This window comes from Streptomyces sp. NPDC006134 (assembly GCF_040628835.1).
GTDB lineage: Bacteria > Actinomycetota > Actinomycetes > Streptomycetales > Streptomycetaceae > Streptomyces.
In genome coordinates, this window is record NZ_JBEXTV010000062.1 from 1 (window position 1) to 48,152 (window position 48,152).

Annotated in this window: 47 protein-coding genes and 1 pseudogene; 28 read left to right on the forward strand and 20 right to left on the reverse strand. The window is 73.6% G+C overall.

The window, feature by feature from the left end:
• The 6 genes from ABZ340_RS30430 to ABZ340_RS30455 form a co-directional block, all read left to right on the forward strand.
• On the forward strand, positions 1–1,011 hold a 1,011-nt coding region (locus ABZ340_RS30430; protein WP_358785076.1), incomplete at its 5' end, for a hypothetical protein.
• A 182-nt stretch (positions 1,012–1,193) separates the two neighbouring features.
• On the forward strand, positions 1,194–2,723 hold the full coding sequence (locus ABZ340_RS30435; protein WP_358785077.1) for an aldehyde dehydrogenase family protein: 1,530 nt from the start codon (positions 1,194–1,196) through the stop codon (positions 2,721–2,723).
• Between the two features lie 61 nt (positions 2,724–2,784).
• Positions 2,785–4,317, forward strand: coding sequence for a GMC oxidoreductase (locus tag ABZ340_RS30440; RefSeq protein WP_358785078.1), 1,533 nt, complete (start codon positions 2,785–2,787; stop codon positions 4,315–4,317).
• Positions 4,314–5,441, forward strand: coding sequence for a glycine betaine/L-proline ABC transporter ATP-binding protein (locus tag ABZ340_RS30445; protein WP_358785079.1), 1,128 nt, complete (start codon positions 4,314–4,316; stop codon positions 5,439–5,441). The genes ABZ340_RS30440 and ABZ340_RS30445 overlap by 4 nt, the downstream gene beginning before the upstream one ends.
• Positions 5,441–7,384, forward strand: coding sequence for an ABC transporter permease subunit (locus tag ABZ340_RS30450; protein ID WP_358785080.1), 1,944 nt, complete (start codon positions 5,441–5,443; stop codon positions 7,382–7,384). Before ABZ340_RS30445 ends, ABZ340_RS30450 begins: the two co-directional genes overlap by 1 nt.
• 1 nt (position 7,385) lies before the next feature.
• Complete coding sequence (locus tag ABZ340_RS30455) at positions 7,386–8,336, forward strand: ABC transporter substrate-binding protein (protein ID WP_358785081.1); 951 nt, start codon at positions 7,386–7,388, stop codon at positions 8,334–8,336.
• 109 nt (positions 8,337–8,445) lie between these two features.
• On the opposite strand, the gene ABZ340_RS30460 is transcribed toward ABZ340_RS30455, so the two are convergent.
• Together ABZ340_RS30460 and ABZ340_RS30465 are read right to left on the reverse strand one after the other, a co-directional pair.
• Positions 8,446–8,919 carry a carboxymuconolactone decarboxylase family protein gene (locus ABZ340_RS30460; protein WP_358785082.1) on the reverse strand — a complete coding sequence of 158 codons (474 nt, stop codon included), beginning with the start codon at positions 8,917–8,919 and terminating at the stop codon, positions 8,446–8,448.
• The gene (locus tag ABZ340_RS30465) at positions 8,916–9,458 is read right to left on the reverse strand and encodes a carboxymuconolactone decarboxylase family protein (protein ID WP_358785083.1); all 543 of its coding nucleotides are present in this window, start codon (positions 9,456–9,458) and stop codon (positions 8,916–8,918) included. Before ABZ340_RS30465 ends, ABZ340_RS30460 begins: the two co-directional genes overlap by 4 nt.
• Positions 9,459–9,505: 47 nt before the next feature.
• Here ABZ340_RS30465 and ABZ340_RS30470 point away from each other — a divergent pair, with 47 nt between their 5' ends.
• From ABZ340_RS30470 to ABZ340_RS30490, 5 genes are all read left to right on the forward strand, one after another.
• Positions 9,506–10,891, forward strand: coding sequence for a PLP-dependent aminotransferase family protein (locus ABZ340_RS30470; RefSeq protein ID WP_358785084.1), 1,386 nt, complete (start codon positions 9,506–9,508; stop codon positions 10,889–10,891).
• An 85-nt stretch (positions 10,892–10,976) separates the two neighbouring features.
• On the forward strand, positions 10,977–11,363 hold the full coding sequence (locus ABZ340_RS30475; protein ID WP_358785085.1) for a hypothetical protein: 387 nt from the start codon (positions 10,977–10,979) through the stop codon (positions 11,361–11,363).
• A 26-nt stretch (positions 11,364–11,389) separates the two neighbouring features.
• Positions 11,390–12,574, forward strand: a complete 1,185-nt coding sequence (locus ABZ340_RS30480; RefSeq protein ID WP_358785086.1) for a glutathionylspermidine synthase family protein — start codon at positions 11,390–11,392, stop codon at positions 12,572–12,574.
• Between the two features lie 134 nt (positions 12,575–12,708).
• Positions 12,709–13,644: an alpha/beta hydrolase gene (locus ABZ340_RS30485; protein WP_358785087.1), complete on the forward strand. Its 936-nt coding sequence runs from the start codon at positions 12,709–12,711 to the stop codon at positions 13,642–13,644.
• A 138-nt stretch (positions 13,645–13,782) separates the two neighbouring features.
• Positions 13,783–15,234 carry a glycine hydroxymethyltransferase gene (locus tag ABZ340_RS30490; RefSeq protein ID WP_358785088.1) on the forward strand — a complete coding sequence of 484 codons (1,452 nt, stop codon included), beginning with the start codon at positions 13,783–13,785 and terminating at the stop codon, positions 15,232–15,234.
• A gap of 44 nt (positions 15,235–15,278) precedes the next feature.
• On the opposite strand, the gene ABZ340_RS30495 is transcribed toward ABZ340_RS30490, so the two are convergent.
• The 3 genes from ABZ340_RS30495 to ABZ340_RS30505 all read right to left on the reverse strand — a co-directional run bounded on the left by ABZ340_RS30495 (position 15,279) and on the right by ABZ340_RS30505 (position 17,775).
• Positions 15,279–16,094: a hypothetical protein gene (locus tag ABZ340_RS30495; RefSeq protein ID WP_358785089.1), complete on the reverse strand. Its 816-nt coding sequence runs from the start codon at positions 16,092–16,094 to the stop codon at positions 15,279–15,281.
• Positions 16,095–16,199: 105 nt separating this feature from the next.
• Positions 16,200–17,180 carry a hypothetical protein gene (locus ABZ340_RS30500; protein WP_358785090.1) on the reverse strand — a complete coding sequence of 327 codons (981 nt, stop codon included), beginning with the start codon at positions 17,178–17,180 and terminating at the stop codon, positions 16,200–16,202.
• The gene (locus ABZ340_RS30505; protein ID WP_358785091.1) at positions 17,173–17,775 is read right to left on the reverse strand and encodes an RNA polymerase sigma factor; all 603 of its coding nucleotides are present in this window, start codon (positions 17,773–17,775) and stop codon (positions 17,173–17,175) included. Before ABZ340_RS30505 ends, ABZ340_RS30500 begins: the two co-directional genes overlap by 8 nt.
• An 89-nt stretch (positions 17,776–17,864) precedes the next feature.
• Between ABZ340_RS30505 and trpS the strand changes: the two genes are divergently transcribed.
• Both trpS and ABZ340_RS30515 read left to right on the forward strand, forming a co-directional pair.
• Positions 17,865–18,878: a tryptophan--tRNA ligase gene (gene trpS / locus ABZ340_RS30510; protein ID WP_358785092.1), complete on the forward strand. Its 1,014-nt coding sequence runs from the start codon at positions 17,865–17,867 to the stop codon at positions 18,876–18,878.
• A gap of 167 nt (positions 18,879–19,045) precedes the next feature.
• Positions 19,046–19,624 (forward strand): 2'-5' RNA ligase family protein, encoded by a 579-nt coding sequence (locus ABZ340_RS30515; RefSeq protein WP_358785093.1) that lies wholly within the window; start codon positions 19,046–19,048, stop codon positions 19,622–19,624.
• Between the two features lie 45 nt (positions 19,625–19,669).
• Here the strand turns inward: ABZ340_RS30515 and ABZ340_RS30520 are convergent, their stop codons facing one another.
• Together ABZ340_RS30520 and ABZ340_RS30525 are read right to left on the reverse strand one after the other, a co-directional pair.
• Positions 19,670–20,425, reverse strand: a complete 756-nt coding sequence (locus tag ABZ340_RS30520) for a decaprenylphospho-beta-D-erythro-pentofuranosid-2-ulose 2-reductase (RefSeq protein ID WP_358785094.1) — start codon at positions 20,423–20,425, stop codon at positions 19,670–19,672.
• A gap of 180 nt (positions 20,426–20,605) precedes the next feature.
• Complete coding sequence (locus ABZ340_RS30525; RefSeq protein ID WP_358785095.1) at positions 20,606–21,964, reverse strand: FAD-binding oxidoreductase; 1,359 nt, start codon at positions 21,962–21,964, stop codon at positions 20,606–20,608.
• Between the two features lie 383 nt (positions 21,965–22,347).
• Here ABZ340_RS30525 and ABZ340_RS30530 point away from each other — a divergent pair, with 383 nt between their 5' ends.
• From ABZ340_RS30530 to ABZ340_RS30545, 4 genes and pseudogenes are all read left to right on the forward strand, one after another.
• Positions 22,348–22,839, forward strand: a complete 492-nt coding sequence (locus ABZ340_RS30530) for a phosphatase PAP2 family protein (RefSeq protein WP_358785118.1) — start codon at positions 22,348–22,350, stop codon at positions 22,837–22,839.
• Positions 22,832–23,779 carry a decaprenyl-phosphate phosphoribosyltransferase gene (locus tag ABZ340_RS30535; RefSeq protein WP_358785096.1) on the forward strand — a complete coding sequence of 316 codons (948 nt, stop codon included), beginning with the start codon at positions 22,832–22,834 and terminating at the stop codon, positions 23,777–23,779. The genes ABZ340_RS30530 and ABZ340_RS30535 overlap by 8 nt, the downstream gene beginning before the upstream one ends.
• A pseudogene (locus ABZ340_RS30540) lies at positions 23,773–24,165 on the forward strand (GtrA family protein); the annotation flags it as partial. The gene ABZ340_RS30535 and the pseudogene ABZ340_RS30540, both read left to right, overlap by 7 nt.
• 143 nt (positions 24,166–24,308) lie before the next feature.
• The gene (locus ABZ340_RS30545) at positions 24,309–25,262 is read left to right on the forward strand and encodes a YihY/virulence factor BrkB family protein (protein WP_358785097.1); all 954 of its coding nucleotides are present in this window, start codon (positions 24,309–24,311) and stop codon (positions 25,260–25,262) included.
• On the opposite strand, the gene ABZ340_RS30550 is transcribed toward ABZ340_RS30545, so the two are convergent.
• Positions 25,216–26,502: a D-alanyl-D-alanine carboxypeptidase gene (locus ABZ340_RS30550; RefSeq protein WP_358785098.1), complete on the reverse strand. Its 1,287-nt coding sequence runs from the start codon at positions 26,500–26,502 to the stop codon at positions 25,216–25,218. The genes ABZ340_RS30545 and ABZ340_RS30550 overlap by 47 nt on opposite strands.
• Positions 26,503–26,674: 172 nt before the next feature.
• Between ABZ340_RS30550 and ABZ340_RS30555 the strand changes: the two genes are divergently transcribed.
• Positions 26,675–26,914, forward strand: a complete 240-nt coding sequence (locus ABZ340_RS30555; RefSeq protein WP_358785099.1) for a hypothetical protein — start codon at positions 26,675–26,677, stop codon at positions 26,912–26,914.
• Between the two features lie 72 nt (positions 26,915–26,986).
• Entirely contained in the window at positions 26,987–28,357 is a 1,371-nt protein-coding gene (locus tag ABZ340_RS30560; protein ID WP_358785100.1) for a metallophosphoesterase, read from the forward strand.
• Here the strand turns inward: ABZ340_RS30560 and ABZ340_RS30565 are convergent.
• The 10 genes from ABZ340_RS30565 to ABZ340_RS30610 all read right to left on the reverse strand — a co-directional run bounded on the left by ABZ340_RS30565 (position 28,343) and on the right by ABZ340_RS30610 (position 35,457).
• Positions 28,343–29,128, reverse strand: a complete 786-nt coding sequence (locus ABZ340_RS30565) for a TetR family transcriptional regulator (RefSeq protein ID WP_358785101.1) — start codon at positions 29,126–29,128, stop codon at positions 28,343–28,345. The two genes, ABZ340_RS30560 and ABZ340_RS30565, sit on opposite strands and share 15 nt — an antisense overlap.
• Before the next feature lie 11 nt (positions 29,129–29,139).
• A complete protein-coding gene (locus ABZ340_RS30570) occupies positions 29,140–29,613 on the reverse strand; it encodes a DUF393 domain-containing protein (RefSeq protein WP_358785102.1) in 474 nt (157 codons plus the stop codon).
• Between the two features lie 4 nt (positions 29,614–29,617).
• A complete protein-coding gene (locus tag ABZ340_RS30575; protein WP_358785103.1) occupies positions 29,618–30,025 on the reverse strand; it encodes a hypothetical protein in 408 nt (135 codons plus the stop codon).
• 93 nt (positions 30,026–30,118) lie between these two features.
• Entirely contained in the window at positions 30,119–30,529 is a 411-nt protein-coding gene (locus ABZ340_RS30580) for a VOC family protein (protein ID WP_358785104.1), read from the reverse strand.
• Between the two features lie 40 nt (positions 30,530–30,569).
• Entirely contained in the window at positions 30,570–31,190 is a 621-nt protein-coding gene (locus ABZ340_RS30585; protein ID WP_358785105.1) for a Uma2 family endonuclease, read from the reverse strand.
• Positions 31,191–31,355: 165 nt separating this feature from the next.
• A complete protein-coding gene (locus ABZ340_RS30590; protein ID WP_358785106.1) occupies positions 31,356–32,135 on the reverse strand; it encodes a succinate dehydrogenase iron-sulfur subunit in 780 nt (259 codons plus the stop codon).
• Positions 32,135–33,889: a succinate dehydrogenase flavoprotein subunit gene (sdhA, locus tag ABZ340_RS30595; RefSeq protein WP_358785107.1), complete on the reverse strand. Its 1,755-nt coding sequence runs from the start codon at positions 33,887–33,889 to the stop codon at positions 32,135–32,137. The genes ABZ340_RS30590 and sdhA overlap by 1 nt, the downstream gene beginning before the upstream one ends.
• A gap of 19 nt (positions 33,890–33,908) precedes the next feature.
• The gene (locus ABZ340_RS30600; RefSeq protein ID WP_358785108.1) at positions 33,909–34,388 is read right to left on the reverse strand and encodes a succinate dehydrogenase hydrophobic membrane anchor subunit; all 480 of its coding nucleotides are present in this window, start codon (positions 34,386–34,388) and stop codon (positions 33,909–33,911) included.
• Between the two features lie 5 nt (positions 34,389–34,393).
• Positions 34,394–34,774 (reverse strand): succinate dehydrogenase, cytochrome b556 subunit, encoded by a 381-nt coding sequence (gene sdhC, locus ABZ340_RS30605; protein WP_078648112.1) that lies wholly within the window; start codon positions 34,772–34,774, stop codon positions 34,394–34,396.
• A gap of 209 nt (positions 34,775–34,983) precedes the next feature.
• Complete coding sequence (locus ABZ340_RS30610) at positions 34,984–35,457, reverse strand: 2-oxo-4-hydroxy-4-carboxy-5-ureidoimidazoline decarboxylase (protein WP_358785119.1); 474 nt, start codon at positions 35,455–35,457, stop codon at positions 34,984–34,986.
• Between the two features lie 263 nt (positions 35,458–35,720).
• Here ABZ340_RS30610 and ABZ340_RS30615 point away from each other — a divergent pair, with 263 nt between their 5' ends.
• The 4 genes from ABZ340_RS30615 (at position 35,721) to ABZ340_RS30630 (ending at position 39,248) form a co-directional block, all read left to right on the forward strand.
• Positions 35,721–37,328: a glycoside hydrolase family 20 protein gene (locus ABZ340_RS30615; protein WP_358785109.1), complete on the forward strand. Its 1,608-nt coding sequence runs from the start codon at positions 35,721–35,723 to the stop codon at positions 37,326–37,328.
• Between the two features lie 118 nt (positions 37,329–37,446).
• Complete coding sequence (locus tag ABZ340_RS30620) at positions 37,447–37,950, forward strand: hypothetical protein (protein ID WP_358785120.1); 504 nt, start codon at positions 37,447–37,449, stop codon at positions 37,948–37,950.
• Between the two features lie 100 nt (positions 37,951–38,050).
• Complete coding sequence (locus tag ABZ340_RS30625; protein ID WP_358785110.1) at positions 38,051–38,650, forward strand: hypothetical protein; 600 nt, start codon at positions 38,051–38,053, stop codon at positions 38,648–38,650.
• A 172-nt stretch (positions 38,651–38,822) separates the two neighbouring features.
• Positions 38,823–39,248, forward strand: coding sequence for a hypothetical protein (locus tag ABZ340_RS30630; RefSeq protein ID WP_358785111.1), 426 nt, complete (start codon positions 38,823–38,825; stop codon positions 39,246–39,248).
• 73 nt (positions 39,249–39,321) lie between these two features.
• Here ABZ340_RS30630 and ABZ340_RS30635 read toward each other — a convergent pair whose 3' ends face one another.
• Complete coding sequence (locus ABZ340_RS30635; RefSeq protein ID WP_358785121.1) at positions 39,322–41,907, reverse strand: N-acetylmuramoyl-L-alanine amidase; 2,586 nt, start codon at positions 41,905–41,907, stop codon at positions 39,322–39,324.
• Positions 41,908–42,308: 401 nt separating this feature from the next.
• Here ABZ340_RS30635 and ABZ340_RS30640 point away from each other — a divergent pair, with 401 nt between their 5' ends.
• The 4 genes from ABZ340_RS30640 to ABZ340_RS30655 all read left to right on the forward strand — a co-directional run bounded on the left by ABZ340_RS30640 (position 42,309) and on the right by ABZ340_RS30655 (position 46,279).
• Positions 42,309–42,926 carry an RNA polymerase sigma factor gene (locus ABZ340_RS30640; protein ID WP_358785112.1) on the forward strand — a complete coding sequence of 206 codons (618 nt, stop codon included), beginning with the start codon at positions 42,309–42,311 and terminating at the stop codon, positions 42,924–42,926.
• Positions 42,923–44,005: a hypothetical protein gene (locus ABZ340_RS30645; protein WP_358785113.1), complete on the forward strand. Its 1,083-nt coding sequence runs from the start codon at positions 42,923–42,925 to the stop codon at positions 44,003–44,005. Before ABZ340_RS30640 ends, ABZ340_RS30645 begins: the two co-directional genes overlap by 4 nt.
• Before the next feature lie 439 nt (positions 44,006–44,444).
• A complete protein-coding gene (locus tag ABZ340_RS30650) occupies positions 44,445–45,107 on the forward strand; it encodes an RNA polymerase sigma factor (RefSeq protein WP_358785114.1) in 663 nt (220 codons plus the stop codon).
• Positions 45,107–46,279 carry a hypothetical protein gene (locus ABZ340_RS30655; RefSeq protein ID WP_358785115.1) on the forward strand — a complete coding sequence of 391 codons (1,173 nt, stop codon included), beginning with the start codon at positions 45,107–45,109 and terminating at the stop codon, positions 46,277–46,279. Before ABZ340_RS30650 ends, ABZ340_RS30655 begins: the two co-directional genes overlap by 1 nt.
• Before the next feature lie 244 nt (positions 46,280–46,523).
• On the opposite strand, the gene ABZ340_RS30660 is transcribed toward ABZ340_RS30655, so the two are convergent.
• Positions 46,524–47,489, reverse strand: coding sequence for a L,D-transpeptidase family protein (locus ABZ340_RS30660; protein WP_358785116.1), 966 nt, complete (start codon positions 47,487–47,489; stop codon positions 46,524–46,526).
• A 276-nt stretch (positions 47,490–47,765) separates the two neighbouring features.
• Here ABZ340_RS30660 and ABZ340_RS30665 point away from each other — a divergent pair.
• Positions 47,766–48,152, forward strand: a 387-nt coding sequence (locus ABZ340_RS30665) for a methylmalonyl-CoA mutase family protein (RefSeq protein WP_358785117.1), incomplete at its 3' end; no start/stop codon positions are given.

Sequence of the window (48,152 nt, forward strand, 5' to 3'; positions counted from 1 at the left end):
GGGAGCGACCCGGCCCTGCCCGGACCGGGGAGCGACCCGGCCCTGCCCGGACCGGGGAGCGACCCGGCCCTGCCCGGACCGGGGAGCGGCCCGGCCCCTGCTCCGAACGCGGCTCCGGCCCCGGCACCGACCGGGACCCCGGCGCCCGGTGGTCCGGACGGTCACGGCGATACCGGTGGTCACGGCGGCACCTGGTCCCTCCCCGAGCAGCCGCACGCCGTCTCCTGGCCGCACGCCGACGCCACGGCACCCGCGCCGGGGGCCGGAGCCCGGTGGCCCGGCCGCCGGATCGTGTGGTCCGTCCTGGGCGGGGCCGCCGCGGCCGGGATCGCCACGGCCCTGGTGCTGACCCTGGTGGTCGCCGACGACGGCGACGGTGACGGCAAGGGCCGCGCGAGCGGCGACCGGACGGCCTCCGCCGGCGTCTCCCCGTCCCCCGAACCCTCCGCGACCGGCACGGAGGACCCCGGACCGTCCCCGGGCGGGACGGCCACGCCGACCGGCCCGGCCCCCTCCCTGCCTGCCGAGTACGAGGTCTACACCGACCCCGAGGGCTTCACCCTCGCGCGCCCCGCGGGCTGGAGGCGGGAGGCGGTGGCCTCCCAGTACGGCATGGACGTGGTCAGCTACCGCAGCGCCGACGGTGAACGCCGGCTCCAGGTCTTCGAGGTGGCGGAGGCGTCGCCGGAGGAGTCCTTCGAGCTGTTCCTCTCCGAGGACACCCCGAAGGCGAAGGGTTTCGAGCAGCTCTCCCTGGAGACCCTCGACGACGGCGACTTCACCGGCACCCGGCTCGAATACCTCGCCGCCTCGTTCAAGGGCGAGCCCGACGTCGGCCCCTGGCACGTCGTCGACGTCCGCTTCCGGGCCGCGGACGGCAAGGTGTACGCGCTCGCCGCCTACGGCCCCGACGCGGACGGCCGCGACGACGAACGCGAGCTGGCGCACACGGCCCTCGGCCACTTCTGCCCGCCGTACACCGAGTGCGGGACGGACGCCGGGCCGGTCTGAGCCTTGGCCCGCCCACGCCCGGCGTTCTGCCCCGGCTCGCCCGCTTGTTCCGTGACGCAGCGCACTTTCGGCCACCGATTCCGCATGGGCGCGGAAGGCCGGGGGCATGCGCACCCGGTCCCTGTGAGTGACACCTGTGTGACACAGGGGCGCCGAACAGGAACGGAAGGCAGAACCGGAACATGGCGGACACGACACACCATCAGGCAGGCACGGCGCGGAAGACCATCCACGCCGGAGGGGAGTGGCGGGACGCGGTCCGTGGCGCCACCCGCGAGATCGTCGACCCCGCGGACGCCCTGCCGTTCGCCGTGGTCGCCGAAGGGGACGAGAAGGACGCCGACCTGGCGGTGGCCGCCGCCCGGCGCGCCTTCGACGAGGGCCCCTGGCCGCGCACCCCGGTCGCCGAACGCGCCGCCCTGCTGCGCCGCGTCGCCGATCTGCTCGTACGCGACCGCGAGGAGCTCGGCCTGCTGGAGAGCCGCGACGCGGGCAAGACCGTCGAGGAGGGCCGCGTCGACGTCGACTGTGTCGCCGACGCCTTCCGCTACTTCGCCGGCCTGGTCGCCGCCGAGGCGCCGGGGCGGGTCGTCGACGCCGGCTCGCCCGACGTCCACAGCGTCGTCGTCCACGAGCCGGTCGGCGTCTGCGCGATGATCACACCCTGGAACTACCCGCTCCTCCAGGCCAGCTGGAAGATCGCCCCCGCGCTCGCCGCCGGCAACACCTTCGTGATCAAGCCGAGCGAGATCACCCCGCTGACGACCGTCGCCCTGATCGAGCTGCTGGCCGAGGCCGGGCTGCCCGCCGGCGTCGCCAACATCGTCACCGGCCCCGGCCACACCGTCGGCGCCCGCCTGGCCGAGCACCCCGACGTCGACCTGGTCTCCTTCACCGGGGGCCTGGCCAGCGGCACCAAGGTCGCCCAGGCCGCCGCCGCCACCGTCAAGAAGGTCGCCCTCGAACTCGGCGGCAAGAACCCCAACGTCGTCTTCGCCGACGCCTGCGCGACCGACGAGGGCTTCGACACCGCCGTCGACCAGGCTCTCAACGCCGCCTTCCTCCACAGCGGCCAGGTCTGTTCCGCCGGCTCCCGGCTCATCGTCGAGGAGCCGGTCCGCGAGCGCTTCGTCGCCGAACTCGCCCGCCGCGCCGGGAAGATCCGCCTCGGCCGCGGCACCGAGGACGGCGTCGAGTGCGGCCCCCTCGTCTCCGAGCGGCAGCGCGCCCGCACCGAGGAGTACGTCGCCTCCGCGCTCGCCGAAGGCGCCGTGCTGCGCTGCGGCGGCAAGCGCCCCGACCCCTCACCGCAGCGGCCCGAGGGCGGCTACTTCTACGAGCCGACCGTCCTCGACCACTGCCACCGCGCGATGCGCGTCGTCCGCGAGGAGGTCTTCGGTCCCGTCCTGACCGTCGAGACCTTCCGCACCGAGGACGAGGCGGTCGCCCTCGCCAACGACACCGAGTACGGCCTCGCCGGCGGCGTGTGGACCGCCGACGCCGGCCGGGCCCGCCGGGTCGCCGGACGGCTGCGCCACGGCACCGTCTGGATCAACGACTTCCACCCCTACCTGCCGCAGGCGGAGTGGGGCGGCTTCGGCAAGAGCGGCACGGGCCGCGAACTCGGCCCCGCCGGGCTCGCCGAGTACCGCGAGACCAAGCACGTCTACCAGAACCTCGCCCCGAAGCCCGTCCGCTGGTTCGCCGGCTGACCCGTCCTCACCCTCACCCTCACTCTCACCTCCGTACGCGCTGCCCCACTGGAGTACCCCCATGTCCGAGAACAACCACGTCTACGACTACGTCGTCATCGGCGGCGGTACCGCAGGCTCCGTCATCGCCTCCCGCCTCACCGAGAACCCCGATGTCACCGTCGCCGTCATCGAGGGCGGCCCCAGCGACGTCGGCCGCGAGGACGTCCTGACCCTGCGCCGCTGGATGGGCCTGCTCGGCGGCGAACTCGACTACGACTACCCCACGGTCGAGCAGCCGCGCGGCAACTCCCACATCCGGCACAGCCGCGCCCGCGTCCTGGGCGGCTGCTCCTCCCACAACACCCTCATCGCGTTCAAGCCGCTGCCGTCCGACTGGGACGAGTGGGAGGCCGCCGGCGCCAAGGGCTGGGGCGCGGTGCAGATGGAGGCGTACTTCGCCCGTCTGAAGAACAACATCGTCCCCGTCGACGAGAAGGACCGCAACGCCATCGCCCGGGACTTCGTCGACTCGGCGCAGAAGGCCCTCCGGGTGCCCCGCATCGAGGGCTTCAACAAGAAGCCGTTCACCGAGGGCGTCGGCTTCTTCGACCTCGCCTACCACCCGGAGGACAACAAGCGCTCCTCGGCGTCGGTGGCGTACCTGCACCCGGTGATGGACGAACGCCCCAACCTCACGCTCCTGCTGGAGACCTGGGCGTACCGGCTGGAGCTGAACGGCACCCGCGCCGAGGGCGTCCACGTGCGCACCAAGGACGGCGAGGAGCTGCTGATCCGGGCCCGCAACGAGGTCGTGCTGTGCGCCGGCGCGATCGACTCCCCGCGGCTGCTGCTGCACTCCGGCATCGGGCCGGCGGCCGACCTGGAGGCACTGGGCATACCCGTCGTCCACGACCTGCCCGGCGTCGGCGAGAACCTCCTCGACCACCCCGAGTCGGTGATCGTCTGGGAGACCCACGGGCCCATCCCGGAGAACTCCGCGATGGACTCCGACGCCGGCCTGTTCGTGCGCCGCGACCCCGGACACCAGGGCCCCGACCTGATGTTCCACTTCTACCAGATCCCCTTCACGGACAACCCCGAGCGACTGGGCTACGAACGCCCGGAGTTCGGCGTCTCGATGACCCCGAACATCCCCAAGCCGAAGTCCCGCGGCCGGCTCTACCTGACCAGCGCCGACCCGTCCGTGAAGCCCGCCCTGGACTTCCGCTACTTCACCGACGAGGACGACTACGACGGCCGCACCCTCGTCGACGGCATCCGCATCGCCCGTGAGATCGCCAAGACCGAGCCGCTGGCCGGCTGGCTCAAGCGCGAGGTGTGCCCCGGTCCGGACGTCACCGGCGACGAGGAGCTGAGCGAGTACGCCCGCAAGGCCGCCCACACCGTCTACCACCCGGCGGGCACCTGCCGGATGGGCGCCGCCGACGACCCCGACGCCGTGGTCGACCCCGAGCTGCGCGTCCGCGGCCTGGAGGGCATCCGCGTCGCCGACGCCTCCGTCTTCCCGGCCATGCCCGCCGTCAACCCGATGATCGGCGTCCTCATGGTCGGGGAACGCGCCGCCGACCTGATCGGCGGTGACGCCCGATGAGCACCGTCGCCGACACCGTCGCCGAGCGTCCCCCGGTCTTCTCCGTCGACGGGCTGTGGAAGGTCTTCGGCCCCAAGGCCGAGCGGGTCCCCGCCGACCCCGCGCTGGCCGCCCTGGCCCCGGCCGAGCTGCGCGCCCGCACCGGCTGCACGGCCGCTGTCCGGGACGTCACCTTCGACGTCCGCAAGGGCGAGGTCTTCGTCGTCATGGGCCTGTCCGGCTCCGGCAAGTCCACGCTGGTGCGCTGCCTGACCCGGCTCGTCGAGCCCACGGCCGGCACCATCGCCATCGACGGCGAGGACGTCCGCGCCATGGACAAGGGCCGGCTGCGCGAACTGCGCCGCCACCGCGCCGCGATGGTCTTCCAGCACTTCGGCCTGCTGCCGCACCGCACGGTCCTCGACAACGTCGCCTACGGCCTGGAGATCCAGGGCATGGGCCGCGCCGAGCGGCGCGAGAAGGTCGCCGCGATGATCGCCAAGGTCGGCTTGGAGGGCATGGAACAGCGCCGGCCCGACCGGCTCTCCGGCGGCCAGCGCCAGCGCGTCGGCCTCGCCCGCGCCCTCGCCGTCGACCCCGAAGTACTGCTGTTCGACGAGCCGTTCAGCGCGCTCGACCCGCTGATCCGGCGGGAGATGCAGGAGGAGGTCGTCCGGCTCCACCGCGAGGAGGGCCGCACGATGGTCTTCATCACGCACGACCTCCAGGAGGCCCTCAAGCTCGGCGACCGCATCGCCCTGATGCGGGACGGCCGCGTGGTACAGCTCGGCACGCCCGAGGAGATCGTGGGCGCCCCCGCCGACGACTACGTCCGGGAGTTCGTCCGGGACGTCCCGCGCGAGCAGGTCCTCACGGTCCGTACGGCCATGCGGCCCGCGTCCTCGGCCGACGAGGCCGGCGCCGGCCCCGCCCTGCGCCCCGACGCCACGGTGACGGAGGCCATCGAGGCCGTCGCCCGCGCCGGTTCGCCGGCCCGGGTGATGTCGGGGGGCCGCTGCCTGGGCGTGGTGGACGCGGACGGCCTGTTGGCGGTGGTGGCGGGCACGGCGGAGACGGCCCCCGCCGCCGGCGTGGCACCGCCCCGCGAGCCGGCCGCCGCCGCCCTCACCGAGGAGCCGGTCTGATGGCGACGCTCACCGCACCGGCCCGCAAGGTCACACCGCCGGCCGTCCTCACCCACCGGGCCGCCCGCAAACTCCTCGCCCTCGCCGTCGCCGCCGCGGTCCTCGTCCCGCTCGCCCACTCCCAGTGGTCCAGCGGCACCTGGCCCACCGCCCTCACCGTCGACGTCTCCGAACCCCTCGGCAGGGCCGGCGACTGGATCATCGACCACCGCGACAGCCACCCCCTGTTCCTGTACTTCTTCGGCCACGTCAGCAACGCGGTCGTCGTCTCCGTCCGCGCCGTCTACCTCGCCCTCCTCGCCGTAGGCTGGGCCGGCGTCACGGCGATCGGCGCCCTGGCCGCCTGGCGCGTCGCGGGCGTGCGGCTCGCGCTCGGCACGGCGGCGGCGTTCCTCGCCTGCGGGCTGCTCGGCATGTGGGTGCCGACCATGCAGACCCTCGCCCTGATGGTGGTGGCCGTCGTCGCGTCGGTCGCCGTGGGCGCCCTGCTGGGCCTGGCCGGCGGACTGTCCGCCCGCACGGACCGCGCCCTGCGCCCGGTCCTGGACACCATGCAGGTGCTGCCCGCCTTCGCCTACCTCCTCCCCGTCGTGCTGGTCTTCGGCATCGGCGTCCCCGCCGCCGTCCTCGCCACCGTCGTCTACGCCGCCCCGCCCATGGCCCGGCTCACCGCCCTCGGCCTGCGCGGCGCCGACAGGGAGGTGCTGGAGGCCGTCGAGTCGCTCGGCGCCACCGCCCGCCAGCGCCTGCTGACCGCCCGCCTCCCGCTGGCCCGCAAGGAACTCCTCCTCGGCCTCAACCAGACGATCATGATGGCGCTGTCCATGGCCGTCATCGCCTCCGTGATCGGCGCCGGCGGCCTCGGCGACCGCGTCTACCAGGCGCTGGCCTCCGTCGACGTGGGCGCGGCCCTCGCGGCCGGCATCCCGATCGTGCTGCTCGCCGTCGTCCTGGACCGGGTGACCGGCGCGGCGGGGGAGCGGGCCGGCGAACCCGGCAGATCCCCGCTGACCTGGCTGTACGCCCTGGCCGCCGCGGTCGCCGTGGCGGTCGCCGGACGCCTCGCCGGGGCGCTGGAGTGGCCCGGGGCGTGGACCGCGGACATCGCCGGGCCGGTCAACCGGGCCGTCGACTGGATGACCGGCCACCTGTACTCGGGCGTGCCCGTCGTCGGCGGCACCGCCGACTGGGCCGGCCACTTCACCACCTGGGTCCTCGATCCCGTCCGCGACGGACTCCAGGCGCTGCCCTGGTGGGCGGTCCTGCTGACCGTCGCCGCCCTGGCCTGGCTGATCGGCACCTGGCGCACCGCGCTCACCGCCGTCCTCGCGATGGCCGCGACCGGCGTGCTCGGCGTGTGGAAGCCGTCCCTGGACACGCTCTCCCAGGTCCTCGCCGCCGTCGCCGTCACCCTGGCCCTCGGTTTCCTCACCGGCGTCGCCGCCGCCCGCAGCGACCGCTTCGAACGCCTGCTCAGGCCCGTGCTGGACGTCTTCCAGACGATGCCGCAGTTCGTGTACCTCATCCCGGTCGTCGCGCTGTTCGGCGTCGGCCGCGCGCCCGCCGTGGCCGCCGCGGTCGTCTACGCCCTCCCGGCCGTCGTCCGCATCACCGCCCAGGGGCTGCGCCAGGTCGACCCGGCCGCGCTGGAGTCGGCCCGCTCCCTCGGCGCCACCAGCGGGCAGCAACTGCGCCAGGTGCAGCTCCCGCTGGCCCGCCCGGCGCTGCTGCTCGCCGTCAACCAGGGCGTCGTCCTGGTCCTCGCCGTCGTCGTCATCGGCGGCCTGGTCGGCGGCGGCGCCCTCGGCTACGACGTGGTCTTCGGCCTCGCCCAGGGCGACCTGGCGACCGGCCTGCCGGCCGGGGCGGCGATCGTCTGCCTGGGGCTGATGCTCGACCGGGTGACCCAGCCGACCGGCCGCCGTGCCGGGAAGGGAGCGTGACATGCGTCTGCGTACGACCGCCATGTTCGGCGCCCTCCTGCTGCTGACGGGCTGCGGCGCCGCCGACATGACGAAGCAGGCGTCCCCGTTCGCGAACGCCCGGGGCGCCAGGACCGTGACCCTGTCCGTCCAGTCCTGGGTCGGCGCCCAGGCCGACGCGGCCGTCGCCGCGTACCTGCTGGAGCACGAACTCGGCTACCGCGTCGACACCGTCCAGGTCGACGAGGTCCCCGCCTGGGACGCCCTCAGCCAGGGCCGCGTCGACGCCCTCCTGGAGGACTGGGGCCACCCCGAGCAGGAGCGGCGGTACGTCGAGGAGAAGAAGACGATCGTCGACGGCGGCGACCTCGGCGTCACCGGGCACATCGGCTGGTTCGTGCCGACGTACCTCGCCGAGCGGCACCCGGACATCACCGACTGGAAGAACCTGGACAAGTACGCCTCGCTGTTCCGCACGCCCGAGAGCGGCAGCAAGGGCCAGCTCCTGGACGGCTCGCCGTCCTACGTCACCCACGACAAGGCGCTGGTGAAGAACCTGAAGCTGGACTACCAGGTGGTGTTCGCCGGCTCCGAGGCCGCGCAGATCACCCAGATCAAGCAGTTCGCCAAGGAGAAGAAGCCCTTCCTCACCTACTGGTACGAACCACAGTGGCTGTTCGAGAAGGTCCCCATGACGGAGGTGAAGCTGCCCCCGTACGAGGAGGGCTGCGACGCCGACCCGGAGAAGGTCGCCTGCGCCTACCCGACCACGCCGCTGCGGAAGTACCTCAACGCCGGCTTCGCGAAGAACGGCGGCGAGGCGGCGGAGTTCCTGAAGAACTTCCGCTGGACCACCGAGGACCAGAACGAGGTCGCCCTGATGATCGCCGAGCAGAAGCTGACGCCCCGGGAGGCGGCGGAGAAGTGGGTGGACGGCCACGCCTCCGTGTGGAAGGCGTGGCTGCCCCGGTGAAGCCGGAACCGGGCGCCCCGATCGCGGGCGCCCGGCGGTCCGGTCGAGGGCGCCCGGCGGTCCGGAGGCGCGACCGCCCGTCCGCTCACCACTCCGCTCACCACTCCGCTCACCACTCCGCGCTCCCCGGCGGAATCCGCCGGCTCACCATCAACCGGTTCCAGCCGTTGATGACGGAGATCAGCGCGACGAGGTGCGCCAGCTCCGCCTCACCGAAGTGCCGGGCGGCCTCCTCGTACACCGCGTCGGGCACGAAGCCTCCCCCGGACTCCGTCCGGGAGGTGCCCCCCGTCAGGACGGTCACCGCCTCCGTCAGCGCGAGCGCCGCCCGCTCCCGCTCGTCGTAGACGTCCCCGGCCTCCTCCCAGGCGTCCAGCAGGTCGGTCTTCCTCTGGTCCACACCGAGCCCGCGGGCGATGCCGAGGTGCATGTCCAGGCAGAACGCGCAGCGGTTGAGCTGCGAGGCCCGGATCATGACCAGCTCCGCGAGGGCCGCGTCACCGAAGCCCTTCTTCGCGGCGGCGCTCAGCGCCTGCATCGCCTTGCGGACCTCGCCGTCCAGGAGAGTCGTACGGGCCGTCACGCGTGCCGCCCCGGCTGGTAGTGCCCCGGGACCATCCGGCAGGTCACCCCGAAACGGTTCCAGGCGTTGATCACCGCGATCACCGAGATCAGCTGCGCCAGCTCCGCCTCGTCGAACAGCTTCGCGGCCTTGTCGTACACCGCGTCGGGCACGAAGCCGTCCGTCAGGACGGTCACCGCCTCCGTCAGCTCCAGCGCCGCCAGCTCCTTCTCCGTGTAGAAGTGCCGGGACTCCTCCCACGCGCCGAGCTGCACGATCCGCTCGACGCTCTCGCCCGCCGCGAGCGCGTCCTTGGTGTGCATGTCGATGCAGAAGGCGCAGTGGTTGATCTGGGAGGCGCGGATCTTCACCAGCTCGTACAGCTTGGGGTCGAGCCCCCGCCGGGCCGCGGCGTCCAGCCGGACCATCGCCTTGTAGACCTCGGGGGCGTGCTCGGCCCAGGCCAGCCGGGCGGGCACCTCGGAGGCGTACTCCACGTCCGTGCCGCCCGTGCCGCCCGTGTGGTTCGCGCGTTTCGTGTCATCGGTGTGCGTCGTCATGCCCTCGACCCTAGGAGCGAAGCAGCCCACGGGTATGGTCCATTTCCATGCCGGAACCCTGGGCCACTCTGGGCATCGACCTGCACCTGGAACCATCCGGACCGGGCCTGCGCCGCGGCCTGACGAACGCCCTGCGGGAGGCGGTCCGCACCGGCCGCCTCGCCCCGGGCACCCGGCTGCCCTCCTCCCGCGCCCTCGCCGCCGACCTCGGCGTCGCCCGCAACACCGTCGCCGACGCCTACGCCGACCTCGTCGCCGAGGGCTGGCTCACCGCCCGCCAGGGCTCCGGCACCCGCGTCGCCGACCGCGCGGTCGTCCCGCCGGCCGCTCCGGCCGGCCGCCCCCGCCCGCACACCGGCCCCCGCTACGACCTGCGGCCGGGCCGCCCCGACCTCGCCTCCTTCCCCCGCGCCGAGTGGCTGAAGGCCGCCCGCCGCGCCCTCGCCGCGGCCCCGTACGACGCCCTCGGCTACGGCGATCCCCGGGGCCGCCCCGAACTGCGCGCCGCGCTCGCCGGCTACCTCGCCCGGGTCCGGGGCGTGCGCGCCGACCCCGAACGGGTCCTGGTGTGCGGCGGGTTCGCCCACGGCCTGGAGACGCTCGGCGCGGTCCTCAAGGCGCGCGGCGTCCACACCGTGGCCGTCGAGTCGTACGGCCTGGACGTGCACCGGGACCTGCTGACCGCGGCCGGCCTGCGCACCGAACCGCTGCCCTTCGACGAGCGGGGCACCGACCCGCGGCCGTCCGCGGACGCCGGCGCCGTGCTGCTCACCCCCGCCCACCAGTTCCCGATGGGCGTGCCCCTGCACCCCGACCGCCGGGCGGCCGTCGTGGACTGGGCGCGGCGCACCGGCGGGGTCGTCCTGGAGGACGACTACGACGGCGAGTTCCGCTACGACCGCCAGCCCGTCGGCGCCCTCCAGGGCCTGGACCCCGACCGCGTGGTCTACCTCGGCACCGCCAGCAAGTCCCTCGCCCCCGGTCTGCGGCTGGCCTGGGCGGTCCTGCCGCCGGGGCTCGCCGAGGAGGCGGCGGCCGCCAAGGGCGCCGTCGACATCTGCGGGGTGCTGGACCAGCTGACCCTCGCCGAGTTCCTCGCCTCGGGCGCCTACGACCGCCATGTGCGCGCCGCCCGCCTGCGCTACCGCCGCCGCCGGGACGCCCTGGTCGGCACCGTCGCCGCCCACGCCCCCGAGGTCCGCGTCACCGGTATCGCGGCCGGCCTGCACGCCGTGCTGCGGCTGCCGCCCGGCACCGAGCGGCCGGTGGTCCAGGCGGCGGCCTGGCACGGCCTGGCCCTGTACGGCCTGTCCCTCTTCCGCCACCCGGAGGCGGGAACCGAACCGCTCGACGCCGTCGTCGTCGGCTACGGCACCCCGCCCGACCACGCCTGGGCGGGGGCCCTCGACGCCCTGCGCAGGGCACTGCCGTAAAGTCCGCTCCCGGTCATGCGCGTACGCCGAACGGGTATACGGCGGTGCGCGCGCCCGGAACGGAACGACGAGGGGGAGACGGGACATGGCACCGGTACGGCGACGGCTGAGGTCGAGCACCGTGGTGCTCGGCGGTATGGGAGTGCTCGCGGCGGCCCTGTCGGCGTGCGGCTCGGACCCCGACCGCCGCTGCGTGGACCGCGACAGCTACACCCTCGACGGCTACAAGGTCATCGCGGACAAGAACTGCAAGTCCACCGGCTCGTCCGGCGGTTCCTCCGGTTCCCACGGCAAGGGCCGCAAGAAGTCCGGCACCGGCACCGGCACCAGCACCGGCACCAGGGCGGACGCCGCCTGGTACTACGACGCCGACGTCCGCCGCGGCTACGCGGAAGGCGGCACCTTCGACCGCGACGAGGCCGTCGACCGCGGCGGCTTCGGCTGCTCCGGCTCCGGCAGCGGCGGCGGCTGACCGCGCCGCCCGGACGAGGACCACCCGTGGAACGCCGCACGATCACCCCCCGCCCCGGCTGGCAGCAGACCGTCGAGGAACAGGGGCTGATCTACCCCCTCACCCGCCACCCCGACGGCTCCCTGCGCCCCTACTGGGACGAGAGCGCCTACTACGTCTTCTCCCTCCCGGAGGTCGAGGCGCTGGAGGAGACCGTCGAGGAGCTGCACCGCATGTGCCTGGCGGCAGCCGCCCACATCGTCGCCGAGGACCGCTTCGCCGACCTCGGCATCACCGACCCGCGCGTGGCGGAGGCGGTCGCCGAGGCATGGCACCGCCGCGCCGAACTCCCCTCCCTCTACGGCCGCTTCGACCTGCGCTACGACGGCACCGGCCCGGCCAAGCTGCTGGAGTACAACGCCGACACGCCCACCTCCCTCGTCGAGGCCGCCTCCCCCCAGTGGTTCTGGATGGAGGAACGCTTCCCCGGCGCCGACCAGTGGAACTCCCTCCACGAGCGCCTCGTCGACGCCTGGCGGAAGCAGGCCGGCCTCCTCCCGCCCGGCAGCCCCCTGTACTTCGCCCACTCCTCCGCCGACGAACTCGGCGAGGACCTCATGACGGTCGCCTACCTGAAGGAGACCGCCGAGCAGGCGGGCCTGGACACCGACTGGATCTCCATGGAGGAGATCGGCTGGGACCGCCTCTCCGGCCGCTTCGTCGACAACCGGCTCCGCTTCATCCGCAGCATCTTCAAGCTCTACCCCTGGGAGTGGCTCACCACCGACCGCTTCGCCGGCCACGTCCTGGACACCCTCGACAACGGCGGCGGCACCGGCACCACCCTGTGGATCGAACCGGCCTGGAAGATGCTCCTCAGCAACAAGGCCCTCCTGGCGATCCTCTGGGAGCTGTACCCCGGACACCCCCACCTCCTCCCCGCCTATCTGGACGGCCCCCGCGAGCTGGCCCGCACCACCGGCTGGGTCACCAAGCCCCTCCTCGGCCGCGAGGGAGCCGGCGTCACCGTCCACGCACCCGGCACCGCCCCCGCCCCGCGCCCCGAGCCCTGCTGCCACCAGGAGCTGGCCCCCCTGCCGGCCTTCGACGGCAACCACACCGTCCTCGGCGCCTGGGTCGTCGAAAACGAGGCGGCCGGCCTCGGCATCCGCGAGTCGTCGGGCCTGGTGACCGACGAGTACGCCCGCTTCCTGCCGCACGTGATCCTCTGAGCCCCGCCGCGCCGCCTCCTCACGGTCCCGTGGGACGCCTTTCCGGGGACGCGGTCGACAACAAGGTGATACGGTACGTATCGTCTCGCTACGTGGCGGGGCGCCGGACCACCGGAAGCCCCTGGAGGAGCGCCATGGACCGATTCGTCGACGCGGCACCCGGCATACGCCTGTGGGCCGAGGACCGCGGCGCCCCGGACGCGCCCCCGCTCCTGCTGATCATGGGCGCCCAGGCGTCCGGCATCGGCTGGCCGGACGGACTCGTCGGCCTGCTGGCCGCCCACCACCGCGTCATCCGCTACGACCACCGCGACACCGGCCGCTCCACCTGGGCCTTCGACCGGCAGCCCTACCCGATCACCACCCTCGCGGACGACGCCCTCGCCGTGCTGGACGCCTTCGGTGCCGAACGCGCCCACGTCGTCGGCCTGTCCCTGGGCGGCATGCTCACCCAACTCCTCGTCGCCGACCATCCCGAACGCCTGCTCACCGCGACCCTGATCGGCACCGGCGCACTCAGCACCGCTCCCTACACCCACCCGGACGGAACCCGCACCCCGCCCGAGGAACTCCCCGGCATCGACCCCCGCCTGCTGGAACTCTGGTCCCGCCCCGTGACCGACCAGGGCCCGGAAGCCGAAGTGGAACGGCGGACCGACCACTGGCGCGTGCTCGGCGGCGACCAACTCCCCTTCGACCCGGAGTACTTCCGCGCCCTGGAACGCAGGGTCATCGAACACACCGGACACCACGCGACCAGCACCGCGCACGCCCGGGCCGACCCCTCCGGCATGCTCCGCACCGAGCACCTGGCCCGCACCACGGTGCCCACCCTCGTCATCTCCGCCCCGGCCGAACCGGTCTACCCGCCTCCGCACGCCCACCACCTCGCCCAGGCGATCCACGGAGCCCGCCTCGTCGAGATCCCCGGCATGGGCCACGCGCTGCCTCCCGAGGTGCATGCCCCGCTCGCCACCGCGATCCTCGACCACACCGCCGGACGCCGGTACGAGGCACCCGCCGGCCCGCATCATGGACGCCGGCACGCCGCACCACCGGCCGCCCGGTAGGCTGACCACGGGCCGTGACTGGCGCGCTGGGATGGGACCGACCATCGGGGAGCGGCCCCCGGGCCCCGCGGGCCCGGTACGAGTGCCGTGCGCCTGGGCCGTACCGTGAACGCCGAACGCCACGTCCCGGAGGTCCCGATGTCCGCCGAGCAGCCGCTCTCCACCGCTTCCACCGCCTACCGCGCCGCCCTCGACGTGATCCGCGCCGTCGAGCCGCGCGTCGCCGACGCCATCGGCCAGGAGGTCGCCGACCAGCGCGAGATGCTCAAGCTGATCGCCTCCGAGAACTACGCCTCCCCGGCCACCCTCCTGGCGATGGGCAACTGGTTCAGCGACAAGTACGCCGAGGGCACCGTCGGCCGCCGCTTCTACGCCGGCTGCCGCAACGTCGACACCGTCGAGTCCCTCGCCGCCGAGCACGCCCGCGAACTCTTCGGCGCCCGCCACGCCTACGTCCAGCCGCACTCCGGCATCGACGCCAACCTCGTCGCCTTCTGGGCCGTCCTCGCCGACCGTGTCGAGGCCCCGTTCCTGGAGAAGACCGGCGCCCGCCAGATCAACGACCTGACCGAGGCCGACTGGGCCGAGCTGCGCCAGGCCTTCGGCAACCAGCGCATGCTCGGCATGTCCCTGGACGCCGGCGGCCACCTCACCCACGGCTTCCGCCCGAACATCTCCGGCAAGATGTTCGACCAGCGCTCCTACGGCACCGACCCGGCCACCGGCCTGATCGACTACGACGCCCTGCGCGCCCAGGCCCGCGAGTTCAAACCGCTGATCATCGTCGCCGGCTACTCCGCCTACCCCCGCCTGGTGAACTTCCGGATCATGCGCGAGATCGCCGACGAGGTCGGCGCCACGCTCATGGTCGACATGGCCCACTTCGCCGGTCTCGTCGCCGGCAAGGTCCTCACCGGCGACTTCGACCCGGTCCCGCACGCCCAGATCGTCACCACCACCACCCACAAGTCGCTGCGCGGCCCGCGCGGCGGCATGGTGCTGTGCGACGACTCCCTCAAGGACCAGGTCGACCGCGGCTGCCCCATGGTCCTCGGCGGCCCGCTCCCGCACGTCATGGCCGCCAAGGCCGTCGCCCTCGCCGAGGCCCGGCAGCCGTCCTTCCAGGACTACGCCCAGCGCATCGTCGACAACTCCCGCGCCCTCGCCGAGGGCCTGATGCGCCGCGGCGCCACCCTGGTCACCGGCGGCACCGACAACCACCTCAACCTGATCGACGTCGCCACCTCCTACGGCCTCACCGGCCGCCAGGCCGAGGCCGCCCTCCTGGACTCCGGCATCGTCACCAACCGCAACGCCATCCCCGCCGACCCCAACGGCGCCTGGTACACCTCCGGCATCCGCGTCGGCACCCCCGCCCTGACCACCCGGGGCCTGGGCACCGCCGAGATGGACGAGATCGCCGCCCTCATCGACCGCGTCCTGACCACCACCGAGCCGGGCACCACCAAGTCGGGCGCCCCCTCGAAGGCGGCCCACGTCCTGGACCCGAAGGTGGCGGAGGAGATCGCCCAGCGGGCCACGGACCTGGTGGCGGCGTTCCCGCTCTACCCGGAGATCGACCTCGGCTGACCCCTCGGCGGGACGCTGCCCCCTCCGTGACCGGTCCGGCCGGTTCACAGATCGACCAGTTCCTGCCGTGGCTCCTCCCGCGGCGGTCCGGCCTTGCGCCGGGCCGCCGCGCGGCATATCAGCAGCATGCCGCCGGCCCCGGCGGCCAGGCCCGCCGCCGCCCACCGGACACCGGCCGCCCCGGGACCGGCGCCGCCCTCGGCCGATCCGCCCGCAGGGGAGCCGCCCACCGGGACGTCCCCCGCCGCGGCCCGGTCCTCCGGCTCACCGAGCAGCCCCTCCCGGTCCAGCCGCGCGAAGACCGGACGAGGTGCGCGGTGCCAGCGGATGTCGTCGTCCTCGACCTCCGGCGAGGGATCGGACCGCACCCACGGTGTGCCGTCCTCGGCGACGAACAACTGGTCCTGCCGGTGCACGGCCACATCACCACCCGGTGGCCGGCGCGTCTGCGGCCAGCCCCCGACCCCCGTCAGGCCCCAGACCACGGTGATCCGCACCTTCGGATACCCGCCCTCGGCCCACGCCCCCGGCACCCGCTCCGTCCCGGTGTACGCCGGCTGGAGCAACTGCCACAGGGCGGCGAAACGCGGCTCCCCGGACCGCACGGTGCTCGTCCTGCCCGTGGGGGAGACCAGCAAGGCCAGGTCGGGTACGTCCCGGCCCGGCGCCGGCCCGGCCGCCCCGGCCACCGGCACCCCCGGCGGAGCCGCCGTCTCCTCGCTCCCCGGCGAGACCAGGAGCACGCTCGCCCGTCCTCCCGCCGCGGCGGGGAGCGCCCCCCACAGGACCAGGACCAGCGTCGCCGTCCATGCCCCCAGCCCCGCCGCGTACCACCGGGCCCCGCTCCTCCAGTCACGCATCCGAACCCCCCACCAGACCGGCCGGTCCCCGTGCGGCCCGCCGCGCGGGCCGCCTGTCGCTTCTGGTACACCGCCCGGCCCGCCGGGGTTCCCGCCCCGCACGCCCTATTCCGGGAATCCGCCGGTCGGCCGCTGTTCCGGGAATCCGCCGGTCGGCCGCTGTTCCGGGAATCCGCCGGTCGGCCGCTGTTCCGGGGAACCACCGGACGGCCGCTCCAGCGACCTCGCGATCTCGGCCGCCCGCGCCTTCGACGCCACCCCCTCCAGCCGCAGCGTCACGGCCCTGCCCCCACCCTCGCCCGAGGACACCCACAGCAGCGTCGGCCCGGCCGTGCGCTCCTCGCGGACGTAACGCCTGCCGTCCGCGTCCACCAGCCAGAGGCCCAGCAGGTGCGGCCGGGCGAACCACAGCGCCGGATCCGCCATGCCGCCGGCCGGGGCGCCCCCACCGAGCGAAATCGTCTCCGGCTGCTCGCGCACGGTCTTGGTGAAGCCGATGTCCAGGCGGGCCCGGTACTCGTCCAGCCGGACCGTGCCCCCCGGCTCGCGCCAGCACAGGCTCACCAGGGACCCCTCGTACGGCAGGCCGCTCACCGCCACCGCGTCCGGCTCGCCCAGCGCGTCCGGCACCAGCGGGACGAATCCGGCCCGCCGCCCGGCCTCGGCCAGGGACACCGGCCGGCCGCAGCCGGGCACCCCGGCACCCGGCGAGGGCACCGCCGACGGGTCGTACCGCACCTCCACCCCGCCGAAGCCGAACCAGTCGGACACCGCCGCCCGCACCGGGGGCGTGAACGCGAGCACCGTCAGCAGCCCGCACAGCGCCGCCGTCAGCGACCGCCACCGGGCCCGCGCCCAGTGCCGCACCGCCCGCAGCCGCCCACCGGCCCCCGCCGGCCCGGCCGCCGGCACCGGCACAGGCACCCGCTCGGCCAGTATCTGCGCCAGCACCCGCTCGGCCATCGACTCGGTCCCGGCCTCGCCCGGACCGTCCAGCGACCGCCCCAGCGCCGTCAGCTCCGCCCGCAACCGGGCCGCCTCCGCCCGGCGGCGCGCGGCGCCGCCACCGTCGTACGCCTCACCCACGCTCCTCGCCTCCCTCCCGGGGCCCGGCGTCCGGCAGCAGCCTGGCCAGCTTGCGCAGGGCGCGGTTGAGCCGGGACTTCACCGTCCCCCGGGGCCAGCCCAGGGCCTGGGCCGTCTCCGGCTCGTCCATCTCCAGCAGATAGCGGTAGGTGACGACCAGGCGGTGCTCCTCGCTCAGTTTCTCCAGGGCGGCCAGCAGCACCGCGCGGCGCTCCGAGCGCAGCGTGGCCACCGCCGGGTCCGCCGACTCCGGTATCAGCGGCTCCGCCTCCGCGAACGCCGCCTCACGCCCGGCGAGCGTCCGCTGACGCGCCGCCGTGCGCACGCTGTTCCTCGCCTCGTTGGCGACGATCGCCAGCAGCCACGGCTTGAACGCCATCCCGTCCTTGAACCGGCCCAGCGCGCAGTACGCCTTGACGAAGGCCTGCTGCACCACGTCCTCCGCGTCCGCTCCCGCCCCCAGCGCGGCGGCCGCCCTGAGCGCGAGCCCCGTATGGGCCCGCACCAGCTCCGCGTACGCCTCCGTCTCCCCGGCGCGTACGCGTGCGATCACCGCGGCCTCGTCGACGGTGCGGCCCCCCTCCCGCGTCCTCACACTCTTGTTACACCGCCGGGCACGGATCGGTTCCCACCTGTTTCGGGCCAGTTCCGGACAGACCCCCGAGACCTGAGAGAATGATGAGCATGGCCTCTGATCGATCCCGCGTGCTCTCCGGAATCCAGCCCACCGCCGGTTCGTTCCACCTCGGCAACTACCTCGGCGCCGTCCGCCAGTGGGTGGCCCTGCAGGAGACCCACGACGCGTTCTACATGGTCGTCGACCTGCACGCGATCACGGTTCCGCAGGACCCGAAGGAGCTGCGCGCCAACACCCGGCTCGCCGCCGCCCAGCTGCTCGCCGCCGGGCTCGACCCCGAGCGCTGCACGCTGTTCGTCCAGAGCCACGTCCCCGAGCACGCCCAGCTCGCCTGGGTCATGAACTGCCTCACCGGCTTCGGCGAGGCCGGCCGCATGACCCAGTTCAAGGACAAGGCCGCCAAGCAGGGCGCCGACCGCGCCTCCGTCGGCCTGTTCACGTACCCGGTCCTCCAGGTCGCGGACATCCTCCTCTACCAGGCGCACGAGGTCCCGGTCGGCGAGGACCAGCGCCAGCACATCGAGCTGACCCGCGACCTCGCCGAGCGCTTCAACGGCCGCTTCGGCGAGACGTTCACGGTCCCGAAGCCGTACATCCTCAAGGAGACGGCGAAGATCTACGACCTCCAGGACCCGACGGTCAAGATGAGCAAGTCGGCCTCCACGCCGAAGGGCCTCATCAACCTCCTCGACGAGCCGAAGACCACCGCCAAGAAGGTCAAGAGCGCGGTCACCGACACCGACACCGTGATCCGCTACGACGTGGTGGACAAGCCGGGCGTCAGCAACCTCCTCACCATCTACTCGACCCTCACCGGGGCGGGCATCGGGGAGCTGGAGGAGAAGTACGCCGGCAAGGGCTACGGCGCGCTCAAGACGGACCTCGCCGAGGTCATGGTCGAGTTCGTCACGCCCTTCCGGGAGCGCACCCAGCAGTACCTGGACGACCCGGAGACGCTGGACTCGATCCTGGCCAAGGGCGCGGAGAAGGCGCGTGCCGTCGCCGCGGAGACCCTCTCCCAGGCGTACGACCGGGTGGGTTTCCTGCCCGCCAAGCACTGACCGCGCACGACCCCGGCGCGGGGCACCACCTGTTGCCGCACATCACCACGGCTGCGCCTGCCCGAGGCGCGGTCGTGGCCGTACAGTCGATAACCGAGGGGCCGCGCCCGCGGCCCCTCCTGCCCGCCGTCACGGCGCGCAGCGCCGACAGAACGACAGGAGACGACGTGGGGACCGTAACGATCGGCGTGTCGATCGCGGTCCCGGAGCCGCACGGCAGCCAGCTCCAGCAGCTGCGCGCGGGCTTCGGCGACGCCGCGGCTCACGGCATCCCCACGCACGTCACCCTGCTGCCGCCGACGGAGGTCGACGAGGCGGCGCTGCCCGCGATCGAGGCACATCTGGCGGAGGTGGCGGCGGCCGGCCGGTCCTTCCCGATGCGGCTGTCCGGCACCGGCACCTTCCGTCCGCTGTCGCCGGTGGTCTTCGTGCAGGTCGTGGAGGGCGCCGAGGCGTGCACCTGGCTGCAGAAGCAGGTCCGCGACGCCTCCGGTCCCGTCGCCCGCGAGCTGCAGTTCCCGTACCACCCGCACGTCACGGTGGCGCACGGCATCGACGACGCGGCGATGGACCGCGCCTTCGAGGAGCTCGCCGACTACGAGGCCGAGTGGCCCTGCACCGGCTTCGCCCTGTACGAGCAGGGCGCCGACGGGGTGTGGCGCACGCTGCGCGAGTTCCGCTTCGGCAGGCCCGTGGTCCCGCCACAGGCGGGCCGGGACCGGCGCGGCACCCTGCCGGCGCGCTAGACCGGCGCGGCACCCTGCCGGCGCACCGGACCGGTACGGCCGGGCCTACACGGGCAGCCGCCGGAACACGGCCCGCGGCAGATGCCGTACGGCCGACATCACCAGGCGCAGCGAGCCGGGCACCCACACCGTCTCCGAGCGGCGCCGCAGGCCCAGCTCGATGGCGGCGGCGACCGCCTCCGGAGTGGTGGCGAGCGGCGCCTCCTCCAGCCCGGCGGTCATCCGCGACCGCACGAATCCGGGGCGTACGACCATGACGTGCACGCCCGTGCCGTACAGCGCGTCGCCCAGCCCCTGCGCGAAGGCGTCCAGGCCGGCCTTGCTGGAGCCGTAGATGAAGTTGGCGCGGCGGGCCCGCTCGCCGGCGACGGAGGAGAGCACGACCAGGGAGCCGTGCCCCTGGGCCTGGAGCGCGGCGGCGCACACCAGGCCCGCCGAGACCGCGCCGGTGTAGTTGGTCTGCGCGACCCGCACGGCGCCGGCCGGCTCCCGCTCGTCGTGCGCCTGGTCGCCGAGGATCCCGAAGGCGAGCAGCACCAGGTCGATGTCGCCCTCGGCGAAGACCTTGCCGAGCACCGCCTCGTGGGAGTCCGGATCGAGCGCGTCGAAGGCGACGGTGCGCACCTCGGCGCCCAGGCCGCGCAGGTGGTCCGCGGCCTGCGCCAGGGCGGGCGACGGGCGCCCGGCCAGCCACACCGTGCGGGTGCGGCGGGCGACGAGACGGCGGACGGTGGCCAGCGCGATCTCGGACGTACCGCCGAGGACGAGCAGGGACTGGGGGATGCCGAAGGCGTCCTTCACGGCAGCTCCTAAGGGGTGGGTCGGCGGGTCCTGAAGGGGGGAGTCGGCAGGGCCTGAAGGGTGGGTCGGCGGGGCCTGAAGGGTGGGTCGGCAGGGCTGAAGGGTGGGTCGGCGGGATCTGAAGGGGGGCGGCGGGGCCTGAAGGGTGAGCTGGCAGGGCCTGAAGGGGGGCGGCGGGGCCTAAAGGGTGAGCCGGCGGGACAGGTCCGAGGTGAACACCCCGCGCGGGTCGATCCGCGCGCGCAGCGCGCGGAAGTCGTCCAGGCGCGGGTACATCGCGGCGAGCAGGTCGGGCCGCAGCCGGGAGTCCTTGGCGAGGTACACCCGTCCGCCGGCGGCGGCGACCTCCTCGTCCAGCTCGTCGAGGAAGGCGCCGAGGCCGGGCAGCCCGGCCGGGATGTCCAGGGCGAGCGTCCAGCCGGGCACGGGGAAGGAGAGCCAGCCCGGGTCGGCGTCCCCGAACCGCTTGAGGACGGCCAGGAAGGACGGGCAGCGGTGCTCGGAGATGCGCCGCACGATCCGGCGCAGGGCGTCCTCCTGCCCGTAGCCCACGACGAACTGGTACTGCACGAAGCCGCCGCGGCCGTAGACCCGGTTCCAGTGGGGGACGCCGTCCAGGGGGTGGAAGAAGGCGGAGATCCGCTGGAGCCGGCCGGTGCGCGCACGGGGCGCCTTGCGGTACCAGACCTCGTTGAACAGGCCCACGGTGGTGCGGCTCAGCAGGCCCTCCGGCACGCGGGCGGGGGCGGCCGGGAAGCGGGAGGTGCGGAAGGCCAGCGGGTTCCTGCGCGCACGGGCGCCCCGCGGCAGGGCGTCCAGGGGGGCGTGGTCGCCGCGGGTGAGGACCGCGCGGCCGGTCGCCGCGCCCCGGGCGAGCAGGTCGATCCAGGCGACCGAGTAGCGGTAGCGGTGGTCGGTGGCGGTGAGGCGGTCCATCAGGTCGTCGAGGTCGGTGGCGCGCTCGGTGTCGACCGTCATCAGCGCCGTCTGGACCGGCTGGAGCCGCACCGTCGCGGTGAGGATCACGCCGGTCAGGCCCATGCCGCCCGCGGTGGCGTCGAACAGGGGGGTGCCGGGGCGCACGGAGTGGACCTCGCCGTCGGCGGTGAGCAGTTCCAGGGCCAGGACGTGGCGGGAGAAGGAGCCCGAGACGTGGTGGTTCTTGCCGTGGATGTCCGCGCCGATCGCGCCGCCGACGGTGACGTAGCGGGTGCCGGGCGTCACCGGCACGAACCAGCCCAGCGGCAGCAGCACCTCCATCAGGCGGTGCAGGGAGACGCCCGCGTCGCACAGCACGGTGCCGCCGTCGGCGTCGATCGCGTGGATGCGGTCCAGGCCCGTCATGTCGAACACGGCGCCGCCCGCGTTCTGCGCCGCGTCCCCGTACGCCCGCCCCAGGCCCCGCGGGATGCCGCCGCGGGCCCCGCACTCCCGGACCGCCGCCGCGGCCTCCTCGTACGTCCGGGGGCGGATCAGCCGGGCGGCGGTGGGGGCGGTGCGGCCCCACCCGGTGACGGAAACGGTGGTGTCGGCAGACATGGCGGTGACCGTATCGCCCCGGAATGATCGATTGGTTGCGGACATGACCTCCCTACCCGAAATGGGTGATTAATGGGATGTCGCTCAATAGTGCCGGAGTTTTGCCGGAGTTCCCGCGGTGCCGGGGTGAACAGTGAGTCCACATGGACGACCAGGACGACCAGACCACCCAGATCGGCTGCCAGGCCGTCGACCGTCGGACCAGCGGTTCCCGGACCGTCGACCGTCGGACCAGCGATTGCCGGACCGTCGACCGTCGGACCGGTGATTGCCAGGCCGCCGACCGTCGGACCGGTGATTGCCAGGCCGCCGACCGTCGGACCGGTGATTGCCAGGCCGCCGACCGTCGGACCAGCGGCTGCCGGGCCGTCGACCGTCAGACCATGGACCACCGGATCGTGACCGCGCTCAGGGCGTGCGGCGGCGACCCGCGGGTGGCCGGTGCCGCACGTGCCCTGTCCTGGGCGGGGGAGCACGGCGCGCTGTGGCTCGCCGCGGGCCTCACGGGGGCCGCCGCGGACGGCGCGCGGCGCGGCGCCTGGCTGCGCGGAACCGCGCTCGTCGCGGGCGCGCACCTCGTCAGCATGGGCGTGAAACGGCTCGTGCGCCGCCCGCGCCCCGCGCACGTCGAGCCGCTGGTGAGCACCGCCGGCCGGCACTCCTTCCCCAGCTCGCACGCCACCTCGGCCGCGGCGGCGGCCGTCGCCTTCGGGGCGCTCGGCGCGCACGCCGTGCCGCCGCTCGCCGCCGCGGTGTGCCTCTCCCGCCTGGTCGCCGGCGTCCACTACCCCTCGGACGTCGCGGCGGGCGCGGCCCTCGGCGCGCTCACGGCCCGGCTCGGCGCCCGCTGGATGCGGGGAGGCGTCCGTGGCTGACACGACGATCCTGCGCCAGCGCACCCCCCAGGAGCAGCCGCCCGCCCCGCCCCGCCCCGGCAACCTGCTGACCGGCCTGCTGAGGACCGCCCGCCCCCGGCAGTGGGTGAAGAACGTCCTCGTCGTCGCCGCCCCGGCCGCCGCCGGCGAACTCTTCACCCGCCACGCCCTGAGCCGGCTGGCCCTCGTCTTCGCCCTGTTCACCGCCTGCGCCGCCGCCGTCTACCTCGTCAACGACGCCCGCGACGCCGACGCCGACCGCGCCCATCCCGTCAAACGCCACCGCCCGGTCGCCGCCGGACAGGTCCCCGTCCCCGTCGCCTACGCCGTCGGCGGCGCCCTCATGGTCGTGGCGCCCGCCGCCGCGGCCTGGCTCTGCTCGCCGTCCGTCGCGGCCCTCCTGGCGGCGTACACGGGCCTCCAACTGGCGTACTGCGTCAGCCTCAAGCACGTCCTGGTCGTCGACCTCGCCGTCGTCACCACCGGCTTCCTGATGCGGGCGGTGGTCGGCGGACTGGCCCTGGGCATCCCCCTGTCGCGCTGGTTCCTGATCACCACCGGGTTCGGCGCGCTGTTCATGGTGTCGGCCAAGCGCTACTCCGAGGCCGTGCAGATGGCCGGGAAAGCGGGCGCCACGCGCGCGCTGCTCACCGAGTACACCACCGGCTACCTCCGCTTCGTCTGGCAGCTCGCCGCCGGGGTCGCCGTCCTCGCCTACTGCCTGTGGGCCCTGGAGGAGGGCGGGGTCCCGCACGCCAGCGTGCTGCCCTGGCGGCAGCTGTCCATGGTCGCCTTCATCCTCGCCGTCCTGCGCTACGCCGTCTTCGCCGACCGCGGCACCGCCGGCGAACCCGAGGACGTCGTCCTGCGCGACCGCGCGCTCACCGCCATCGGCCTGGTGTGGGCGGCGATGTACGGCCTGGCGGTGGTCAATTGGTAGGTCGCCGGCGCGAGGTGGCCTGGTTCGCCGCGGCCGGGCTCGTGGCCTACGCCGCCGACCTCGCCCTCTTCACGTACCTGCGCGGCCCCGCCGGCCTCGGCCCGCTCACCGCCAAGGCGCTGGCCTTCGTCGCGGGCTGCTCGGTCGCCTACGCGGGCAACGCGCTCGGTACCTACCGGCACACCCGCGTCCGGGGCCTGCGCCCCTACGCCCTGTTCGTCGCGGTGAACCTCGCCGGGGCCGCCGTCCAGCTCCTGTGCCTCGCCGTGAGCCACTACGGCCTCGGCTGCACCTCCCAGCGCGCCGACACCGTCTCCGGAGCGGTCGTCGGCATGGCACTGGCCACCCTCCTGCGTTTTTGGGGCACTAGAACACTGGTCTTCCGCACCGGGCGGTCCGGGGGACACACCCGGGCACGGACGGAACGCACCGAGCGCACCGAGCGCACCGAGTCCACAGACCGGACAGGGCAGGCAGGGCAGGCAGGGCAGGCAGGACGGACGGAGCGGGCAGGGGGCAGGGTCGGAACATGGACTGGCTGAAGAAGCTCCCCGTCGTGGGACCGTGGGCGGCGCGGCTGATGGCCACGCACGCGTGGCGGTCGTACGAGCGGCTGGACCGGGTGAAGTGGACGCGGCTGGCCGCCGCGATGACGTTCACCAGTTTCGTCGCGCTGTTCCCGCTGCTGTCCCTGGCCGCGGCCGTCGCCGCCGCCACCCTCAGCACCGAGCAGCAGGAACGGCTCCAGGACAAGATCGCCGAGCAGGTGCCCGGCATCGCCGACCAGCTGGACATCGAGGGCCTGGTGCAGAACGCCGGCACCGTCGGGGTGATCGCGGGCGCCCTGCTGCTGTTCACCGGCATCGGCTGGGTCGACTCCACGCGAGGCTGCCTGCGCGCGGTGTGGGAGCTGCCCGACGAGGAGGAGAACCCGGTCCTGCACCGGGCCAAGGACGCCGGCATCCTGATCGGCCTCGGCGGCGCGCTCCTGGTCACCATCGCCATCTCCACCGTCGCCTCCGCGATGGTCGGCTGGATCATCCGCCAACTGGGCATGGCCGACGGCGGCTTCGGCGGCGTCCTGCTGTACGTCGCCGCGTTCGCCGTCGCCGTCCTCGCCGACTTCCTGGTCCTGCTGTACGTGCTGACCCTGCTGCCCGGCGCCGAACCGCCGCGCCGCCGCCTGCTGGTGGCGGCGCTGACCGGGGCGGTCGGCTTCGAACTGCTGAAACTCCTGCTGAGCAGCTACATGCAGGGCGTCGCCGCGAAGAGCATGTACGGGGCCTTCGGCGTCCCCGTCGCCCTGCTGCTGTGGATCAACTTCACCTCGAAACTGGTGCTGTTCTGCGCCGCGTGGACGGCGACGGGGAGCAAGGAGGAGACGGGGGAGACGGGGGAGGCCGGAGGAAACGGGGAGTCCGGGGAGGGCCCCGGCGTCACCGGCGCCGGCGCACCAGGTCCGGCAGCGGCCAGCGGCGGTTGACGAGGAACGCGCCGCCCGCGAGCAGCGCCAGCACCCCGCCGGCGACCGCCAGCGCGATCCCCATGCCCCCGGTGCCGGAGGCGGTCGAGGCGCTCGCCACCGCCTGGGCGCCCGCCGCACCCTGACCGGCACCCGTGCCGCCGGCCTCACCGGAGGCCCCGCCGCCCGGCTTCCCGTCGGTCTGCGCGCTCCTCGGGGGCACCAGCTCGCCCACCGGCTCGACCTTCCCGGCCGCCTTGAACCCCCAGTCGAACAGGCGGGCGGTCTCCTTGTAGACCTCGTTGTGCTCCTTCTTCTCCGGGTTCATCACGGTGACGAGCAGCACCTTGCCGTTGCGCTCGGCGACGCCGGTGAAGGTGGCGCCCGCGTTGGTGGTGTTGCCGTTCTTCACCCCGGCGATGCCCTGGTAGACGTCCGTGTCGTAGTCACCGGTCAGCAGCCGGTTGGTGTTCTGGATCTCGAAGGACTCGCGGACCGTCTTGCCCTTCTTGTCCTTCTTCGTCTCGCCCGGGAACCGGGCGCGGACCGTCGAGCAGTACTCCCGGAAGTCCTTCTTCTGGAGCCCGGAACGGGCGATCAGCGTCAGGTCGTACGCGGAGGAGACCTGCCGCGGCGCGTCGTAGCCGTCGGGGCTGACCACCTCCGTGTCGAGCGCCTGGAGCTCATCGGCGTGCGCGTTCATGTCCCGGACGGTCCTGGCCACGCCCTTGTTCATCGAGGACAGCACGTGCACCGCGTCGTTGCCGGAGCGCAGGAACACACCGAGCCACAGGTCGTGGACGGTGTACGTCTCGTTCTCCTTGATCCCGACCAGGCTGGAGCCGGCGCCGACGCCCGCGAGGTCCTCGGGCGTGACCTTGTACGTCATGGTCTTGGGGAACTTCGGCAGCAGCGTGTCCGCGAACAGCATCTTCAGCGTGCTGGCCGGGGCCAGCCGCCAGTGCGCGTTGTGCGCGGCGAGCACCTCGCCGGACTCGGCGTCGGCGACGATCCACGACCGGGCGGTGACGTCCTTGGGCAGCACCGGCACCCCGCTCGCCAGGTTGACCTGCGTTCCGGGCCGGCCGAGCCGGGCGCCGCCCACGGTGGACATCTGCGCCGGGGGAGTGGCCGACGGGCTCGCCCCGGGGCTCGGGGCCGCGTACGCGGCGGGAGCGGTCAGCGCGAGCGGCGCGGCGGTGGACAGGACGGCGACGGCGAGCGCCAGGGAACGCCTGGCGGTCTTCTGGGGTGCGGGCACGACCGAGAACGTACCTGCCGCGCGCGCCGAAGTCCCGCCCCCCTCCCCACCCCGGGCCCGGAACCGAACACGCGGCCGCGATACTGGAGGCATGCTGTGCTCATCCGGGGGACACCCCCCGGACCCCCGGCCGACCGCGGGTGCACGGCGCTGCGAGGAAAGGTTCGTTGTCGTGAAGCTCAGCCGCCCCGTCTCCTGGTTCCTGCTCGCCTTCGGGGTGTGGAGCTGGGTCATCTGGATCACTTTCGTCAAAAACCTGGTCAAGGACAGCAGCGGGCTCGCGTTCGAGGACGGGGACCCGACGGCCTACTTCTGGGTCCATCTGCTGCTCGCCGTCGTCTCCTTCGTATGGGGGACGGCCATCGGGGTCATCGGGTTGCGCGGAGTGCGCGCACTGCGCCGAACGTCATAGGCACCGAGCCGAACGTCACGGACGCCGTGTCATCGGCGTAACCGGCGTCCCAACAGAGGGGGTACGGACGGCATGGTGGTCGTCTTCGCGCTCGTCGCACTGCTGGTGCTCGCCGCCTTGGTGGCGGCCAACCTGTACGTGTGGCGGCGCCTGTTCCGCGACACTACTTGGGGCCCGGGGGCCGTGCGCCGCGCGGGCGCGGTGCTGGTCGCGGGCGGCTGGGTGCTGGCCGTGGGCGCGCTGGTCGCCGAGCGCACCGGCGCCCCGTTCACCCTCCAGCGGGTGCTGGCCTGGCCGGGCTTCCTGTGGCTGGCCCTGTCGATCTACCTGCTGCTGGCGCTGCTGGCGGGGGAGGCCGTACGGCCGCTGCTGCGCCGGTTCCTGGAGCGGCGGGACGCCTCCCGCGCGGACGGCGTGCGGCCCACCGCCCCGGTGCCCCCGGAGCGCGTACCGGCCGCCACCGCACCCCCCGCCACCCCGGAGCCGCCCTCCGCGCCCGACGGCACCTCAGGACCGCCCTCCGCGCCCGGCGCCACCCCGGAACCACCCCGCGCGCCCGGCGCCACCCCGGAGCCGCCCACCGCGCCCGAGGACCCGGCCGCGCGCCCCCTCGCCGCCCCCACCCGCCGCCTCTTCGTCTCCCGCGTCGTCGGCGGTGCCGCCGCCGCGGCGGCCGTCGGAACGGTCGGCCACGGCACGTACGGCGTCCTGCGCGGCCCCCGGGTGAAACGGGTCACCGTGCCGCTGGCCAAGCTGCCCCGCGCCGCGCACGGGTTCCGTATCGCCGTGGTCAGCGACATCCATCTGGGCCCGGTCCTCGGCCGGGGCTTCGCCCAGAAGGTCGTCGACACGGTCAACTCCACCCAGGCCGACCTGATCGCGGTCGTCGGCGACCTCGTCGACGGCAGCGTGAAGGACCTCGGCCCGGCCGCGGCGCCCCTCGCCCGGCTCAGCGCCCGCCACGGGGCGTACTTCGTCACCGGCAACCACGAGTACTTCTCCGGCGCCGGGCAGTGGGTCGAGGAGGTACGCCGCCTGGGCCTGCGCCCCCTGGAGAACGCCCGCACGGAGCTGCCCCACTTCGACCTCGCGGGCGTCAACGACGTGGCGGGCGAGGAGGAGGGCCAGGGCCCCGACTACGTCCGCGCCCTCGGCGACCGGGACCGCTCCCGCGCCTGCGTGCTCCTCGCCCACCAGCCGGTGCAGATCCACGAGGCCGTCGAGCACGGCGTCGACCTCCAGCTCTCCGGCCACACCCACGGCGGCCAGCTCTGGCCCGGCAACCTGATCGCGGGCGCCGCCAACCCGACCCTGGCGGGCCTGGAGCGCTACGGCGACACCCAGCTGTACGTCAGCCGCGGCGCGGGCGCCTGGGGCCCGCCCACGCGCGTGGGGGCCCCGTCCGACATCACGGTGATCGAACTGGCGTCACGCCGGGCCTGAGGGGCCGTCGGCGGGGCGTGCCGGCTCCTCCCCGGGGGCGGGGCGCTTCTGCGCCGGGTCCGGCAGCGCCTTCGTCATCCCCGGCAGGAAGTCCGTGAACAGTTCGTGCACCTCCCGCACGAGCGGGCGCAGCACCCGGAAGCGGGCCAGTGCCACACCCCGCGCGGTCAGGCGGGCGCCGCGCTCGGCGAGCCGGTAGCTGCGCGCGCGCCCTTCCGTCCGGTCGAAGATCCAGTAGAGGACGAGTCCCATCTGGGACAGCCACATCAACTCGGGCAGGATGTCCCGCAGTTCCCCGGGGACCTTGGTCTTCGCGCCCGCCAGCACCTCCCGGTGGACGCTGATCGCCTCCACGCGCGCGTGCTCCGACTCCGGGGAGAACGGGCTGAGCGGGCTGTCCGGGTCGGCGGCGTTCTTGAAGAACTGCACCGCGAACTCGTGGTAGGGCGCGGCGATGTCCAGCCACGCCTTCAGCACGCCCGCCAGCCGGGCCTCCAGGTCGGTCTCCCGGTCCAGGACCTCCCGGACCGCCACCTGGTGCTCGGCGGCGATCCGGTCGTAGAAGCCCTGGATCAGGTGCTCCTTGCCCGCGAAGTAGTAGTAGGCGTTGCCGACGGAGACCCCGGCCTCCTGGGCGATGGCCCGCATGGTCGTCCGGTCGTAGCCGCGCTCCTGGAACAGCCGCATGGCCGTCTCCAGGATGAGCGCGCGGGTCTGCTCGGACTTGCTGGGGGTGGCGCCGGTGTCGGGGCCGTCGTTCTTCGGGGGCACGGGAAGAGAGCCTAGCCAGTGGCGCAGGCGCCGCTGTCACAGCCCGGCGCCGTGTACGTCCAGCCGGTCCGCGGGTCGTAGGCCCACCCGTCCGCGCCGCGGTACGCCCTCCCGCCCCACTGGGCGCCCCGCCACTTGGCGGCGGCCAGGACGGCCCCCTTGGCGAGCAGAGCGCCCGACGGGGTGCTCAGCCGGTGGGCGAGCGGCCGGTACGCGCGCAGCGCCCACAGGGTGACGACCCAGGCGGCGGCGCCCCGGTAGACCTGCCCGGCGTCGCCGACGACGGTGATCTCGTCGAGGGTGGCGCGGTGGTCGAGGCCGGGGAACCGCCGCCGGGCCCCGGCGGACCCGGCCGGCACCAGGTCCAGCGGCACCAGCTGCGGCTGCCGTACGAGCCAGTCCCGCAGGAACGTGCACAGGGGGCACTCGGCGTCGTAGAGGACGGTGAGCCGGCGCACCGGGGCGCCGGCCGTCACGGGTGCCATCGGTTCAGGCCCCGGCCGTCGGGGCGACCCAGCCCTGCGGAGGGACGGGCGGCCGCTGTTCCCGCTCCATCACCCCGCGCCGCCGGATCCGGTTGAGGACGTACACGTTGGCCAGGTGCATCACGCCGAGCACCAGCAGCACCACGCCCAGCTTGGCCGACAGCGCCTCGAAGACGCCGCGCGCGTTCTCGATCGTCTCGTCACTGTCGAGGTAGAGGGCGACGAAGCCGAGGTTGACGAGGTAGAAGCCGACCACCAGGAGGTGGTTGACGGCGTCGGCGAGCTTCTCGTTGCCGTGCAGGACGTCCGCGAGGAAGGCCCGGCCGTTGCGGCTGAGCGTGCGGGCCACCCAGACGGTCAGCGCGATGCTGACCAGCAGGTAGATGACGTAGGCGATGACGGTGCGGTCCATGCCCCACCCCTTCTTGAACGCGTTCAAAACGCTGACGGGAATGACTCTAGACCCGTTTTTGAACGCGTTCAACCAAGGGGTGCGAGAGGTGGATCACGGTCGTCGGCCCAGCTCCGGCCGCTTGCCGTAGTCCGTGAGGCCGATGACGTTCCCCCATGGATCGGCGAACTCCACGGTCCAGCCGGTGGCGCCGGGGAACGGCTCGTCGAGCGGGGGGATGCCCGCCTCGCGCAGGGCGTCGGCGGCGGTGCGCGCGTCGGGCACCTCCAGCCAGACGCGGGGGGAGGGCCACAGCGGCGGGCGCCGGCCGAACTCCTCCTCGGCCCGCAGCAGCAGGCCGGGCGTCTCGCCGCCCACCTTCAGCAGGGCGATCCCGGCCTCGTCCAGCCGGAAGGCCACCGGGAACCCGGCGCGCTCGTAGAACGCCACGGCCTGATCGAGGTCCCCGACGGGCAGCAGTACGTTGTCGAAACCGAGCAGTTCGTACGACTCGTCATCTGACATGCCGTCAGAGTAGGGCGGGCGTCACCCGGTACCGGTGAGGTCAGTCCCGGTCGGCCGCCTGCTTCCGCCGTCCGGCCGCAAGGACCTCGGCGACGTCCAGCGTCACCTCGGCGCCGAGGGAGGCGGGGAGGGTGACCTTCTCGCCGGGGGAGTGGACGCGGTGTCCGGCGTACTCGCCGCCGACCGGGTCGGTGAGGACGTGCAGGCGCTGGTGCTTGCGGTCGACGATCAGGTAGACGGGGATCCGGGCGCCGGCGTAGGCGGCGACCTTGGTCTTCAGGTCGGACTTCCAGTTCTCCGAGGTGACCTCCAGGACGAGCCGGAAGGCGACCGGGTCGTAGCAGTTGTTCTCGACGAGGTGGTCGTCGATGTCGGCGTCGACGACGGCGAGGTCCGGGATCGCGTAGTCCTCGGTGCCGGTGGGCAGCCAGAGCCCGATGCCCTGGAGGACTTCGGTGGGGCCGTCGTCCAGTCCTGCTGCGAGGAAGGGGCGCATGAGCTTGGTCAGGGCGCGCGCGTGCGGGCCGTCCGGCGGCGGGGACACGAGGATCTGGCCTCCGATGATCTCGACGCGGTAGCCCGGAAGGCGGTCCATGAGACGGTTCGCCTCCGCGATCAGCGGACGGTCGCCGTGGGGCCGCTCGACGGATGCTGCGGACATCGCGTGCCTCCTGGGGGCTGGTGTCGAGAGCATCATCGTAGGCCGGGGGCCGCCCCCGGCGCCGTACGAGCCGCGTTCACCCGAGGGTGTGGCATATGCCCGAGGGCCCCGTCTCCGGCCGGAGACGGGGCCCTCGGGGACGTACGCGGCGTACGCGAACGGACCTCAGAAGCGGCGCGTGATCAGCGCCCGCTTCACCTCCGCGATCGCCTTGGTGACCTCGATGCCGCGCGGGCAGGCGTCCGTGCAGTTGAAGGTCGTGCGGCAGCGCCAGACGCCGTCGCGGTCGTTGAGGATCTCCAGGCGCTGCTCGCCGGCCTCGTCACGCGAGTCGAAGATGAAGCGGTGCGCGTTGACGATGGCGGCCGGGCCGAAGTACTGGCCGTCGTTCCAGAACACCGGGCAGGACGTGGTGCACGCGGCGCACAGGATGCACTTGGTCGTGTCGTCGAAGCGCTCGCGGTCCTCGGCGGACTGGAGCCGCTCGCGGGTCGGCTCGTTGGTGTCCTTCGTGATCAGGAAGGGCATCACGTCCCGGTACGCCTGGAAGAACGGCTCCATGTCGACCACGAGGTCCTTCAGGACCGTCAGGCCCTTGATGGGCTCGACCGTGATCGGCTTCTCCGGGTTGATGTCCTTGATCAGCGTCTTGCAGGCCAGACGGTTCTTGCCGTTGATCCGCATGGCGTCCGAGCCGCAGATGCCGTGGGCGCAGGAGCGGCGGAAGGTGAGCGAGCCGTCCAGGTCCCACTTGATCTTGTGGAGGCCGTCGAGGACGCGCTCCTTCGGGTCGATCTCCAGCTGGAAGTCTTCCCAGGTCGCCTCCGCCGAGACCTCCGGGTTGAACCGGCGGATGCGGAAGGTGACGGTGATGTAGGGGGAGTCGGCGAAACCGGGCTCCGGCTTGCCCGCCGAGTCCGCCTTGTCCAGAACAGGGGTAGCCATCAGTACTTACGCTCCATCGGCTGGTAGCGGGTCTGGACGACCGGCTTGTAGTCGAGGCGGACGGTCTCGGTGCCGTCGTCGCCGACCTCGCGGTACGCCATGGTGTGGCGCATGAAGTTGACGTCGTCGCGGTTCGGGTAGTCCTCGCGGTAGTGACCGCCGCGGGACTCCTTGCGGGCGAGTGCCGACACGGCCATGACCTCGGCCAGGTCCAGCAGGTTGCCCAGCTCGATGGCCTCCAGCAGGTCGGTGTTGAACCGCTTGCCCTTGTCCTGGATCGCCACGTTCTTGTAGCGCTCCCGCAGCTCGGCGATCTTCTCGACCGCCGTCTTGATCGTCTGCTCGGTGCGGAACACCATGACGTTGGCGTCCATGGTCTCCTGCAGCTCGCGGCGCAGCTCGGCCACCCGCTCGTTGCCGGTGGAGGAGCGCAGGCGCTCGATCTGGCCGACGACGAAGGACTCCGGGTCCTCGGGCAGCTCGACGAAGTCCGCCTTCTGGGCGTACTCGGCGGCGGCGATGCCGGCCCGCTTGCCGAAGACGTTGATGTCCAGCAGCGAGTTGGTGCCCAGGCGGTTGGCGCCGTGGACGGAGACGCAGGCGACCTCGCCGGCGGCGTACAGGCCCGGGACGACGGTGGTGTTGTCGGCCAGGACCTCGCCCATGACGTTGGTCGGGATGCCGCCCATGGCGTAGTGGGCGGTCGGCTGGATCGGGATCGGGTCCGTGTACGGCTCGATGCCGAGGTAGGTGCGCGCGAACTCGGTGATGTCCGGGAGCTTGGCGTCCAGCTGCTCCGGCGGCAGGTGGGTCAGGTCCAGGTAGACGTGGTCGCCCTCGGGACCGCAGCCGCGGCCCTCGCGGATCTCCGTGTAGATGGAGCGGGAGACGACGTCACGGGAGGCGAGGTCCTTCATGACGGGCGCGTACTTCTCCATGAAGCGCTCGCCGTCCTTGTTGCGCAGGATGCCGCCCTCACCGCGGGCGCCCTCGGTGAGCAGGATGCCCATGCGCCAGATGCCGGTCGGGTGGAACTGGAAGAACTCCATGTCCTCCAGCGGGATGCCCCGGCGGTAGACGGCGGCCTGGCCGTCACCGGTGAGGGTGTGCGCGTTGGAGGTGACCTTGAAGAACTTGCCGCAGCCGCCGGAGGCGTAGATCACGGACTTCGCCTGGAAGACGTGGATCTCGCCGGTGGCCAGCTCGTACGCCACGACACCGGCCGAGCGCTTGACGCCGTCGACCTCGGTGATGAGCTGGTCCAGGACGTAGAACTCGTTGAAGAACTCCACGCCCTCCTTGACGCAGTTCTGGTACAGCGTCTGGAGGATCATGTGGCCGGTGCGGTCCGCGGCGTAGCAGGACCGGCGGACCGGGGCCTCGCCGTGGTTGCGGGAGTGGCCGCCGAAGCGGCGCTGGTCGATGGTGCCGTTCGGGGTCCGGTTGAACGGCAGGCCCATCTTCTCCAGGTCGAGGACGGAGTCGATGGCCTCCTTCGCCAGGATCTCGGCGGCGTCCTGGTCGACCAGGTAGTCACCGCCCTTGACCGTGTCGAAGGTGTGCCACTCCCAGTTGTCCTCCTCCACATTGGCGAGCGCGGCGGCCATGCCGCCCTGCGCGGCGCCCGTGTGGGAGCGGGTGGGGTAGAGCTTCGTCAGGACGGCCGTGCGGCTGCGCTTGGTCGCCTCGATGGCGGCCCGCATACCGGCGCCACCGGCGCCGACGATGACGGTGTCGTACTTGTGGATCTTCATGATTCTCGCAGCCCCGTGCCTAGCGGATGTTCGGGTCGAAGGTGAAGATCACCAGCGTGCCCAGCAGGATGGTGAACACCGTGGCGGTGTAGAGCAGGCCCTTGAGCCACAGCCGGGTGTTCGCGCGCTCCGCGTAGTCGTTGATGACCGTGCGCAGGCCGTTGCAGCCGTGCAGCATCGCCAGCCACAGCATCAGCAGGTCCCAGACCTGCCAGAACGGGGACGCCCAGCGGCCGGCCACGAAGGCGAAGCCGATCTTGGAGACGCCGCCGTCCAGCACGAGCTGGATCAGCAGGTGGCCGATGACGAGGACGACCAGCACCACGCCGGACAGGCGCATGAACAGCCAGCCGTACAGCTCGAAGTTGCCCCGGGTGGACTTCGGGGTCTTCTTGGTGCGCTTGCGCGGGGCCTCGATGAGCGGCGCCGGGTTGTCGACGTTGTAGGAGGCGCCCTCGACGGGGCCGATCCCGGACGCGGCGGTTTCAGTGGTGGACATGGGCGTCAGCTCCCGAACAGTTCACGAGCGGCGTGGCCGAGGACGGGGTAGATCGCCCCGAGCATCAGCACGACCCACAGGACGACGACGGTCCAGAGCATCTGCTTCTGGTACCGGGCCCCCTTGATCCAGAAGTCGACGGCGATGACGCGCAGACCGTTGAGCGCGTGGAAGAGGATGGCGGCGACGAGGCCGTACTCCAGCAGCGCGACGATGGGCGTCTTGTACGTGGCCACGACCTTGTCGTAAGCCTCGGGGGACACACGGACGAGTGCGGTGTCCAGCACGTGAACGAACAGGAAGAAGAAAATGAGGACGCCGGTGACTCGGTGAGCCACCCAGGACCACATTCCTTCCCGGCCGCGGTACAGCGTTCCAGCCGGCACGGAAGTTTCCTCCGGGAGCGGGGATTGGGGCCGCGCCGGCTTCTCTGTCGGTCGGGCCCGGCCGGGTACGGTCCACCGGCCCCCAGCATCGTAGCGACGGTTGCCTGTGGCGCTTACGGGGGGCCTGCCGGTGTGATCAAACTTGCACTCAAAGGAGCACGGACGGGTGATCGGGGTGGGGATTTATCGCCCATGTCGGGTGCGGGGCGTCAAGGGCCGGGCGTGCGGTGCCCCGGGTCCCCGAGGGTGCCGGCCAGTCTGGCCCTGGCCAGGCGCCGGAGTTCGTCGGCCGCGACGAGCCGCTCCTCCTCCGGATCGTTGGCCAATCGTGACCGGATGCCCGCCAGGACGTGGTCCAGGACCTCGTGCCCCGGCAGGCCGTCCAGGCAGATGACGAACGCGTGTCCGAAGCGGCTCTCGTACGCCGCGCTGGCCGCGCTCAGCGCCGTGTGGGCGGCGGAGTACGCCCCCTCCGGCAGTGACGGCAGCGACTCCGCCGCCAGGGCCGCCGCGAGGGCCTCGGGGGACAGGTCGTACGTCGCCTCGTCCGCCGCGGCCAGCAGGGCGGGCAGGTCGGGGTAGGGGCGGTGGGCGGCGACGCGGTGCGCCCAGTGGGGGTGGCGCAGGCAGGCGAGGAGCGTGTGGACGGCGTCCTCGGGGCGGGCGTCGTTGAAGCGTGCCAGCGGGGACGGTGTGCCCGGTGTGCCGCGTGTTTGCTCCGGGACCGAGAGGGCGACTCGGCCGGGAAGAGGAAGGTCGGGAAGACGGTGCGCAGGCAGCGTGGGTCCTTGTGGGCGTCACGTGGATGTCGGCAGGGGGTCCTGTGAGAGATGTGTCATCACGTTATCGAGAGTGGTCACGAACTGTCCGGCGGATGCCTCGAAATCACCCGGACGGGAGAGTTTAAGGACGCGCAGTGGACGAAGGGGGTCCTACGGTGGGCGCCGTGAGTCAGCACAGGCGCCGCACCTCGGCGCACAGGGTGAAGCAGCGGGCGGTCATAGCCGGGGCGGCGATCGCCGCACTCGGCGTGGGAGCGGGCCTGTGGGCCTCCGGCGGCGGCGACGGCGGTCCGCCGGGCACCGCCGCGGCGCCCACGGACACCTCGCCCAGCCCCACGCGCTCCTATCCCCTCTCCAGCGCGCCCCGCACGATCCCCGCCGTCCGCGAGCACACCCCCGAGCGCGGCCCCGGCTGGCAGCCCGCACGCGGCCACCGCGTGGTGGTGAACGACGCCGCCCTCGCCGACGAGGGCCGGCTGATAGCCGGCGAGCTGGGGATGAAGTACGCGGGCGAGAAGGACGACGAACGCGCCGGGGACCTGCGGCTGGAGGTGAACGACAAGAAGGGCGCGAACCCGGAGTCGTACACCCTGACCGTGCGCGGCGGGCGGGTCACCGTCAGCGGACCGGCCGAGGCGGGCGTCTTCTACGGCACCCGCACCCTGAAGCAGGCGGTGCGCGGCGGCGGCAGCGCCCCGGAGGGCGTCGTACGCGACCAGCCGGACAAGCCCCGGCGCGGCTTCATGCTGGACATCGCGCGCAAGCACTTCTCGGCCGGCTGGATCGAGGACCGGATCCGCGAGCTCGGCGACCTGAAGTTCAACGAGCTCGGGCTGCACTTCTCCGACGACCAGGCCTTCCGCATCGAGTCCGACACGCACCCGGAGATCGTGTCGGACGACCACCTGACCAAGGCGCAGGTCAAGAAGATCGTCGACCTCGCCGCGAGCCGGCACATCACCGTCGTCCCCGAGATCGACTCGCCCGGCCACCTCGGCGCCGTCATCGCCGCCCACCCCGATCTGCAACTGCGCAACGCGCAGGGCACGGCGGTCCGCGGGGCGGTGGACATCTCGAAGAAGAAGGCCGCCGACATCGTCGACGACCTGCTGAACGAGTACGCCGGTCTCTTCCCCGGCGGCCGGTGGCACCTCGGCGCCGACGAGTACCAGGCGCTGACCGTGTCCGACCCGCAGGCGTCCTTCCCGCAGCTGGCCGCCGCCGCACGGGAGCGGTTCGGCTCCGGCGCGAACGTCGCCGACCTGACCACCGGCTGGCTCAACGACCGCACCGCGACGGTCCGCGCCCACGACCGGACCCCGCGCGCCTGGAACGACGGCTTCTTCCGCAGCGCCTCCGTGCCGGCCTCCGGCGATCTGGAGGTCGCCTACTGGACGGGCAAGGAGATCGGCGCCCGGCAGCCGCTGGAGTACCTCCAGGCCGGCCGCAAGGTGATCAACTACAACGACGAGTTCCTGTACTACGTGCTCGGGCAGCCGCAGACCTTCGTCTACCCGACCGGCGAGCGCATCTACGAGCAGTGGACGCCGCGCGTCCTGCGCGGCACCGAGGCGGTCCCGGCCGAGTACGACGACCAGATACTCGGCGGCAGCTTCGCCGTCTGGTGCGACCTGGCGAACTCCCAGACGCAGGAGCAGGTCGCGGCCGGCATCCGGCTGCCGCTCGCGGCCACCGTCCAGAAGCTGTGGGTGCCGGGCGAGCCGGAGCTGTCCTGGACGGAGTTCAAGGCGCTGGCGGACCGGCTGGGCTGACCCCGGGGCCGGGAGCGGGTCACCGCTCCCGGCGCGGATTGCCCGATCCGGCTGCGAACCCCCGCGGGGCTGTGGTGGTGTTCCGGTGAGCGGAACCGACACGCCAGGGGGACCGGACATGGGCTACTGGGGGTATTTCGTCGTCGGCCGCGCCGAGCGGCCGCTCGCGGGGCTGGGCGCGCTGCCGGGCGCGGAGGACATGACACTGCGCACCTCGGCGCCGGACGGCTGGCAGGTGTGGGAGTACCCGGGCGGGGACGGCGACATCGGGAGCATGAACGACCTGGCCGCGCGGACCGGCGCGCCCGCGCTCTTCGGGTACGTCATGGACAGCGACTGCGTGGTCCTGGAGGCGGCGGCGCCGCGGAGCGGGGCGTGGACCGCCTGTCTGGCGCGGACCGCGATGGCCGGGTACCTCGGCGCCGGGCACGAGGGGCTCACCCTGGAGGACTACTTCCTGGAGCCGCGCGACGCCGCCGAGCGCGCCGTCGTCTGGGCCGCCGAGGCCGGGCACACCGTGAGCGCAGACGACCTGCTCGCCGTCCTGACCGCCGACCCGGACCCCCTGGCGGAGAACCTCTTCTTCCGTTTCCTCGACCGGCTGGGCGTCGTGCCGCTGTGACACGCGCGGGCGGTCGCACGCAGTAAGGGGAAGTGTCGGTTCCGTATCGAGGGGCGGGGCCCAGGGGTACGGGACTCAGGGGTACGAACGAGGAGGCTGCATGAGCCTGGTGGAACTGATCGCACAGGCCGACGAACGGGGACTGGCCGCGAGCGGGCTGGCCTGCCTGGACCGGTGCGCCCCCCTGCTCGGCGGCGACGACGAGGTCCTGCGCCCGCTGTGGGAGACCCTCGCCGACGGCGGGGCCGGGGCCGGCGGCGACTGGACGGAACGGCTGGAACGGCTGCGCGGCACCTTCCCCGGCCCCGGGCAGGCCACGGGCACCCCCGCCGAGGACGAGGCCGCGCTGCTCGTCCGCCGGATGCTGGCCGCCGCCCCGGCCGACCGGTCCGCCGCCGGGATGCGGGCGTGGGCCGACGCCTGCTCGGTCGCCTCGCTCCGCGTGCACCGGCTGCTCGACCCCGCGCAGGAGGGCGCCGGTGCCGGGGCCGCCGGTGCCGCCGGCGTCGACGGCTGCCGCCAGGACCGCCCGGAGGGCATGTCGCCGCTGGTCGCCGCCGAGCTGCGCCGCCAGGTCACGGTCCTGGAGCTGCTCGCCGGTCACGGGGCGGCCGGTCTGCGCCGGGTGCTGGAGGTCTCGGCGGAGGGCCGCCGGGTGCTGCGCGCGGTGGTGTCGCGCCGGGAACGCGGGCGCCGGTGACGGCCTTCCCGGCCGTACGGAGGTCCGGGGGATCTGTGACCGTCCTGGGGGGAGGGTTGCGCGGAGGTGGCGGAGGTGCGGTGATCCTGCACCGGTCCGCGGCACCCGCGATGATCGCCGTGACGAATCGGCGCGCGCCGACGCTCTTGCGTGTGTGACGACTGTGACGACTGTGACCAGCACGACGACGGCGGCGACACGGCAGGAGGCCAGGCCCCCGGCCGCGGCCAAGCCGGTGCGCTGGGCGGCGGACGCGGTGGCCGCCCTGCGCGAGGGCGCCCGGCTCCGCCTCGACTACTCGGCGCAGAGCCTGTGGCGCGTGGACCGGATGATCGACGGCATACGGGGCGAGGGGCCGCCGTACGAAGCGGTGCGGACCGTGCTGCGCGGACTGGGCGCCTACGCCGGTGAGGTGATCGTGCGCCAGACGGGCGCCGAGTGGTGGGCGACCGGCGGCGACCACTGGGTCCGCACCCCGGACGGCCGCCTGTGGGACCCGATCGAGGAGGCCAGGCGCTGTTACGCCGGCGACGGGTCGCTGCGGCTGCTGTGCCGGGAGGCGACGGCGGGGACGGCGGGACGGGAACAGGGGCGTTGAAAGGCGCCGAAAAGGGCCGGCCGGGACCCCGCGCACCACGCGGGGTCCCGGCCGGCCGCCGGACCGGGGCCCCCTACGGGGTCAGCGTCTGCCCCAGCCGTCCGTCCGTCGGCGTGCCCAGCGTCGTCTTGCTGTAGAGGGCGGTGCTGGAGTACCCGAGGCCGGTGCTGTTGCTCGGGACGTACATCAGCAGGCCGTCGGTGCCGTCCTCGCCGTCGGCGCCGAGGACGAGGTCGGCGCGGCCGAAGCCGGACAGGTCGCCGAGCGAGACGGAAAAGCCCAGGCGGTCGTCGGTCTCGCTGGAGCCGGGGACGCCGGAGGTGTCCTGGGAGACGGCGACGGAGCCGGAGCCGGTCAGGCCGGACGCGGTGCCCTTGAACAGGATCACGGTGCCGGCGTTGACGCGGTTGGCGCCGTCGCGGGCCAGGTCCTCGCCCGGGGAGCCCGCGAGGGCGTCGGCGTAACCGTCGGCGTTGTAGTCGCCGACCGACACCGAGGCGCCGAGGGCGTCACCGGACTCGTTGCCGCCCGGGACGGACGCCGTGTCCTGGTGGATGACGGTCATGCCGGTGGTGGTGAACCCGGTGGAGGTGCCGGGGAGCATGGTGATCTGGCCACCGGACTTGCCGCCCGACTCGGCGGTGTACGGCTGGCCGATGACGATGTCGTCGTAGCCGTTGCCGTTGACGTCGCCCGCGGCGATGGACCGGCCGCCCTTGACGGAGAGGACGCCCGCCTTGGTCAGGCCGGTCGCCGAGCCCGCGAAGCGGACCACGCGGCTGGTGCCGCCGGTGTCGCGGTAGTTGAGGGCGACGTCCGCGTAACCGTCCCGGTTGAAGTCGCCGGTCGCGGCGTCCAGGTAGCCGACCGGACCGGTGGCGGAGGTCAGCCTGCCGTAGGAGGTGGCGCCGCCGGTCAGCTTGACGTTGTAGTTGCCGCCGCGGCCGGTGCCGGCCGAGAACACGTCCGCCTTGCCGTCGCCGTTGAAGTCGCCGACGGTGACGGCGGCACCGAGCCTCGCGCCCGCCCAGGTCACCCCGGTGGCGTAGTAGGAGAAACCGGTGGTGAAGGCCGGTCCGTACAGGAGCGTGACCATGCCGCGGTCGGCGTTGCCGCTGGTGTCGTTCTCGCCGGGGGCGCCGATCGCGAGGTCGGCGTAGCCGTCGCCGTTGACGTCGCCCCAGGCGGTGGCGGCGCCGAACTCGTCACCGGCCTCGGTGGAGTCGGGGACACCGGGGCTGTTCTGGGTGAGGGTCACCTTCGAGCCGGTCACCGGGCCCTTGACGCCGCCCGGCACCACCTTCACCACGTTCCCCTTCGGCACGCCCGCCACCAGGTCGGTGACGCCGTCCCGGTTGAAGTCGGAGGTCGGCAGGGCGTGCGAGATGCCCGGGGTCTTCGCGAGCGTGGCGATCCGGGACAGCTTGGGGTAGAGGTTCTTGCCCGGGCAGGCGGTGGCGTTGGTGTCCCGGTGGCCGAAGACCCGCGGCAGCGTGACCGACGTGCCCTTGTCGACGAGGTTGCCGTCCTGGCCCTTCGGGGTGCCGGAGGTCATCGTCACCTTGCCGGCCGGGTCGATGCCGTACATCCCGAACTTCCACGCCACGATCCGCGCCATCGCGTCGAGCGCGGCCCGGCTCGGCTGCGCCTTCTCGAAGTTGCCGAGGTAGGAGATGCCGACCGTGTCGGTGTTGAAGCCGACGTCGTGCGCGCCGGTCACCGGCAGGTCCATGCCGCCGCTGCGGCCCTCGAAGATCTGGCCGCACCGGTCGACGACGAAGTTGTAGCCGATGTCGTAGTAGCCGCGGGCGAAGTGCTCCTGCTGGATGGAGCGCATCCGGGCGCGCGACTGGGCGCACGACAGGGTGTTGTCGCTGTCCATGCCGGTGTGGTGGATGACGGCGGCCTTGATCTGGGTGCCGTAGCTCGGCGTGCCGTCGTAGTCGGTGGAGGCGCCCCACTCGGCCTGGGTGATGACCGGCGGCTTGACGACCTTGGAGGGCCGGGGCGCCGGGACCGTCGGGGTGGGCGTGGGGGTGGGCGTGGGCGAGACGGTGGCCGGTGGGGAGGTGGGCACCGGCGTGGAGGCGGACGGGGTCACGGGGGCGGAGGGCGTGCCCGTGGGGGCGGCCGGGTCCGTGGCGGTCCCGGTGGTCGCCGCCGGGTCCGTGGCACCCGGGTCCGTCGTCGCGGGCGCCGTCGTCTCCGCGGCGAACGCGGCCGGCCGCATGCCGTCCTTCGGGTCCGTGCCCGGGTCGAGCAGCTTGACGTCCAGGCCGGCCGGCTGCCCGCCGGCCTCGGTCCCGTCGGCGTGGACGACGCGCACCTCGACACCGTCGGAGTCACCGGTCCACAGCGAGGCCGTACCGCCGCGGGCGGCGGCCCGCGCACCCTCGGCGCCGTCGGCCTGGTTCGGCTCGGTGTCCAGCTCCTGCCATCCGGACCACTTCCCGGTCGTCAGGTCGCGGGTCCGCACCTGGGGCGTCCCCTTGACCTTGGCGTCAGGATCGTCCCAGGTCAGCAGTACCGCGCTGAAGCGGCCGGTCTCCTTCTTGGCGAGCCCCTTGCGCCCCGCCCCCTCGTTCTGGAGCTTCACCGTCCGGATGGTCGGCTTGCGTTCCACGCCCTTGCCGCCGGGCTGCGCGGACGGTTCCGCCATCGCGTACGTGACCACGCCCGCGGCGCTCAGGACGACGGCTCCCGTCGTCAGCCACACCCGTCTCTTGAGACCGAGCGGTCTGTACGCATGGGTCCTACGAGGACTCAACTTCCCCACCCCTAGAAAACGAACACGAAGGCACCACAGATCACGGGCGCCACTACGGACAGCGTGCCAACCCGGCCGAACGTCACGGGCGGCAGGGTGCCGGGGTGGCCTGCACCCGTCCCCGGGACCGGGGAGACCGGGGCGCGCGGCGGGCGGTGACACGTCCGGCAGTGACACTTCCGCCGGGCCCGACGCTGATCACCGTGGGGACGTGGGCACGACCGGCTCGTGCCGCACGCGCGGTGCGGGCTCACCGGAGCCCGCCGCGAACTCGGTACGGACGAGGACGGTTCTTGGGCCAGCGAGGGGAACCCCGCCGCGTACAGGCGTACGACGGGGAACTGGGCGCGGCCGTCGCGCGGGCCCAGGAAGGTGACGAGGCCGCCTTCGCGGTCGCCTACCGGCTCGTGCAGCCCGGCCTGCTCGGCTACCTGCGCGGGCTCGTCGGGGACGACGCCGAGGACGTGGCCTCCGACGCGTGGCTGGAGATAGCCCGCGACCTGGGACGCTTCAAGGGCGACGGGGCCGGTTTCCGCGGCTGGACGGCGACCATCGCCCGGCACCGGGCGCTGGACCACCTGCGCCGGCAGCGGGCACGGCCCCGGGCGGCCGGGCTGGAACAGGACGTCCTGGACCTGCCCGCCCCGCACAGCACCCACGACCAGGCGCTGGAGTCCCTGTCGACCGAGGCCGCCCTCCGACTGGTCCGCGGGCTGCCGCGCGACCAGGCGGAGGCGGTGCTGCTGCGGGTCGTCGTCGGTCTCGACGGCCCCGCCGCCGCCCGCGTCCTGGGCAAGCGGCCGGGCGCGGTGCGGACCGCCGCCCACCGGGGGCTGAAGCGCCTGGCCCGGCAACTGGGCGCCGACGGTGTGACGGAAGAGGCTCCGCGGACGCTGGGGGAGTCGACATGACCGGCGGCGAGGCACCGGCGGACCGAGCGGGGACGGAAGCGGAGATGGGCGACGAGCGGAGCGACGGCGGGGCCACCGCCCCCCGGCGAGCGCGTCCCGGCCGGGCTCCGGGAAGCATCACGGTGCCGGAGGGGCGGACCGGCCCCTCCGGACCGGGCGGCGACGCGCCGGGTTCCGTCGAGGCACTGCTCTCCGCCGCCCTGCGGGCGGACGGTGACGGCGCCGAGGGCGAGCGGCGGGCCGTGGCCGCCTTCAGGGCCGCGCGGGACGCCGGTGCGCACCGGGCGGCGCGCACCCGGCGCCGCGACGACTGGCGGCCCCGGGCACGACGGCGTACCGGACGCTCACTCAAGGCCACCCTGTCCGTGCTCCTGGCCGGCCTCGCCCTGGGCGGCGCCGCCTACGCCGCGATCGGCGGCGGCCCGGCCGCGGACGGCGCTCGCGGCGACCGGAGCCGTCCGCCCGCCGCGACGCCGCCCGCCGCGACGCCGCCCGGCGTCTTCGCCGGACCGGGGAGCCGGGCGGCCGACGAGGACGGGGCGGCCGACTGCCGCGCCTACGAGCGGGTCAAGGACCGGGGCGAGGCACGGGACGCCGCGGCCTGGCGGCGGCTCCTGGCGGCAGCGGGCGGCGAGCAGCGGGTCGCCGCGTACTGCGCCCGGCAGGAAGCCGGGCAGGAAGCCGGGCGGGAAGTCCAGGAGGACGACCGGCAGGGAGGCATGCAGGACGGTCGGCAGGGCGGCCGGCAGGACGACCCGCCGACGGGGAGGCCGGTGGAGGGGAACGGACCGGGCGGAGCGGGTCGTGGCGGTACCGGTGGTGCCAGTGGCACCGGAGACGCCGGTCCCACTGGTGGCACCAACGGCACGAATGACACGAATGGCGCCAGCGGCACCAGCGGCACCACTGGCACCAGTGGTACGGCTGCGGTCGGTGGCCCTGGTCGTCCCGGCACTTCGGCCGACACGGACGAATCGGGTGGCGCGGGTGGCTCCGGCGCCCCGGGCGACGGCACGGCGAACGCGGACGAGGACGCGGCCGGCAGCGGGCAGAAGCCGGACCGGAACAACGGCCGCTGACAGGCTGCCGACGGGCCCTTGCCGCGGGCCCTCGCGGGGAGCGCGGAGAGCGCTCGCGTGTCCGGCGGACGCGCCGCCGCCGACGCGACGGCCGGGGCCGCCACCCCCCACAGGAGAGGCCCCGGCCGTCACGCGGTCCGGGCCGCGTGGCGGCCCGTACTTCCTTCAGCGCCGGGACTGCGGTTTGTGTCACACCCGCGTCACACCCGCGCCGCACCCGCCGCGTCACGGCTTAGTTGCATCTTGTACGGCATCTCGTCCGGACATGGACGAGCAGCGGTTTCAAGACGTAACGTGCCTTTCGCGCCGGACCGCGGAGGGCTGGGCCCCCGCGCCATACCTGCGGTAGACCACCGCAACCACCAGGTGAGGAACCACGACGGCGAGAACCCGGTCCGCGAGAGCGGCGCCGGATCAGGCGCAAAGAGAGGCACGCGCGGTGCTGGGGGACGACGCGGAGCTGACCGCCGCGGTGCGTGCGGCACAGGACGGGGACGAGAGCGCGTTCCGGACCGTGTACCGCGCGGTGCACCCGCGGCTGCTCGGCTACATACGCACACTGGTCGGCGATCCGGACGCCGAGGACGTCGCGTCCGAGGCGTGGCTGCAGATCGCCCGTGACCTGGAACGCTTCAGCGGGGACGCGGACCGGTTCCGCGGCTGGGCCGCCCGTATCGCCCGCAACCGCGCGCTCGACCACATCCGCATGCGCGGGCGCCGGCCCGCCATCGCCGGTGACGAGACCGAGCTGACCGGCAGGCCCGCCGAGTCCGACACCGCCGGCGAGGCCATCGAGGCCCTCGCCACCGACAGCACCCTCTCCCTCATCGCCCGGCTGCCGCAGGACCAGGCGGAGGCCGTCGTCCTGCGCGTGGTCGTGGGTCTCGACGCCAAGACCGCCGCCGCGACGCTGGGCAAGCGGCCCGGCGCCGTCCGCACGGCGGCGCACCGCGGGCTGAAGCGCCTGGCCGAACTGCTCCGCGGCGATCCGGAATCGGCCGGCGTCCTCGGTGCCCTGCCCGCTCCGCGAGAACCGCTGGGCCGTACGGTGACGTCCGCGACTGTGACGCATACGTCTGCGCGGACGCAGAAGGACATGTGATGGCCGACGAGCAGGACAAGTGGCTGGACCGCGAAACGGCGGAGCTCTTGCTGCGCGGAGAGCCGCTCGGCCCTGTCGACCCCACCGCCCGGGAGCGGGCCGAACGGCTCGCCGGCGCGCTCCGCGCCCTCGCCGTGCCCTCCGAGCCGGCCGGCGGGGAACTCCCCGGCGAGGCCGCCGCGCTGGCCGCCTTCCGCGCGGCACACGCCGGACGGGCCGCCGCGCACGCCACCGGACGGGCCGTCTCCGGTGCCGGAAACGGAACCGGGCGTCCGGACGGCGGCGGCGTCCGCGCCGGTGGTCGCGGCGACCGGGCCCGCACCCCCCGCCGGCCGCGCCCGCTGCGCCTGGCGCTCGCCGCCGCGCTGGCCGTCGGCATGGTCGGCGGGGTGGCGGTGGCGGCCGGAACCGGAGCGCTGCCGACGCCGTTCGACGGCACGGCGGACCCCGGCGCCTCCGTCTCGGCCGCCGCGACCCCCGGCCGGCCGCTGACGTCACCCTCTCCCCACGGCACGACCGGGGGCGGGCCCCGGCCCGACGGCACCCCGACCGGCCCGGCCGACCTGGGCGCCGCGCGGGAGGGCGCGGAAAAGGGGGACAAGGGAGACAAGGGTGGCAAGGAAGGCAAGGGGGACGAGAAAAAGAACGGGAACGAGGACGAGAACAAGGGCCAGGGGAAGGACAAGGGCAAGGGCAAGGAGAAGGGCGAGGGGGCGGGCCGGGACGGCGACGACGGTTCGGCCGCGGCGCCCGGATCCGGTTCCGGCGGCGGGCAGGGCCGCGCCGGCGGCCCGCAGCGCAACGACTTCACCTCGGCCTGCCGCGACCTGCGCGCCGGCAAGGTCCTCGGCGCGGACCGCCGGCGGGCGCTGGAGAACGCGGCCGGCGGCCCCGCACGGGTGCCGTCGTACTGCGCGGCCGTCCTGGCCCGCGCCGACGGCCGGGCCGGGGGCGCCGGCGGGGAGAAGGGCGAGGACCGCGCGGACCCGAAGAGCGCCCCGGACCACGCGGGCGAACAGAACAGCAGCGGCAGCGACAGCGGTGGCCGGGGCGACACCCCGGCCCTGCACGCCGAGCGCGCCCCCCGCCACAGCGCCGCCGCCCTCGCGCCGTCGGCCCTCGTGGCCGTCCCGCCGGTCCCCGTGGCCGCCCCGTCGGAGCGGACGGCGTAGCGCCACCGCTGCCGCCACCGCCACAACCGCTCCGGGAACCCATCTGACCTGCGGTTTCCTGAGGTGCGGAAATTTTTTACCGCGGGGTGTGACACTTTTGGCCGCCGGGACGCAGTACTGAGTGAGCCGACTGGTCATCGGCTGTCGCACCGAGCCGGGGTTCCCCCCGTACCCGCGGCTCGTGCATCCGGCGCGGGCGGGACACGTTCCCCCGGTCCCGCCCGCGCCCGTATCGCCCCGCGGCTCACCGGTACACGACGACCTTGTCGCCGTTCCTCACCTGCCGGTACAGCTCCGCGATCGCCGCCTCGTCCCGGACGTTGACGCAGCCGTGCGAGCCGCCGGCGTAGCCCCGGGCCGCGAAGTCGGCCGAGTAGTGCACGGCCTGGCCGCCGCTGAAGAACATCGCGTACGGCATCGGTGAGTCGTACAGAGTCGACCAGTGGTTCCGGGACTTCCAGTAGACCTGGAAGACGCCCTCCCGGGTCGGCGTGGACCGCGTGCCGAAGCGGACCGGCAGCGTCGTGACCGTCCGGCCGTCGATCATCCAGCGCAGTGTGCGGCTGGACTTGCTGATGCACAGCACCCGGCCGGTCAGGCAGCGCGCGTCGGGCGCGTCGGCCGGCTGCCCGCCCATCAGATACAGCTCCCACCGGCCCGGTTCGCGCGTCATGTCCAGCAGCCGCTGCCAGGTGACGGTGTCGGTCCTTCCGGTCGCGGGCAGTCCGCGCTTGCCCTGGAACCCGCGCACCGCCCGCTCGGTGAGGTCGTCGTACGTCCCGGTCGGCCCGTCGAACAGCCACTCGATCTGGCGCAGCCGCGCCTGGAGTTCGCGGACGTTTGGCCCGCTGTCGCCCCGGGACCACAGCACGGGGCCCGTGGCGCGGGCGGGCGGGAGACCCGGCCCGCGGTCGTCGGACGGCGGGTCCGTCCGCGACGGCTGCGACCGCTGCGACTGCGATGACTGCGATGACTGCGATGGCTGAGATGACTGAGACGGTTGAGGTGACCGAGGCGAGTGCGGTGACCGCTGCGGCCCCGACGGCGGAGTGCCGGTGATGTCGATGCGCACCGGTGAGCGCCCTTGCCCGTCCACGTCCCCGGCCTGGTCCGTGCAGCCGCAGACCGCCGCCAGGGCCGCCACCGCGGCCACCACTCTCCCCGCGCCCGCTCCCGTACCGCTTCTCGTACCGCTTCCCGTTCCCCGCATCGCGGCCCCCCGCCGTCTCGACGACCCGTTCGGTAAGACGTCCTCTGAGATGTTCCCCGCGGATGACGGGCCGCGAACGGCGCGGCATGGTGGTGTCCGGAAGCGGGGCGCATGCTGTGAGCAAGGTCCCAGCGTGTGCCTCTCCACCCGGTGCGCGGACCGCCGATACAGTCCGACGAAGAGCCGGTCCGTACTGGCGAGTAACCGGTGGGTGGCCGGCCGGCAGGCAGTACGTGGCGAGTAGTTCGATCGATTGCTCAGCGGGAGGCGACAACCATGGCGCGCGAGTCGGAGTCCGGACTGCCCATCGAACCGGTCTACGGGCCCGACGCCCTGGCCGGCTGGGACCCGGCCGAGAAGCTGGGCGAGCCGGGGTCGTACCCCTTCACCCGTGGCGTGTACCCGACGATGTACACCGGCCGGCCCTGGACGATGCGCCAGTACGCCGGTTTCGGCACGGCGGTGGAGTCCAACGCCCGTTACAAGCAGCTGATCGCCAACGGCACGACGGGTCTGTCGGTCGCCTTCGACCTGCCCACCCAGATGGGCCACGACTCCGACGCCCCGCTCGCGCACGGCGAGGTCGGCAAGGTGGGCGTGGCCATCGACTCGATCGACGACATGCGGGTGCTGTTCGACGGCATCCCGCTGGACAAGGTCTCC

What these genes read in the sequence shown, in the direction of transcription:
- ABZ340_RS30435 (WP_358785077.1), top strand. Translation starts at nt 1,194, where the DNA reads ATGGCGGACACGACACACCATCAGGCAGGCACGGCGCGGAAGACCATC.
- ABZ340_RS30440 (WP_358785078.1), top strand. Translation starts at nt 2,785, where the DNA reads ATGTCCGAGAACAACCACGTCTACGACTACGTCGTCATCGGCGGCGGT.
- ABZ340_RS30445 (WP_358785079.1), top strand. Translation starts at nt 4,314, where the DNA reads ATGAGCACCGTCGCCGACACCGTCGCCGAGCGTCCCCCGGTCTTCTCC.
- ABZ340_RS30450 (WP_358785080.1), top strand. Translation starts at nt 5,441, where the DNA reads ATGGCGACGCTCACCGCACCGGCCCGCAAGGTCACACCGCCGGCCGTC.
- ABZ340_RS30455 (WP_358785081.1), top strand. Translation starts at nt 7,386, where the DNA reads ATGCGTCTGCGTACGACCGCCATGTTCGGCGCCCTCCTGCTGCTGACG.
- ABZ340_RS30465 (WP_358785083.1), bottom strand. Translation starts at nt 9,458, where the DNA reads ATGACGACGCACACCGATGACACGAAACGCGCGAACCACACGGGCGGC.
- ABZ340_RS30470 (WP_358785084.1), top strand. Translation starts at nt 9,506, where the DNA reads ATGCCGGAACCCTGGGCCACTCTGGGCATCGACCTGCACCTGGAACCA.
- ABZ340_RS30475 (WP_358785085.1), top strand. Translation starts at nt 10,977, where the DNA reads ATGGCACCGGTACGGCGACGGCTGAGGTCGAGCACCGTGGTGCTCGGC.
- ABZ340_RS30485 (WP_358785087.1), top strand. Translation starts at nt 12,709, where the DNA reads ATGGACCGATTCGTCGACGCGGCACCCGGCATACGCCTGTGGGCCGAG.
- ABZ340_RS30490 (WP_358785088.1), top strand. Translation starts at nt 13,783, where the DNA reads ATGTCCGCCGAGCAGCCGCTCTCCACCGCTTCCACCGCCTACCGCGCC.
- ABZ340_RS30495 (WP_358785089.1), bottom strand. Translation starts at nt 16,094, where the DNA reads ATGCGTGACTGGAGGAGCGGGGCCCGGTGGTACGCGGCGGGGCTGGGG.
- trpS (WP_358785092.1), top strand. Translation starts at nt 17,865, where the DNA reads ATGGCCTCTGATCGATCCCGCGTGCTCTCCGGAATCCAGCCCACCGCC.
- ABZ340_RS30525 (WP_358785095.1), bottom strand. Translation starts at nt 21,964, where the DNA reads ATGTCTGCCGACACCACCGTTTCCGTCACCGGGTGGGGCCGCACCGCC.
- ABZ340_RS30530 (WP_358785118.1), top strand. Translation starts at nt 22,348, where the DNA reads ATGGACCACCGGATCGTGACCGCGCTCAGGGCGTGCGGCGGCGACCCG.
- ABZ340_RS30545 (WP_358785097.1), top strand. Translation starts at nt 24,309, where the DNA reads ATGGACTGGCTGAAGAAGCTCCCCGTCGTGGGACCGTGGGCGGCGCGG.
- ABZ340_RS30560 (WP_358785100.1), top strand. Translation starts at nt 26,987, where the DNA reads ATGGTGGTCGTCTTCGCGCTCGTCGCACTGCTGGTGCTCGCCGCCTTG.
- ABZ340_RS30570 (WP_358785102.1), bottom strand. Translation starts at nt 29,613, where the DNA reads ATGGCACCCGTGACGGCCGGCGCCCCGGTGCGCCGGCTCACCGTCCTC.
- ABZ340_RS30575 (WP_358785103.1), bottom strand. Translation starts at nt 30,025, where the DNA reads ATGGACCGCACCGTCATCGCCTACGTCATCTACCTGCTGGTCAGCATC.
- ABZ340_RS30580 (WP_358785104.1), bottom strand. Translation starts at nt 30,529, where the DNA reads ATGTCAGATGACGAGTCGTACGAACTGCTCGGTTTCGACAACGTACTG.
- ABZ340_RS30585 (WP_358785105.1), bottom strand. Translation starts at nt 31,190, where the DNA reads ATGTCCGCAGCATCCGTCGAGCGGCCCCACGGCGACCGTCCGCTGATC.
- ABZ340_RS30590 (WP_358785106.1), bottom strand. Translation starts at nt 32,135, where the DNA reads ATGGCTACCCCTGTTCTGGACAAGGCGGACTCGGCGGGCAAGCCGGAG.
- sdhA (WP_358785107.1), bottom strand. Translation starts at nt 33,889, where the DNA reads ATGAAGATCCACAAGTACGACACCGTCATCGTCGGCGCCGGTGGCGCC.
- ABZ340_RS30600 (WP_358785108.1), bottom strand. Translation starts at nt 34,388, where the DNA reads ATGTCCACCACTGAAACCGCCGCGTCCGGGATCGGCCCCGTCGAGGGC.
- ABZ340_RS30620 (WP_358785120.1), top strand. Translation starts at nt 37,447, where the DNA reads ATGGGCTACTGGGGGTATTTCGTCGTCGGCCGCGCCGAGCGGCCGCTC.
- ABZ340_RS30625 (WP_358785110.1), top strand. Translation starts at nt 38,051, where the DNA reads ATGAGCCTGGTGGAACTGATCGCACAGGCCGACGAACGGGGACTGGCC.
- ABZ340_RS30635 (WP_358785121.1), bottom strand. Translation starts at nt 41,907, where the DNA reads ATGGCGGAACCGTCCGCGCAGCCCGGCGGCAAGGGCGTGGAACGCAAG.
- ABZ340_RS30645 (WP_358785113.1), top strand. Translation starts at nt 42,923, where the DNA reads ATGACCGGCGGCGAGGCACCGGCGGACCGAGCGGGGACGGAAGCGGAG.
- ABZ340_RS30655 (WP_358785115.1), top strand. Translation starts at nt 45,107, where the DNA reads ATGGCCGACGAGCAGGACAAGTGGCTGGACCGCGAAACGGCGGAGCTC.
- ABZ340_RS30660 (WP_358785116.1), bottom strand. Translation starts at nt 47,489, where the DNA reads ATGCGGGGAACGGGAAGCGGTACGAGAAGCGGTACGGGAGCGGGCGCG.